Source organism: Allobosea sp. Leaf344 (assembly GCF_001426225.1).
Lineage (GTDB): Bacteria > Pseudomonadota > Alphaproteobacteria > Rhizobiales > Beijerinckiaceae > Allobosea.
Map to the genome: position 1 here is coordinate 213,514 of NZ_LMRT01000014.1, position 56,911 is coordinate 270,424.

50 protein-coding genes (1 of these 50 cut by a window edge) are annotated in these 56,911 nt (G+C 68.6%); 22 read left to right on the forward strand and 28 right to left on the reverse strand.

What is annotated here, in order from left to right:
• Positions 1–341: 341 nt before the first annotated feature.
• The 4 genes from ASG72_RS20370 to ASG72_RS13000 form a co-directional block, all read right to left on the reverse strand.
• A complete protein-coding gene (locus ASG72_RS20370; RefSeq protein WP_082540323.1) occupies positions 342–716 on the reverse strand; it encodes a DUF2019 domain-containing protein in 375 nt (124 codons plus the stop codon).
• Positions 717–1,369: 653 nt separating this feature from the next.
• On the reverse strand, positions 1,370–2,209 hold the full coding sequence (locus ASG72_RS12990; RefSeq protein ID WP_056712906.1) for a MaoC family dehydratase N-terminal domain-containing protein: 840 nt from the start codon (positions 2,207–2,209) through the stop codon (positions 1,370–1,372).
• A gap of 11 nt (positions 2,210–2,220) precedes the next feature.
• Entirely contained in the window at positions 2,221–3,378 is a 1,158-nt protein-coding gene (locus ASG72_RS12995; protein ID WP_056712908.1) for an acyl-CoA dehydrogenase family protein, read from the reverse strand.
• Positions 3,379–3,501: 123 nt separating this feature from the next.
• Positions 3,502–4,662: a CaiB/BaiF CoA-transferase family protein gene (locus ASG72_RS13000; protein ID WP_056712910.1), complete on the reverse strand. Its 1,161-nt coding sequence runs from the start codon at positions 4,660–4,662 to the stop codon at positions 3,502–3,504.
• 243 nt (positions 4,663–4,905) lie between these two features.
• On the opposite strand from ASG72_RS13000, the gene ASG72_RS13005 reads away from it, so the two are divergent.
• From ASG72_RS13005 to ASG72_RS13030, 6 genes are all read left to right on the forward strand, one after another.
• A complete protein-coding gene (locus tag ASG72_RS13005) occupies positions 4,906–6,210 on the forward strand; it encodes an ABC transporter substrate-binding protein (RefSeq protein ID WP_056712912.1) in 1,305 nt (434 codons plus the stop codon).
• A 163-nt stretch (positions 6,211–6,373) separates the two neighbouring features.
• A complete protein-coding gene (locus tag ASG72_RS13010; RefSeq protein WP_056712913.1) occupies positions 6,374–7,279 on the forward strand; it encodes a branched-chain amino acid ABC transporter permease in 906 nt (301 codons plus the stop codon).
• On the forward strand, positions 7,279–8,220 hold the full coding sequence (locus ASG72_RS13015) for a branched-chain amino acid ABC transporter permease (RefSeq protein WP_056712915.1): 942 nt from the start codon (positions 7,279–7,281) through the stop codon (positions 8,218–8,220). Before ASG72_RS13010 ends, ASG72_RS13015 begins: the two co-directional genes overlap by 1 nt.
• Positions 8,217–8,966 carry an ABC transporter ATP-binding protein gene (locus tag ASG72_RS13020; RefSeq protein ID WP_056712917.1) on the forward strand — a complete coding sequence of 250 codons (750 nt, stop codon included), beginning with the start codon at positions 8,217–8,219 and terminating at the stop codon, positions 8,964–8,966. The genes ASG72_RS13015 and ASG72_RS13020 overlap by 4 nt, the downstream gene beginning before the upstream one ends.
• Position 8,967: 1 nt before the next feature.
• Positions 8,968–9,669 (forward strand): ATP-binding cassette domain-containing protein, encoded by a 702-nt coding sequence (locus tag ASG72_RS13025; RefSeq protein WP_056712918.1) that lies wholly within the window; start codon positions 8,968–8,970, stop codon positions 9,667–9,669.
• 158 nt (positions 9,670–9,827) lie between these two features.
• A complete protein-coding gene (locus ASG72_RS13030; RefSeq protein ID WP_056712924.1) occupies positions 9,828–11,261 on the forward strand; it encodes an aldehyde dehydrogenase family protein in 1,434 nt (477 codons plus the stop codon).
• Positions 11,262–11,297: 36 nt separating this feature from the next.
• On the opposite strand, the gene ASG72_RS13035 is transcribed toward ASG72_RS13030, so the two are convergent.
• The 3 genes from ASG72_RS13035 to ASG72_RS13045 form a co-directional block, all read right to left on the reverse strand.
• On the reverse strand, positions 11,298–12,422 hold the full coding sequence (locus ASG72_RS13035) for a zinc-dependent alcohol dehydrogenase family protein (protein ID WP_056712926.1): 1,125 nt from the start codon (positions 12,420–12,422) through the stop codon (positions 11,298–11,300).
• 89 nt (positions 12,423–12,511) lie between these two features.
• Positions 12,512–13,471 carry a LysR substrate-binding domain-containing protein gene (locus tag ASG72_RS13040; RefSeq protein ID WP_056712928.1) on the reverse strand — a complete coding sequence of 320 codons (960 nt, stop codon included), beginning with the start codon at positions 13,469–13,471 and terminating at the stop codon, positions 12,512–12,514.
• A gap of 182 nt (positions 13,472–13,653) precedes the next feature.
• Positions 13,654–14,535, reverse strand: coding sequence for a hypothetical protein (locus ASG72_RS13045; protein WP_156395951.1), 882 nt, complete (start codon positions 14,533–14,535; stop codon positions 13,654–13,656).
• A 264-nt stretch (positions 14,536–14,799) separates the two neighbouring features.
• Between ASG72_RS13045 and ASG72_RS13050 the strand changes: the two genes are divergently transcribed.
• The 6 genes from ASG72_RS13050 to ASG72_RS13075 all read left to right on the forward strand — a co-directional run bounded on the left by ASG72_RS13050 (position 14,800) and on the right by ASG72_RS13075 (position 26,591).
• Positions 14,800–15,549 (forward strand): fumarylacetoacetate hydrolase family protein, encoded by a 750-nt coding sequence (locus ASG72_RS13050; protein ID WP_056712933.1) that lies wholly within the window; start codon positions 14,800–14,802, stop codon positions 15,547–15,549.
• Positions 15,550–15,667: 118 nt separating this feature from the next.
• A complete protein-coding gene (locus tag ASG72_RS13055; RefSeq protein WP_056712936.1) occupies positions 15,668–17,677 on the forward strand; it encodes an autotransporter assembly complex family protein in 2,010 nt (669 codons plus the stop codon).
• Positions 17,677–21,993 carry a translocation/assembly module TamB domain-containing protein gene (locus ASG72_RS13060; RefSeq protein WP_056712938.1) on the forward strand — a complete coding sequence of 1,439 codons (4,317 nt, stop codon included), beginning with the start codon at positions 17,677–17,679 and terminating at the stop codon, positions 21,991–21,993. Before ASG72_RS13055 ends, ASG72_RS13060 begins: the two co-directional genes overlap by 1 nt.
• Before the next feature lie 401 nt (positions 21,994–22,394).
• Positions 22,395–23,717 carry a porin gene (locus ASG72_RS13065; protein ID WP_056712947.1) on the forward strand — a complete coding sequence of 441 codons (1,323 nt, stop codon included), beginning with the start codon at positions 22,395–22,397 and terminating at the stop codon, positions 23,715–23,717.
• Between the two features lie 183 nt (positions 23,718–23,900).
• Entirely contained in the window at positions 23,901–26,258 is a 2,358-nt protein-coding gene (locus ASG72_RS21420) for an OmpA family protein (protein WP_156395952.1), read from the forward strand.
• Positions 26,259–26,267: 9 nt separating this feature from the next.
• A complete protein-coding gene (locus ASG72_RS13075) occupies positions 26,268–26,591 on the forward strand; it encodes a hypothetical protein (protein WP_056712951.1) in 324 nt (107 codons plus the stop codon).
• Between the two features lie 12 nt (positions 26,592–26,603).
• On the opposite strand, the gene ASG72_RS13080 is transcribed toward ASG72_RS13075, so the two are convergent.
• Together ASG72_RS13080 and ASG72_RS13085 are read right to left on the reverse strand one after the other, a co-directional pair.
• A complete protein-coding gene (locus ASG72_RS13080; RefSeq protein ID WP_056712953.1) occupies positions 26,604–27,497 on the reverse strand; it encodes an alpha/beta hydrolase in 894 nt (297 codons plus the stop codon).
• 27 nt (positions 27,498–27,524) lie between these two features.
• The gene (locus tag ASG72_RS13085) at positions 27,525–29,621 is read right to left on the reverse strand and encodes a lytic transglycosylase domain-containing protein (RefSeq protein ID WP_056712955.1); all 2,097 of its coding nucleotides are present in this window, start codon (positions 29,619–29,621) and stop codon (positions 27,525–27,527) included.
• Between the two features lie 169 nt (positions 29,622–29,790).
• On the opposite strand from ASG72_RS13085, the gene dapA reads away from it, so the two are divergent.
• The 3 genes from dapA to smpB all read left to right on the forward strand — a co-directional run bounded on the left by dapA (position 29,791) and on the right by smpB (position 31,865).
• Complete coding sequence (gene dapA, locus ASG72_RS13090; protein ID WP_056712956.1) at positions 29,791–30,684, forward strand: 4-hydroxy-tetrahydrodipicolinate synthase; 894 nt, start codon at positions 29,791–29,793, stop codon at positions 30,682–30,684.
• 63 nt (positions 30,685–30,747) lie between these two features.
• The gene (locus tag ASG72_RS13095; protein ID WP_056714601.1) at positions 30,748–31,395 is read left to right on the forward strand and encodes an FMN-binding negative transcriptional regulator; all 648 of its coding nucleotides are present in this window, start codon (positions 30,748–30,750) and stop codon (positions 31,393–31,395) included.
• The gene (smpB, locus tag ASG72_RS13100) at positions 31,392–31,865 is read left to right on the forward strand and encodes an SsrA-binding protein SmpB (protein WP_056712957.1); all 474 of its coding nucleotides are present in this window, start codon (positions 31,392–31,394) and stop codon (positions 31,863–31,865) included. Before ASG72_RS13095 ends, smpB begins: the two co-directional genes overlap by 4 nt.
• A 143-nt stretch (positions 31,866–32,008) precedes the next feature.
• Here smpB and ASG72_RS13105 read toward each other — a convergent pair whose 3' ends face one another.
• From ASG72_RS13105 to lepB, 6 genes are all read right to left on the reverse strand, one after another.
• Positions 32,009–32,758 carry a superoxide dismutase gene (locus tag ASG72_RS13105; RefSeq protein ID WP_082540324.1) on the reverse strand — a complete coding sequence of 250 codons (750 nt, stop codon included), beginning with the start codon at positions 32,756–32,758 and terminating at the stop codon, positions 32,009–32,011.
• A gap of 84 nt (positions 32,759–32,842) precedes the next feature.
• The gene (locus ASG72_RS13110) at positions 32,843–33,466 is read right to left on the reverse strand and encodes an NYN domain-containing protein (protein WP_056714608.1); all 624 of its coding nucleotides are present in this window, start codon (positions 33,464–33,466) and stop codon (positions 32,843–32,845) included.
• Between the two features lie 133 nt (positions 33,467–33,599).
• Positions 33,600–34,184: an orotate phosphoribosyltransferase gene (pyrE, locus tag ASG72_RS13115; RefSeq protein WP_056712958.1), complete on the reverse strand. Its 585-nt coding sequence runs from the start codon at positions 34,182–34,184 to the stop codon at positions 33,600–33,602.
• Positions 34,185–34,352: 168 nt separating this feature from the next.
• A complete protein-coding gene (gene era, locus ASG72_RS13120) occupies positions 34,353–35,273 on the reverse strand; it encodes a GTPase Era (protein ID WP_056714611.1) in 921 nt (306 codons plus the stop codon).
• Between the two features lie 25 nt (positions 35,274–35,298).
• Positions 35,299–36,030 (reverse strand): ribonuclease III, encoded by a 732-nt coding sequence (gene rnc, locus ASG72_RS13125; RefSeq protein WP_244488794.1) that lies wholly within the window; start codon positions 36,028–36,030, stop codon positions 35,299–35,301.
• Positions 36,027–36,794, reverse strand: coding sequence for a signal peptidase I (lepB, locus tag ASG72_RS13130; protein WP_056712960.1), 768 nt, complete (start codon positions 36,792–36,794; stop codon positions 36,027–36,029). Before lepB ends, rnc begins: the two co-directional genes overlap by 4 nt.
• Positions 36,795–36,989: 195 nt before the next feature.
• Here lepB and ASG72_RS13135 point away from each other — a divergent pair, with 195 nt between their 5' ends.
• Entirely contained in the window at positions 36,990–37,982 is a 993-nt protein-coding gene (locus ASG72_RS13135) for a histidine kinase dimerization/phosphoacceptor domain -containing protein (RefSeq protein WP_056712961.1), read from the forward strand.
• 55 nt (positions 37,983–38,037) lie between these two features.
• Here the strand turns inward: ASG72_RS13135 and acpS are convergent, their stop codons facing one another.
• Positions 38,038–38,445: a holo-ACP synthase gene (acpS, locus tag ASG72_RS13140; RefSeq protein ID WP_056712964.1), complete on the reverse strand. Its 408-nt coding sequence runs from the start codon at positions 38,443–38,445 to the stop codon at positions 38,038–38,040.
• A gap of 11 nt (positions 38,446–38,456) precedes the next feature.
• Positions 38,457–39,209 carry a pyridoxine 5'-phosphate synthase gene (locus tag ASG72_RS13145; protein ID WP_056712966.1) on the reverse strand — a complete coding sequence of 251 codons (753 nt, stop codon included), beginning with the start codon at positions 39,207–39,209 and terminating at the stop codon, positions 38,457–38,459.
• A gap of 238 nt (positions 39,210–39,447) precedes the next feature.
• Here ASG72_RS13145 and ASG72_RS13150 point away from each other — a divergent pair, with 238 nt between their 5' ends.
• The 3 genes from ASG72_RS13150 to ASG72_RS13160 all read left to right on the forward strand — a co-directional run bounded on the left by ASG72_RS13150 (position 39,448) and on the right by ASG72_RS13160 (position 44,012).
• A complete protein-coding gene (locus ASG72_RS13150; protein ID WP_056712967.1) occupies positions 39,448–41,157 on the forward strand; it encodes an ATP-binding protein in 1,710 nt (569 codons plus the stop codon).
• 90 nt (positions 41,158–41,247) lie between these two features.
• Complete coding sequence (rpoZ, locus tag ASG72_RS13155; protein WP_056712970.1) at positions 41,248–41,640, forward strand: DNA-directed RNA polymerase subunit omega; 393 nt, start codon at positions 41,248–41,250, stop codon at positions 41,638–41,640.
• Between the two features lie 152 nt (positions 41,641–41,792).
• Positions 41,793–44,012: a bifunctional (p)ppGpp synthetase/guanosine-3',5'-bis(diphosphate) 3'-pyrophosphohydrolase gene (locus ASG72_RS13160; RefSeq protein WP_056714618.1), complete on the forward strand. Its 2,220-nt coding sequence runs from the start codon at positions 41,793–41,795 to the stop codon at positions 44,010–44,012.
• Positions 44,013–44,020: 8 nt separating this feature from the next.
• Here ASG72_RS13160 and ASG72_RS13165 read toward each other — a convergent pair whose 3' ends face one another.
• Entirely contained in the window at positions 44,021–44,866 is an 846-nt protein-coding gene (locus ASG72_RS13165; protein ID WP_056712972.1) for a LysR family transcriptional regulator, read from the reverse strand.
• A 115-nt stretch (positions 44,867–44,981) separates the two neighbouring features.
• Between ASG72_RS13165 and ASG72_RS13170 the strand changes: the two genes are divergently transcribed.
• Both ASG72_RS13170 and recO read left to right on the forward strand, forming a co-directional pair.
• On the forward strand, positions 44,982–45,365 hold the full coding sequence (locus ASG72_RS13170; RefSeq protein ID WP_056712977.1) for a tautomerase family protein: 384 nt from the start codon (positions 44,982–44,984) through the stop codon (positions 45,363–45,365).
• Positions 45,366–45,448: 83 nt separating this feature from the next.
• Positions 45,449–46,192: a DNA repair protein RecO gene (recO, locus tag ASG72_RS13175; protein ID WP_056714621.1), complete on the forward strand. Its 744-nt coding sequence runs from the start codon at positions 45,449–45,451 to the stop codon at positions 46,190–46,192.
• On the opposite strand, the gene ASG72_RS13180 is transcribed toward recO, so the two are convergent.
• Complete coding sequence (locus tag ASG72_RS13180) at positions 46,099–46,890, reverse strand: DUF1003 domain-containing protein (RefSeq protein ID WP_082540327.1); 792 nt, start codon at positions 46,888–46,890, stop codon at positions 46,099–46,101. The genes recO and ASG72_RS13180 overlap by 94 nt on opposite strands.
• A gap of 128 nt (positions 46,891–47,018) precedes the next feature.
• Between ASG72_RS13180 and parC the strand changes: the two genes are divergently transcribed.
• Positions 47,019–49,262 (forward strand): DNA topoisomerase IV subunit A, encoded by a 2,244-nt coding sequence (gene parC / locus ASG72_RS13185; protein WP_056712980.1) that lies wholly within the window; start codon positions 47,019–47,021, stop codon positions 49,260–49,262.
• Between the two features lie 45 nt (positions 49,263–49,307).
• On the opposite strand, the gene ASG72_RS13190 is transcribed toward parC, so the two are convergent.
• From ASG72_RS13190 to ASG72_RS13230, 9 genes are all read right to left on the reverse strand, one after another.
• Positions 49,308–49,913: a hypothetical protein gene (locus ASG72_RS13190; RefSeq protein ID WP_244488795.1), complete on the reverse strand. Its 606-nt coding sequence runs from the start codon at positions 49,911–49,913 to the stop codon at positions 49,308–49,310.
• Positions 49,914–49,998: 85 nt separating this feature from the next.
• Positions 49,999–50,994, reverse strand: coding sequence for a DUF2336 domain-containing protein (locus ASG72_RS13195; RefSeq protein WP_162246251.1), 996 nt, complete (start codon positions 50,992–50,994; stop codon positions 49,999–50,001).
• Between the two features lie 141 nt (positions 50,995–51,135).
• Complete coding sequence (locus ASG72_RS13200; RefSeq protein ID WP_056712985.1) at positions 51,136–52,335, reverse strand: UxaA family hydrolase; 1,200 nt, start codon at positions 52,333–52,335, stop codon at positions 51,136–51,138.
• Complete coding sequence (locus ASG72_RS13205; RefSeq protein WP_056712986.1) at positions 52,332–52,658, reverse strand: UxaA family hydrolase; 327 nt, start codon at positions 52,656–52,658, stop codon at positions 52,332–52,334. The genes ASG72_RS13200 and ASG72_RS13205 overlap by 4 nt, the downstream gene beginning before the upstream one ends.
• The gene (locus ASG72_RS13210; RefSeq protein WP_056712987.1) at positions 52,645–53,292 is read right to left on the reverse strand and encodes an RraA family protein; all 648 of its coding nucleotides are present in this window, start codon (positions 53,290–53,292) and stop codon (positions 52,645–52,647) included. Before ASG72_RS13210 ends, ASG72_RS13205 begins: the two co-directional genes overlap by 14 nt.
• A gap of 126 nt (positions 53,293–53,418) precedes the next feature.
• A complete protein-coding gene (locus ASG72_RS13215) occupies positions 53,419–54,165 on the reverse strand; it encodes an arginyltransferase (RefSeq protein WP_056712988.1) in 747 nt (248 codons plus the stop codon).
• Positions 54,166–54,303: 138 nt separating this feature from the next.
• Positions 54,304–54,777 (reverse strand): RDD family protein, encoded by a 474-nt coding sequence (locus ASG72_RS13220; RefSeq protein ID WP_056712990.1) that lies wholly within the window; start codon positions 54,775–54,777, stop codon positions 54,304–54,306.
• A gap of 127 nt (positions 54,778–54,904) precedes the next feature.
• Complete coding sequence (locus ASG72_RS13225; protein ID WP_056712992.1) at positions 54,905–56,143, reverse strand: threonine ammonia-lyase; 1,239 nt, start codon at positions 56,141–56,143, stop codon at positions 54,905–54,907.
• A gap of 14 nt (positions 56,144–56,157) precedes the next feature.
• Positions 56,158–56,911 carry the 3' portion of a branched-chain amino acid ABC transporter permease gene (locus ASG72_RS13230; protein ID WP_056712994.1) on the reverse strand. It continues 578 nt past the right edge of the window, so the window shows 754 of its 1,332 coding nt (coding positions 579–1,332); its start codon lies beyond the right edge, outside the window — the gene reads right to left on this strand; the stop codon is at positions 56,158–56,160.

Here is a 56,911-nt window from a genome sequence, read left to right on the forward strand (position 1 = left end):
ATCGCAGAGCTCGACGCCCCCTGGGTTGCTTCGCTTCGCTCGCAATGACGGGTAGGGTGTGCTCCAGCATCTTCGGCGCTTCCTAATTGGACCGCCGATCAGCCGTCATTGCGAGCGCAGCGAAGCAACCCCGATCGCAGAGCTCGACGCCCCCCTAGGTTCCTTCAATGCGCTCGCAATGACGGGTCTGGCGTCCTTCCAGCCTCTTCGGCCCGTCCAGATTGGATCGCCGATCACCCGTCATTGCGAGCGCAGCGAAGCAACCCAGCTCGCAGAGCTCGACGCCCCCCAAGGTTGCTTCGCTTCGCTCGCAATGACGGGTGCGGTATGCCGCGCTTATATCAGCTCGGAACGTAGAAACCGCTCGCGAGATAGTCCAGCGTCATGCCGGCGTCCGCTGATTGCGGCAGGCAGTTGATGGCCTCGACCTTCTTCAATTCCCGGATGGCGGCGGCGCGATCGACCACGAGCAAGGCTTTGGCCGCTGTGACCCTGACCTGCAGATTGCCTTGTCCGAGCAGAACCTTGAGCGCCCGCCGCTGATCGCCCGGCCGACCCTTGAGTTCCATCTCCACAGCCAGAAGTGCATCGAACAGTCTATTGAAGGTACGAACTTTGTATTCATCGAGCGCGATGCCGGATGAAATACAAAGCTCCTCGAATAACCTCACGAGTTCCTCGGTCTTCATCAAGGTGAGGTTTGCCGGTCGCTTCATTTTGATACACTATCCGTGCGGAGTGCGGCCTGTTCGACGGTTCGGGCGCTCTTACCAGCTGCGACCACGCAAATATGCATAGGTGACTGGTTTACGGAGGCTTCGGTCGATCTGGTGTCAAGCCGACATCTGTCGTTGCTTTATATTAAGACGTCACGACAGTTTCGTAATCGTCGATCGCGGATTGCGAAAAGTCATCGCGCTACGCTGCAGCGTCTTCGGATCGCCGCCAACGCGCCGATCAGCCGTCATTGCGAGCGCAGCGAAGCAACCCAGCATCGTAGAGCTCGACGCTTCCCTGGGTTGCTTCGCTGCGCTCGCAATGACGGGTGCGGTGTGAATGCAGCATCTTCGGCCTATCCAAATAGGATCGTCGATCAACCGTCATTGCGAGCGCAGCGAAGCAACCCAGATCGCAGCGCTCGACGCCCCCCTAGGTTGCTTCGCTTCGCTCGCAATGACGGGTGCGGTGTGGCTCCAGCGTCTTCGGCCCAGATGGGATCGGATCGACGGCAGCTCGTCCATCAACCGTCATTGCGAGCGAAGCGAAGCAATCCATAGCGCGGAGCTCTACGCCCCCCTAGGTTGCTTCGCTTCGCTCGCAATGACGATTGGGCGTCGCTCCAACACCCGCCCCGCTCACTCGCCCCCGCTCACCCCGCCCGGCTGACGCCTTCCATGCGGATGCGGCCGTCCGCGCCTTCGGTCCAGGCCCGGATCGCGCCGTCCTCCAGCCGCTTCGCCTTCACCGCGAAGGGCGCGCCGGCGATCAGCGGGTTGACGCCGCGATAATCCAGCTCGATCGGCGCGCCGCCGTTCAGCGTCGCGATGATGTTGAGCATCAGCGTCGCCTGGATCGGACCATGCACCACGAGCCCCGCATAGCCCTCTTCGCCGGTGACATAGGGCAGGTCGTAATGGATGCGGTGGCCGTTGAAGGTGATGGCGGAATAGCGGAACAGAAAGACCGGGCTCGTCTCCACCCGCCAGACCAGATCCGCCGCGGCGGGGGCGGCGGGGGCGGGCGGAGCGGTCGCGCCCGGCGTCGCCGCCTCGCGATAGACGATGTTGTGGCGCTCGCGCAGCGCAAGCCCGCGCGGGCTGATGATCTCGTGATCCACGGCGACGAAGCAGAGCGGGCCCGTGCGCCCCTCCTTGTAGGTCACGTCCGCGATGGTCGAGCGACGCGTCACGGTATCGCCGAGGCGCAGCGGCGCGATCGTCGCGATCGTCCCGCCGGCCCACATCCGGCGCGGCAGCGGTACCGGCGGCAGGAATTCGCCACGCGCGGCGTGACCGTCCGGCCCCAGCGCCTGCATCGGCGCGATCTGCGGGGCGAGGCACCAATGCAGCGCGAGCGGCGCGTCATCGGGCGGGCAGGGCGCGAGATGCGGCGCGAAGGTGGCGTGGAAGCTCTGCATCAGCCGGGGCGTGATCAGGTCGGACGCCTCCTCGCTGCGGCCGATCCAGGAGCGGAGCCTGTCGATATCCATGGAACCAGCCTTCAATAGGAGCGCGGCATGCCGAGCACATGCTCGGCGAGATGCGACAGGATCAGATTGGTCGAGATCGGCGCGACCTGGTAGAGCCGCGTCTCCCTGAATTTGCGCTCGACATCGTATTCCTCGGCGAAGCCGAAGCCGCCATGCGTCTGGATGCAGGCATTGGCCGCCTCGAAGGAGGCGTCCGCCGCCAGCATCTTCGCCATATTGGCTTCCGCGCCGCAGGGCTCGCCGGCCTCGTAGAGCCGGATCGCCTCGCGCACCATCAGCTCGGCGGCGCGCATATTGGCGTAGGCCTTGGCGATCGGGAATTGGATGCCCTGGTTCTGGCCGATCGGCCGGCCGAAGACCTGCCTCTCCCTGGCATAGGCGGCCGATTTTTCGGTGAACCATTTGGCGTCGCCCACGCATTCCGCCGCGATCAGGATGCGCTCGGCGTTCATGCCCGAGAGGATGTAGCGAAAGCCCTTGCCCTCTTCGCCGATCAGATTCTCGGCCGGGACCTTCACATTGTCGAAGAACACCTCCGTCGTGGCGTGGTTCATCATCGTGCGGATCGGCCGGATGGTGAGCCCCGCCTGCAGCGCCGCGCGCATGTCGAGGATGAAGACCGACAGCCCCTCGGTGCGCTTGGCGACCTCCTCGCGCGGTGTGGTGCGCGCCAGCAGCAGCATCAGGTCGGATTGCGCGGCCCGGCTGGTCCAGATCTTCTGGCCGTTGACGACGTAATGATCGCCCTCGAGCCGCGCCGTCGTGCGCAGAGAGGTGGTGTCGGTGCCGCTGGTCGGCTCGGTGACGCCGAAAGCCTGCAGGCGCAGCTCCCCCGAGGCGATCTTCGGCAGATATTGCTGCTTCTGCGCATCGGAGCCGTGCCGCAGCAGCGTCCCCATGATGTACATCTGCGCGTGGCAGGCGGCGCCGTTGCAGCCCTGGCGCTGGATCTCCTCCATGATCACGGCCGCGGCCGAGAGCGGCAGGCCGGCCCCGCCATAGGCCTCGGGGATCAGCGCGGCGAGAAAGCCGCTCTCCGTCAGCGCCTGCACGAATTCGGTGGGATAGGCCATCTCCCGGTCGAGCCTGCGCCAGTATTCGCCGGGAAACCCGGCGCAGAGCCTGGCAACGGCGTCGCGGATCTCGGCATGGTCGGCATGGTTCTGCATGATCGGAGCTTCTTCCTTCGGTGATGTTTCGCCTCGACCGCGACCCCCGCTGCATCCTGCGAGACGGCCGCTACGGGCCGCCACGGGACGAGGATCGAGTATCGGGGCGGCATGAATCCTGGCCTAGCCCTGGCCCGAGCGCGCCGGGGTAGCGTCCTCTGCGAAAAATTCGGCCCGAAGCGCCGCGTCATGGTCGCCGAGCGCCGGCACCGGGCGCAGGCGGACGCGCTGCCCGTCGACGATCGCCGGCGGTGCCAGCACCTCGATCGGCCCGGCCGGGGTCTCCACGGCGAGCGCGGTGGCGGAGGGGTGGCTGATCAGATCGCCGACGCTGGAGACCGTGCCATAGGCGATCCCCTCCCGGTTCAGCGCAGCGGTGATCTCGGCATAGGAGCGGCCGATCATCAGCGCCTGGATCGCCTCGTCCAGCGCCTTGCGCTCCCGCACGCGCAGCACATTGCTGGCGAAGCGCGGCTCCTGCGCCAGCGCCGGGCTACCCAGCACGTCCCGCGCCAGGATCAGCCACTCCCGCTCGCTCTGCACGGAGAGCAGCAGCGCGCCGTCGGCAAGCGAGAACACGCCATAGGGCGCGATCGAGGGATGGGCGAGCCCGAGCCGCGGCGGCTCGATCCCGCCATAGCGCCGCGTCAGATAGGGCACGTTCATCAGATCGGCGATGGTGTCGAACAGCGACAGCGCGATATGCGACCCCTTGCCGGTGCGGGCCCGCCGCAGCAGCGCCTCCAGGATCGCCGCATAGGCGGCCTGACCGGTGGAGATGTCGACGATCGAGATGCCGATCCGCGTCGGCCCCGAGCTTTCGTTGCCGGTGATGGCGGAGAGGCCGGTTTCGGCCTGGACCAGGAGGTCATAGGCCTTGCGCCGGTAATCCGGACTGTCGGGCGCATAGCCCGAGACGTCGCAGGTGATCAGCCGGGGATGGCGCCGGCGCAGGGCCTCGCTGCCGATGCCGAGGCGCTCGGTCGCTCCCGGCGCCAGATTCTGGATGAAGACATCCGCCTTCGCCAGCATCGCCTCGACCAGAGCGAGATCATCCGGCTGCTTCAGGTCGACGCGGCAGGATTCCTTGCCGCGATTGATCCAGACGAAATAGGAGGAGAGGCCCTGCGCGTAATCATCGTAGCCGCGCGAAAAATCGCCCTCCGCCCGTTCGAGCTTGATCACCCGGGCGCCGGCATCGGCCAGCCGGCAGGTCGCCAGCGGCACGGCCACCGCCTGCTCCAGCGCCACCACCAGAATTCCCTCGAGAGCATCCGCCACCATGCGCGCCACATCCTGCCGAGCCGATCCCGCCCGCGTGCCACACCGCCCGCGCAGCCCCCGCCAAGTCAAATAGCGATTTTCGATAAGGCCCATAGCGGAATGCGGCAGCGGCGGGCGGACTATAAATTCTCGCTATGCCCCGCATCGCTTTATCCTTCTTGCGGCACCCGCCCGCCCATGCACCCCTTGCCCCGGGTTGCGCGCCAGCAAGAGCGCGCGCCGTGAGGATTCAGGGAGAGCACCATGATCAGACGAACCCTAGCGGCCGCGGCTTTGGCGGCCACTGCGTTGCTGGCGCTGCCGGCTGCCGCCCAGGACAAGCCCAAGGAGCTGGTCGTCGGCATCGCGACCTTCCTTTCCGGCCCGGCTTCCGTCTTCGGCGTGCCGGGCAAGAACGCGGCCGACCTGTTCTTCGAGGAGGTCAATGCCAAGGGCGGCATTCTCGGCGTGCCGGTGAAGCCGGTCTATGTCGACGAGGGCGCCGGCACCAACCAGCTGATTTCCGAATATCGCCGCGTCGTCCAGGACCAGGGCGCGCAGGTGATGTTCGGCGCCATCTCCTCGGGCTCCTGCAACGCGCTGGCGCCGGTCGCCGAGGACCTCAAGGTCGTCAACATCATGTGGGATTGCGGCACGCAGACCATCTTCGAGGACGGCAAGTGGAAATACTCCGTCCGCACGCAGGGCCATGCCGGCGCCGAGATGATGGCGACGCTGCTCTACCTCATGAAGGTCAAGCCGGACTTCAAGACCATCGCCGTGGTCAACCAGGACTATGCCTGGGGCCGCGAATCCTGGGCGCTGTTCCAGGCCGGGCTGAAGGCGCTGAAGCCCGATGTGAAGATCGTCGCCGAGCTCTTCCCGAAATTCGGCGCGCCCGATTTCTCCACCGAAATCACGCGGCTGTCGGCGCTGCGGCCCGATGTCGTGCTCTCGACCTCATGGGGCGGCGATCTCGACACCTTCGTCCAGCAGGCCGCGGCGCGCGGGCTGCTGAAGCAGTCGACCTTCGTCCTGCCTCTGGCCGAGAGCTCGATGGAGCGGCTCGGCGCGGTGATGCCGGAGGGGGTGATCGTCGGCGGGCGCGGCGACCATTATTTCCTGCATCCCAAGCACAAGAACTCGGCGGAGATGCAGAGCTTCGTCAAGAAGTACAAGGAGAAGACCAACGTCTATCCGATCTACCCGACCTTCCACATGAACCAGGCCGTCACCGGGCTGGTGAAGGCCTATGAGAAGGCCAGCGCCGCGGCCGGCGGCAAATGGCCGACCAAGGAGCAGGTCATCGCCGCCTTCGAGGGGCTGGAATTCAAGTCGCTGACCGGCACGATCACGGTGCGCGAGGATCATCAGGGGCTGGAGGACCAGCTGCTCGGCACCACCAAGCGCGTCCCGGAATACCCCTTCGCCGTCTATGACAACATGGCGCTCTATCCCGGCAAGCTCGTCACCACCCCCGTCGGGCAGAAGTCGCTCGAATGGTTCGCCAAGGTCTCGCAGGACCTCGTCAACGACAAGTCGATCGAGACCTTCACCTATTCCAAGTGAAGGCCCCGTCACGGTCTGCCGGCCGCGCTGACGCCGGCGTCCCGGATGGCGCCCGCGCCCGAGACGCGCGGGCCGCCATCGCCGCCGCTGCGCTCGTCGCGGGCGGAAACCTCACCCCCAGCCCCTCCCCGTCGCGGGGAGGGGGACAGGTCGCGGACACACGATGCCTCCTGAGATGATCTTCCTCGCCGCGCTCGACGGCATCGCCTATGGCTCGCTGATCTTCCTGGTCGCGGTCGGGCTCTCGCTGATCTTCGGCGTGCTCGGCGTGCTCAACGTCGCCCATGGCTCCTTCTACGCCATCGGCGCCTATGTCGCCGCCAGCGCCGTGCTGGCCGCCGGCGGCATGGGCCTGCCGACCTGGCTCGCCTTTCCGCTCTTCCTGGCCGCGGCCATTCTGGTCGGCGTGGTCATCGGCGGGCTGGTCGAGGCGCTGCTGCTGCGCCGGATCTACGGCAAGGAGGAGGTTCTCCAGCTCCTCGTCACCTTCGCCGTCTTCATGATCCTGGAGGATGCGCAGAAGGTGGTGTTCGGCGTGCGGCCGCTCTTCGCCAATGCGCCGATGAACTGGCTCGGCACCGTCGAGGTCTTCGGCATCTTCTACACCCGCTACCAGCTGATCCTGATCCCGCTCGTCGCGCTCGCGGTGCTGGTCGGCCTGCGGCTGTTCCTGCGCCGCACCAGCTTCGGCCGCGCCATCGTCGCGGTCACGCAGGATCGCGAGGCGGCGATGGCGATGGGCATCGACGCCACCCGCATCTACCTCTTCACCTTCATGATCGGCGCCAGCCTGGCGGCTCTGGGCGGCGCGCTGTCCTCCGCCACCACCTCGCTCACGCCCGGCATCGGCTCCGGCATGATCGTGCTCTCCTTCGCGGTGGCGGCGACGGCGGGTCTCGGCCGCATCGAGGGCGCGGCGGTCGCGGCGCTGATGATCGGCCTCGGCCGCTCGATCGCGGTGTATTTCGCGCCGGAATTCGACGTGCTGATCCCCTATCTCATCATGGTCGCCGTGCTGCTGATCAAGCCGGAAGGGCTGTTCACCACCGTGCAGACGAGGAAAGTCTGATGACGCGCCAGATCATCGTCGGCGCGCTGCTGCTCATCGCCCTGATCGTCTTCCCGCTGCTCTCGCCCTGGTCCACCGTCATCCTGACGGTCGCGCTCTGCGAGGGGCTGGCGGCGCTCGGGATCCTGATCCTGCTGCGGGCGGGGCAGGTCTCCTTCGGCCATGGGCTGTTCTTCGCCTTCTCCGCCTATGTCGTCGCCTTCATGGCGGCGGCGAAATTCGGCCGTGAGGTGTTGCTGCTGGTGCCGATCGCCACCGCCGCCTCGGGCCTCGTCGCGGCGCTGGTCGGGCTGTTCATCGTGCGCTACCGCGCGATCTTCTTCGGCATGCTGAATCTCGCCATCTCGATGGTGTTCTTCTCGCTGCTGGAGAAGCTCTTCTCGATCACCGGCGGCGCCGACGGCAAGCGCGTGCCGCGGCCGACCCTGGCCGGGATGACGCTGGAGCGCGAAAGCTTCGAATTCTGGATGTTCTACATCACCCTGGCGCTGGCCGTGATCGCGGCACTCGCCGTGGCGCGCTATCTCGTCTCGCCCGGCGGCAAGGCGCTGGAGGCGATCAAGTCCAACGAGACGCGGCTGGAATATCTCGGCGTCTCCAGCCGGAAGGTGCTCTACGGCGCCTATCTCACCTCCGGCCTGCTGGCGGGGCTCGGCGGCGCGATCATCGCGCTGGTATCCGGCCATGTCACGCCGGAGCTGGCCTATTGGGTCCGCTCGGGCGAATTCGTGTTCATCGCCATTCTGGGCGGGGCGGGCGGCGTCGCCGGCCCCTTCCTGGGCGCGCTGATGTTCCAGATCATCCGCGGCTACGCCGCCGTCTATGCGCCGGAGACCTGGCATGCGGTGCTGGGCGTCATGCTGCTCGTCATCATCTTCTTCGCGCCGGCCGGCCTCTACGGGCTGATCCTCGGACGCAAGCGCGCGGGAGACGCGACATGAGCGAGGTCATTCTCGAAGCCCGCGACCTGCAGCTGCGCTTCGGCGGCGTGCAGGCGGCGGCCGGCGCCAGCCTGACGGTCCGCGCCGACGAGCGCATCGCCATCATCGGACCCAACGGCGCCGGCAAGACCACCTTCATCAATCTCTGCACCGGCTACATCAAGCCCGAGAGCGGCAGCGTCGTCTTCGCCGGCCGCGACATCACCGCTCTGTCGCCGCGCGCCATCACGCGGCTCGGCATCGGCCGTTCCTTCCAGATCCCGCAGCTCTTCATCGAGAATACGGTGATGGAGAATCTGCTGCTGGCGCTGAGCGCGCGGGAGGGCAGCTGGTCGCCCTTCCTCAGGCTCGACCGCCACCCGAAGATCGACGAGATGTGGGCGCTGCTCGACATCGTCGGGCTGAAGCAGACCGGCCACCGCATCGTGCGCGAGCTGCCGGAGGGAATGCGCAAGCTGATCGACATCGCCGTCGCACTGGCGCTGGAGCCGAAGCTGATCTTCATGGACGAGCCGACCTCCGGCGTCTCAAGCCACGAGAAATTCCAGGTCATGGATACCTTGACCCGGGCGCTCGACGCCCGCGCCACCACCGCCATCTTCGTCGAGCACGACATGGACGTGGTCGCCCGCTATGCCAGCCGGGTCGCGGTCTGGTCGGGCGGGCGCATCGCGCTCGAAGGCACGCCCGACGAGATCCTGAACCATCCCGAGGTCTTGGAGACCGTGATCGGCGTGGGGGTCTGAGATGCTGGAGATCATGGGATTATCCGCCGAGATCGAGGGGGTGCAGGTGCTGCGCCAGGTCGATTTCGCGCTGGCCGAGGGCGCCACCGTCGCGCTGATCGGCCGCAACGGCGCCGGCAAGACCAGCCTGCTGCGCGCCATCATGGGCTTCATGAAGGTGACGGGCGGCAGCATCGCCTTCGCCGGCCGGGCCCTGGCCGAGGTCAAGCCGCATGACCGCCCCCGCCTCGGCATCGGCTATGCGCCGGAGGATCGCCGCCTGTTCTCGACCTTCACCATCGAGGAGAACATCCGCCTTCCCGCCGAGGTGATGAAGGTGTTGCCGAGCGAGATCGCCCGGCGGCTGGAGGGCATCTATCAGGTGCTGCCGGAACTGGCCGATCTGCGCCACAGGCCGGCGGCCGGCCTCTCCGGCGGTCAGGGCAAGATGGCGGCGCTCGCCCGCGCGCTGATGGTCGGGCAGCGCCTGATCCTGCTCGACGAGCCCTTCCAGGGGCTGGCGCCGGTGCTGGCCCAGCGCTATGCGGCGGCGTTGCGGGCGCTGCGCGACAGCCACCCCGACATCGCCCTGCTGATCACCGAATCCAACCCGAGCCTGCTGCGCAATTTCGCCGAGCGCGCCTATGCGATCGAGCGCGGTGAAGTCACCGAGGTGGCCGGCGGGCTGGCGGCGAGTTCGCTGGCGGCGGCGGGGCTGCATTGAGCGGCGCCGCGCCGCGGAGGCCCGCATCCGGTACAGCCGCGCCCCGGCGACCGCATCGACGGGTTCCGGAGCGGGGCTCGCCGATCCGCCGGGCCATATCGCGGCGCGATCGCACGGTATAGGGGGCCCGCGGGCCCTTCAGGAACAGGAGAAGCCGCATGACTCAACATTTCATCAATGGCCGCCATGTCTCTGGCCGCACGGGCGAAACCATGTCGGTCGTCGCTCCCGCCACGGGCGAGGAATTCACCCGCATCGCCTGCGGCTCGGCCGAGGATGTCGACGATGCGGTGAAGGCGGCCCGCGCCGCCTATGAGGGCGCCTGGGGCCGGTTGACGGCGGCCGAGCGCGGCCGGCTGATCGCGAAGCTGGGGCAGAAGGTGCTCGACCGCTTCGACGAACTCGCGCAGACCGAGGCGCAGGATACCGGCAAGCCGATGGCGCAGGCGCGGGCCGATATCGAGGCCACGGCGCGCTATTTCGAGTTCTATGGCGGCGCGGCGGACAAGGTCCACGGCCATGTCATCCCCTTCCTCAACGGCTACAGCGTCAGCGTGGTGCATGAGCCGCATGGCGTCACCGGCCATATCCTGCCCTGGAACTACCCGGCCCAGATGTTCGGCCGCTCGCTCACCGCCTCGCTGGCCATGGGCAATGCCGTGGTGCTGAAGCCGGCCGAGGAGGCCTGCCAAACGGCGCTGAAGCTCGCCGTGCTCGCCTCCGAGGTCGGCTTCCCCGACGGCGCGATCAATATCGTCACGGGACGGGGCCACGAGGCCGGCGCCGCGCTCAGTGCCCATCCCGGCATCGGCTTCATGTCCTTCACCGGCTCGCCCGAGGTCGGCAAGCTCGTCCAGCATGCCTGCGCCGAAAATCTGATCCCCTGTACGCTGGAGCTCGGCGGCAAATCCCCGCAGATCGTCTTCGACGATGCCGATGTCGCCGCGGCGGTGCCGGTGGTCTGCAAGGCGATCGTCCAGAATACCGGGCAGACCTGCTCGGCCGGCAGCCGGGTCCTGGTGCAGCAGGGCATCTATGACGGCTTCATGGGCGCGGTCGCCGAGCAATTCGCCAAATTGCGCGCCGGCACGCCGGAGATGGATCTGGATTGCGGGCCGGTGATCAACGCCAAGCAGCGCGGCCGCGTGCAGAGCTTCATCGATCAGGCGCGCGCCCAGGGCATTCCGGTGATCGCAGAGGGCCAGATCGCGCAGGGTGTCCCGAATGGCGGCTATTACGTCACGCCGACCCTGTTCGGCCAGGTGCCGCGCGGCAACCGGCTGGAGCAGGAGGAGGTGTTCGGCCCGGTGCTCGCAGCCTTCTCCTTCACCGATGAGGAGGATGCGATCCGCCTCGCCAACTCTACCGCCTATGGTCTCGTGGCCGGCGTCTGGACCGGCAATGGCGACCGCCAGCAGCGCGTCGCCAAGCGCGTCCGCGCCGGGCAGGTCTTCATCAACGGCTATGGCGCGGGCGGTGGCATCGAGCTGCCCTTCGGCGGCACAGGCAAGAGCGGCCATGGCCGCGAGAAGGGTTTCATCGCGCTGGAGGAATTCGCCGTGACCAAGACCATCATCCACCGGCACGGCTGAGCGCGAGGGGCTTTGCGGGGGGCCGCGCGAAAACCCTCACATCATGATGATGTGGCGGATGGTGCGGCCCTCGTTCAGCGCGTCGAAACCTTCATTGATGCCGTCGAGCCCGCTCTGGCTGGTCATCAGCCGGTCGACCGGCAGCTTGCCGCGCTGGTAGAGGTCGACGAAGCGCGGGATGTCGCGCATCGGGATGCAGGAGCCGACATAGGAGCCCTTCAGCGTGCGCTCCTCGCCGACCAGCCGGACCGGCGCCAGCGACAAAGTATGCGCCGGATTGGCGAGGCCCGCCGTCGTGGTGGTGCCGCCGCGCCGGGTGATCTGATAGGCGAGATCGAGCGCCTTCACCGAGCCGGCCATTTCCAGCCCGTGATCGACGCCGCCTCTGGTCGCCGCGCGGATCGCCTCGACGACGCCGGGATCGCCGGCGTTGAAGCAGTCTGTGGCGCCGAGCGCGCGGGCGATCGCGAGCTTCTCCTCCGAGAGATCGACGGCGATCACGCGCGAGGCGCCGCAGGCCGCCGCACCGAGCAGGGCGCTGAGCCCGACGCCGCCGAGGCCGACCACCGCCACCGTCTCGCCGGCGCGCACCTTCGCCGTATTGACCGCCGCGCCCACCCCGGTCAGCACCGCGCAGCCGAACAACGCCGCGATCTCATGGGGGATGTCGGCCTCGATCCTCACCAGCGAATGCCGCGAGATCACGGCGTATTCGGCGAAGGCGGAGACGCCGACATGGTGGTTGACCGGCTGCCCGCCGAAAGACAGCCGGCGCCCGCCATTCAGCAATTCGCCGATGCCATTGGCGGCGTTGCCCGGTTCGCACAGCGCCGGGCGGCCCTCGCTGCAGGGTGCGCAATGCCCGCAGGACGGCACGAACACCATGATCACCCGGTCGCCGCGCTTCAGATCCTGGACGCCGGGCCCGGGCTCGACCACCTCGCCCGCCGCCTCATGGCCCAGCACCATCGGGACCGGGCGCGGCCGGTTGCCGTCGATCACCGAGAGGTCGGAATGGCAGAGCCCGGCCGCGCGCACCCTGACCAGCACCTCGCCCGGCCCGGGCGGCGCCAGCTCCACCTCCTCGATCGCGAGCGGACGGCTCTGCGCGTAGGGCGCGGCGACGGGGCTGGCTTTCAGGATGGCGGCGCGGATCTTCACAGGCATGTCCTCGACGAAAGAGCGGGCGGCGGCGGCCGCTCCGGAAGTGTCGGACCTTCCGGCCGAGGCTGTCAAAGACGAAAAGGCGATCACCCGTATAAAGCGGGGGCATCGCCATCCTCGCCCAGCGTCGCCGTCCAGGTCTCGTCCTGCACCAGCCCGCGCAGGATGTCCCAGGACAGCTGGCCGATCGCCCGTGCCGCGGCCGGCATCGGCCGCTCGGTAGAATAGGCGAGATAGACCTTGCGATAGAGCGTCGGCTGGGCGATGCGCCAGCTCTGGAAGATGCCGGCCTTCTCATGCTCGGTCACGGCCATGCGCGGCAGGATGGAGTAGCCAAGGCCGCGCTGCACCAGCCGCTTGATCTGCCCGTAGGACTCGATCTCGATCGCCGGCCGGATCGTCGCCTTGGCCCCCGCCGCCTCCTCGATCTGGTCGCGCAGCCCATGGCCGATACCCGGCAGGATCAGGTCCAGCGCCGCGGCCTCGGCCATCGTCACCGTCGCGCCCGGGGCCGCCGTCACGGCGCCGAGACCGGGAGCGCCGAACAGGCAGAGCTCCTCGGTCAGCACATGGTGGATGCCGAGGCCCTTCGGGTCGGAGGTCGAGTAGATCACGGCGAGATCGACCTCTCCGCGGCGCAGCCAATCCAGCACGAAACCGCTCATCGCCTCGGCGATGCGGATCCGCACCGCCGGGAATTTTTCCCGCGCCGCCTCGATCAGCGGGACGCTGAACTGCTCGCTGACGGTGCCGGGCAGGCCGATCCGGACCTCGCCCGCCGGCGCCACGGATTCGCCGCGCACCATGTCGCGCAGCTCGCCGAACTCCGCCAGGATCGAGCGCGCGCGCTCCAGCAGGCGCTCGCCCGCTTCGGTCGGCAGCACGCCGCGCGTGCCGCGATGCAGCAGTGCCACGCCGAGCTCCTCCTCCATATGGCGCAGATGCTGGCTCAGCGCCGGCTGGGCGACGCGCAGCTTGGTCGCGGCCTTGGAGAACGAGCCCTGCTCGACGATCGCCGTGAAGTAACGGAGCTGGCGCAAATCCATAATCTGGCAATCCCGCTGCTGACGCGCCGCTGCGCGGGACTTTGGTAGCGCCCCGGGGTGGGGGTGGCTAGAGCCGGACAGGCCGCAATGCGCAAGCGCGCCACAATGCGAAAGGGCGAGACCGTTCCCGGCCTCGCCCCTCCTGTCGGTTTCATGCGCGGCAGCGCCGCACAATCATAGGCTCAGCGGCGGCCGAAGAAGCCGTTCAGCTCGCTGTTCTCTTCGCGGTGGCGGCCGCCCATCTGGGCCGCGAACCAGCCGGTCGCGGCGCCGAGCAGCAGCACGGCCGCGGTCAGGAAGGCGGTGACGATCGCCGATTTCCGCGCCTTCTCGGCCGCCTGGCGGGCCTGTTCCTTGGCCTGCTGGAGGCGGGTGAAGGCGGCGTCGATGCGCGACTGCGCCTCCGGCTGGGCGACGCCCGTGCGGGCCGCGACCCGCGAGGCGAGATAGTCGCGATCGCCGGTGTCGAGCGTGCCGGTGGTCAGCCCGGCAACCAGGATGCGCGAGGCTTCGGCGCGCTCTTCCGCGGTCGGCGGCGTCTCGCCGGTGCTGCGCATCACCGTGTCGAGCGCCGAGCCGAGCGGGTCGGCCTGCTGGTTGAGCAGCGAGGCGGCGCTGTTGGCGGCGGCCGAGGCGCCGTTGGCGGCGGTCTTGGCGACGCCGAACAGCGAGGAGCTGGCGACCATCGTCACGAGCAGGGCGCCGACCGCCCAGACGAGCAGCCCATGCGCGCCGTCGCGGACGTCGCGCTCATGGCTCGGCCCGTCCTGCACGGGGCGGCGCATCCGGCCGGCGAGATAGCCGCCGGCGAAGCAGGCGGAGACGGTGATCCAGATCATCCACAGCCCGGCGGCGATGGTGATGAGCGCGAGGCTGGCCGTGCGCCCGGTCTCGGCCGAGACGAGGGACAGGCCGAGCGCCGATCCGAACGCGGCCATGATCATGGTGATGGCGGCAGACAGCACGCCGCCTCCGATGATCGCTCCCCATTCGAGATAGGAGCCCTGCGAGGCGGTTCCGGCTGGCGGTGTGACGACGACGACGTCTGAGGTGCCCATGGACATGGTTTCGATCCTATCGCAGACCGAGGAAGGACAGGATGGCGAGGACCACCACGATGAGACCGATGATGTAGATGATGCCGTTCATTGCGCCCTCCAATACCGCCACCCAGCGTGGCATCACCAAAACGTGAGCGATGCATGGAAGGTTCCCAATGGAACCGGTAGTCGCGGGGAGAGCGGGCGCTGCTTGTCCCCGGCGGCACCAGCGCGTAGCAAGGACGGCATTCGCTCCGGCAGCGACGCCACCACCCCAGGGATGAGACGATGACCCCGACCGAGACCTTGCGCGACGCGCTGATCGCCTGCCGCCGCGAGCATCAGCTGATCGAGATGACGCGGCAGCCGGTGCCGGCCGGGCTGCAGGAGGGTCTCGCGATCCAGGCGGAGGTGGCGCGGGCGCTGGGCTATCGCGAGGCGGGCTGGAAGGTCGCCATCGCGGAGGATGGGACGCCGCTGGCCGGGCTGATGCCCGGCCCCTATCTCAAGCCGGGCGACGTCTATGAGGGGGCGATCGGCGCGGAGCTGCGGGTCGAGATCGAGATCGGCCTGCGGCTGGCGCGGGATGTGCCGATGCGGCCGGACCGCCCCTATGACCGCGCCGAATTGCTCGACCATTGCGAGGGGGCCTTTCTCGGCATCGAAATCGTCGAGAGCCGCTTCGCCAACTGGGTCGGCGCGCCGATGCCGCTCTGGCTCACCGATGCGATGGGCCATGGCGGATATGTGATCGGCCCCGATCTCGAGCGCGGGGTGCTCGACGACCTCTCCGGCCTCGGCTGCTTCATCGCGCTGAACGGGGTGACGCTGTACGACCAGCCGGCGGTGCACGGCAATGGCGATCCGATGGCGCCGTTCCTGGCCTGGGCGAACAGGAGGGTGGAGTTCATGGGCGGGCTGAAACAGGGCCAGATCGTGACCACGGGCAGCCTCTGCGGCGGCGTGCTGGCACCCGGAAAAGGCCAGGTGATCATCAGGTTATCGCCGCTCGGCACAGTAGAGCTGACCCTGCGTTAGAGAGTTTTGGGGTTCAGCCACGTCGTTCGACAGTGTATGCATGATGATCGAAGGGCCTCTCGGACAGCATCCGGAGGCCCGTCTGGTCGGTGCGGGTTGCGCGTTTGCGGGAGGATGAATGCGGGTGTGTCGAAGCTTGACCCGCGGCGCGGTGACCTGGAGCAGCCTGACGCTCGTCGCGCTCCTCGCCACGCAGCCCGCGGGGGCCCAGGGTTTCGACCTGTCCAGCCTGGACATCTTCGGCCTGTTCACCTCGCGTGAGCAGCCGCCCGCGCCGAGCGCCGCCGCCTTGCCCTATGCGCTCAGCTTCGATCTCGGCGACGCGGCCGATGCGAAATCGCTGACCGGGAAGCTCCAGGACGCGTCGCTGCTCTACCGGCTGCGCCAGGACCCGCCGCCGGATGGCGAGACGCTGGCGCGCCGGGTGGCGGCCGACATCAATCCGCTGATCGACGCTTTGTGGTCGCAGGGCTATTTCAACGCCGAGCTGGCGATCGCCATCGACGGCGTAGCGCTCCGGCCGGGCGAGGAGCCGGGCGCCGCGCTGGTGCGCCGGGCCGAAGCCTATCGGGCGAGAGGCGTCGTCCCGATCACGGTCAGGGTCGCGCCCGGACCGGTCTTCGCGCTGCGCAACGTCGCGGTGCTGGAGCAGGGGGTCGGCGCGCCGGCCATCGCCGATGCGCAGAAGGTCTCGCGGCTGAAGCCCGGCGATCCCGCGCTCTCGGCGTCCCTGCGGGCCGGGCGCGCCGCTCTGGTCGATCACCTGCGCAACCAGTCGCGCCCGCTCGCAAAAGTCGTCGACCTGCGGCCGGTGGTCGACCACGCCACGCGCAGCATGGACGTGACCTATGTCGTCGAGCCCGGTCCGATCGCCGGTTTCGGCGAGGTCTCGATCGGCGATACCGACGAGATCCCGGCGCCGGTGGTGCGCTCCTTCATCTATCTCGAGCCGGGCGATCCCTATTCGCCGAAGGCCATCGCCGATACGCGCAAATCGATCGCGACCCTGCCCGCGGTCGGCGGCGTCCGCATTCGCGAGGCCACGGCCCTCGACGCGGCGGGCAATCTGCCGATCTTCGTCGAGGTCACCGAGAGGCCGAAGCGCTTACTCGGCTTTTCCGCCCGCTATTCGACCATCGACGGGCCGCAGGTGAAGACCTATTGGGAGCATCGCAACCTGTTCGGCGGTGCGGAGCGGCTGCGGCTGGAGGCGGATGTCTTCTTCACCCCGCGCATCGACGGCACCAAGATCAAGGAGGTCGGCGATTTCGAGGAAACCGATCTCGGCGGGCGCTTCACCGTCAGCTTCCTGAAGCCGGCGCTGGGCGGCAGCCGCTTCGACTGGCTGCTCGATGCGACGGGCACGCGCGAGCGCGTCGGCACCACCCGCTATGGCGGCTACACCGCCCGCTACGCCAATCTGACCAGCGCCATCAGGCGGCGCTTCACCGACACCTTCTCGGTCCAGGCCGGCATCGAGGTGGAGCGCGGCCAGAGCAGTGACGTGCTGGGGCAGGTCGACTACACCCTGGTCGGCATCCCGCTGGCGCTGCGCTATGATTCCACCGATAGCCAGCTCGACCCGACCCGCGGCATCCGGACCACGGCCTCGGTGACGCCCTATCCCTCCTTCCTCGGCTCCTCCGTCGGCATCTTCCAGGCCAAGGCCCAGGCCTCGGCCTATTACGCGCTGGACGAGGATGCCCGCTATGTCCTGGCCGGGCGCATCGGCCTCGGCTCGATTTCGGGGGCGAGCCTGGACGAGATCCCCGCCACGAGGCGCTTCTATGCCGGCGGCGGCGGCTCGGTGCGCGGCTATGCCTATCGCACGCTGTCGCCGCTCGGCCCGCTGAACCAGCTCACCGGCGGGCGCAGCCTGTTCGAGGCCTCGGTGGAGGCGCGCATCAAGATCACCAACACGATCGGCGTGGTGCCCTTCTTCGATGCCGGCATGGCCTTCGATTCCGCCGTGCCGAACTTCAAGCAGCAGATGCAATACGCCGCAGGCCTCGGATTGCGCTATTACACCGGCATCGGCCCGATCAGGCTCGATGTCGCGGCGCCGCTCAATCCGCGCAAGGGCGACAAGCCGGTCGCGGTCTATATCAGCATCGGGCAGGCTTTCTGATGGTGTCGCGGTCGGGATTCTCGCGTCTGGCGCTGTTCGCCCTGCTGCTGCTGGCGGGGCTGGTCGCCTCTGCCAATTTCGGCGGCTTCGCGCAGAATGCCGAGACCGATCGCGGCGTCGTCGCCGATCTGATCTCGCGCGCCCTGTCCAGCGACAGCAGCCAGGTGGCGATCGGCGCCGTCGAGGGCGCGCTGTCCTCCGACGTCACCATCCGCGACATCGTGCTCTCCGACCGCGACGGCCCCTGGCTGCGGCTCGACCGCGCGCGGCTGATCTGGACGCGCACCGCGCTTCTGCGCCGCCGGCTCGAGGTCAACCGGCTCGAGATCGGCAGGCTCGAAATGCTGCGCCGCCCGGCGCCGCAGCCCGCGACGGTCGCGGCCGGCGCGCAGCCGATCCTGCCGGAGCTGCCGCTCAAGGTGATCGTCGAGGCGTTTCAGCTCTCCGAACTCGTGCTCGGCGCTCCGGTGCTCGGCGATCCCGCGAGGCTCACCGCCAATGGCGCGGCCACGCTCGGCCCGCCGGCCGAGGGCCTCGACCTCCGGCTGGAAGCGCGCCGGCTCGACCGGGCCGGCAGCGCCACGATCCGCCTCGGCTTCGTGCCGCAGAACACGCAGTTCCAGCTGATGGCGCGGATCGACGAGCCGGCCGGCGGCCTCGTCGCCAAGTTGGCCTCGCTCCCCGGCGAGCCGCCGGTGCAGCTCGACGTCAACGGCACCGGGCCGCTCGATTCCTTCCGCGCCGAGCTGAACTTCACCGCCGGCGACACCATTGGCGCCCGCGGCACCGCCACCCTGGGCCGCGCCGGCGCGGGCCGCGACCTCGCTCTGGCGCTCGATGCCCGCGTCGAGGGGCTGATGCCGGCTCCGATCGCCCCGGTCTTCGCCGGCTCGACGCGGCTCGACGGCGCGATCGGCTTCGCCGATGACGGCGCCATCGCGATCAGGCGCCTCGCGATGGTCTCCGCCCTGGCGCGGCTCGATGTCGGGGGGCGCTACGGCGCCGACAAGATGCTCGATCTGCGGATCACCGCCGCGGCCCTCCCCAATGCCGGGAGCAAGACGGTCGCTTCCGGCACGGAGATCGGCAAACTCGCCTTCGATGCGACGATCCAGGGCCCTGTCGCCGGGCCGCGCATCGTCGCCTCTCTCGATCTCGAGGATGGCCGCCTGCCGCTCGGGTCGCTCGGCAAACTGAACGCCAGCTTCACGGCGACCCCGACCGGAACGATCGGCGAGGCCGGCACCCGGATCGCGCTCGTCGCCGATGGCGAGGCGAGCGGCGTCTCGCTGACGGATCGCAGCCTGGCGCGGCTGGTCGGGGAGCGGGTGGTGTTCACCATGCGCGGCACCGCCAATGACGACGCCACGGCCGATTTCGAGACGCTGCGCCTCGCCATGTCCGGCGTCGCGCTGGACTATCGCGGCAAGCTCGGTCAGGCCCGGATCGCCGGACAGCTGAAGGCGCTGCTGCCCGATCTCTCGCGGCTCAGCGGGCTGGCCGGCCGGCCGCTGGGCGGCACGGCGGATGTGACGGCGGAGATCGACGCCACGCCGCGCAGCGACACCTATGCCGCGACCTTGAGTGGACGCGCCGACAGGCTGTCGACCGGCCAGGCCGAGATCGACCGCCTGCTCGCCGGCGAGCTGACGCTGGCGGGGCGCATCGGCGCCGCGGCCGGAGACGTCACCGTCAGCGGCCTGCGCGTCGCCGGGCGCCACGCCGCCTTCACCGCCGACGGCGCCCTGCGTGTCGAGCGCTCGGATCTGCGGCTGCAGCTGTCCCTGCCGGATCTGAAGCGCGCCGACCCCAGGCTCTCCGGCCGTGGCGAGGTCAGCGCCGTCATCACCGGGCCGCAGGACCGGCTGAACGCGCAGGCGCAGCTCGCCATCAGCAATGCCACCGCGCTCGGCCGGCCGATTCCGCGGCTGGCCATCGACGCGACGATCCGCGATCTGCAGGGCGCGCTGCAGACCGATGCGACGCTCGACGGCGAGATCGAGGGCAAGCCGGCCCGTGGCCGCGTCCAGCTCGCCAGGCTCCCCGGCGATGGCTGGGACCTGTCGACGCTGGATCTGACGATCGGCTCGGTGCGCCTGAACGGCGCGGTTTCGCTCGACGCGGCCGGGCTGGCCGCCGGGACGCTGGCCCTGGCCGCACGCAATCTCGACGACCTCTCGCCACTCGCGCTGACCCGGCTCGGCGGGCAGCTCGACGCCGAGGTCAAGCTGGCGAGGCCGGAAGGTCGCCAGGACGCGACCGTCACGGCCACTGGCGCCAGGCTCTCGGGACCCTCCGTCCGGATCGATAGGCTCGACACGCGGCTGGCGGCCCAGGATCTCTACCGGCGCCCGGTGGTCGATGGCACGCTGACGATCGATCGCGCGCTGATCGCGGGCGAAGCCGTCAGCGCCATCCGCTTCGCCTCCAGAGGCAATGCCGCCGCCAGCGAGTTCACGCTCAGCGCCGCGGCGCGCGGCTTCGCGCTGAACGGGGCAGGGCGCCTGGTGCCGGCGGAGCCGGTGCGGCTCGAGCTGACCGCCTTTGAGGCGCGGCGGGACGCCCGCCGCATCGCGCTGGACGGCCCGGCGACATTGTCCTTCCCGAGCGACGGCGTCTCCATCAGCGGGCTGGCGCTCGCCATCGAGCGCGGCCGGGTGACGCTGGACGGGCTGGTCGGCGACAGGCTCGACCTGCGCTTCGCAGCCCGCGACGTTCCGCTGTCGGCGGCGCGGATCTTCGCGCCCTCGCTCGACCTCGCGGGAACCCTGAACGCCCAGGCGACGATCGGCGGCACGGTCGCGGCCCCAACCGGGGAATGGACCCTGCGCATGGCCGGCGTCGCCTCCCGCGAGACCCGCAATGCCGGGCTGCCGCCGATCGCGGTGAGCGGCGACGGGCGCCTGTCGGGCGAGCGGACGAGCGTCGACCTGTCACTGAATGCCGGCAGCCGCGCCAATCTCACCTTGCGCGGCTCCGCCCCGCTGCAGGCCAATGGCGCGCTCGACCTCGCCATCCAGGGCCGGCTCGACGCTGCCATCGCCAACACCATGATCGCCGCGCGCGGCCAGCGGCTGACCGGCAGCGTCGCCATCGATCTGCGCGCCACGGGCGAGGTCGCGGCACCGCGGCTCAGCGGCGGCGCGACGCTGGCCAATGGCAGCTTTACCGACGCGCTCCAGGGCATCCGGCTGACGGGCATCGAGGCGCGGCTCGCCGCCAATGGCGATAATCTCAGCATCGAGCGCGCCTCGGCCCGCACCGCCAATGGCGGCACGCTCTCGGCCAGCGGGCAGATCAGGGTCGATCCCGCGGCGGGCTTCCCCGGGCAGCTGCGCATTAATGGCTCGCGCGCCCAGCTCGTCGCCAACGGCATCGTCACGGCCGTCGCCGATCTCGCGCTGGAGCTGTCGGGGCCGCTGGCGCGCAACCCCACCATCGGCGGGCGGATCGACGTCGTCTCGCTCGATGTCGCCGTACCGGACCGGCTTCCCGGTTCGCTCGAGCCGGTCCAGGGCATTCGCCATGTCCGGCCGACGCGCACCGCGGCCGCGCGCCTCGCCGACAAGCGCAAGACCAGCACCGCCGGCGCGACCCGCGGCCGCGCCCCGCCGCCCTTCAACGCGACGCTCGCCTTGGCGATCTCTGCGCCGAATCGCGTCTTCATCCGCGGCCGCGGCATCGATGCCGAGCTCGGCGGCCAGCTGCGCGTCGGCGGCACTTTGGCCAACCCCGCCGTCGACGGCGCCTTCGAACTGCGCCGCGGCCGCCTTTCGGTCGCGACCCAACGGCTCGACTTCACGCGCGGCCGGATCACTTTCACCGGAGCGGTGATCCCCGAGCTCGACTTCGTCGCCCAGACGCGGGCCGGCGACGTCACGGCCCAGATCCTGGTGACCGGCCCGGCCGACCAGCCTGGCTTCGCCTTCACCTCCCAGCCCGACCTGCCGCAGGACGAGGTGCTGTCGCGCATCCTCTTCTCGCGCGCCTCGGGGTCGCTGTCGCCGTTCCAGGCGCTGCAGCTCGCCCAGGCGGCGGCGCAATTCTCCGGTGCCGGCGGCGATGATTCCTTCGAGCGCCTGCGCCGCTCGCTCGGCGTCGACAATCTCGACATCCAGTTCGGGGAGGGCGGACCGACCGTCGGCGTCTCCCGCTATATCGGCAACAACGTCACGCTCGGCGTGAAGGCCGGCGCGCGGCCCGAGGATAGCGGCGTCTCGGTCGGCATCGATCTGACTCGCCGGCTCAAGCTGCAGGCCGAGACCGGCGTCGACGGCAGCGCGGCGGTCGGCCTCGGCGCCGAGTGGGAATACTGAGTCGCGCCCGACACGCCCGGCAGCACGGATTCGCGGCCGCTTTCCCCGTTTTCGCGCCGAGCCGGGCGCTCCGGTGCCGGTTTTCGGCCCGATCCGCGCCATGGTGGTAAACAGCCCGTAAATTTCGGGGTTCAAAGCGTGGCGTGGTTGCAACAGTGGGGTTCAAACCACCCCCTGAGGCCGCTCGGTGACATGATCTCGGTTGATCGGCAGTCCGGCATTCGTATGGTGAACCTGCGTCGGGACTTTCCCGGTCGCTGTTTTTCGTCTTCGCCTCTGAATGGTTCAGGGACGTGGGCGAAAGGCCGGGAAGAGGTTAGCCCGACGGACGGTCTCCTGGGATCGCCGCCGACCAGCAAGCCAAAGCCCGAGGGTCTCGAAACTCATTTTGGAGGTTACCAATGAAGCTCGTAAAGAGCCTCCTCCTCGGTTCCGCCGCCGGCTTCGCCGCGGTCGCCGGGGCACAGGCCGCTGATCTTCCCTCGCGGAAGGCCGCTCCGGTCGAATACGTTCGCGTTTGCTCCACCTATGGCGCAGGCTTCTTCTACATCCCGGGCACCCAGACCTGCCTCCGCGTCGGCGGTCGTATCCGCGCTGAGTACCTGGTCCAGGAGACGTTCGACGGCGTCGGTCTCGACACCTCCGACGGCTATGGCTTCCGCGCTCGTGGCCGTCTGAACATCGACGCCCGCACCGCGACCGCCTACGGCACGCTGCGCACCTTCATCCGCTTCGAGATGACCGTCTCGAACGGCTCCTACGGCCAGGGCGTGAACTCGACCGGCCCGCAGTTCGTCGCCGTTCGCGGTGGCGCCGGCGGCACCGTGTCGAACCTCGACAAGGGCTTCGTCCAGTTCGGTCCCGTCACCGCTGGTCGCGCTCAGTCGTTCTTCGACTTCTACGCCGACACCCACAACTACGGCCCGATCCGTGGTTCGGACATGACCTCCAACCTGTTGGCCTACACCGCCACCTTCGGTTCGGGCTTCTCGGCGACGATCTCGCTGGAAGACCGTTCGGAGCGCCAGGTTGTCGGCAACTTCGTCACGGGCGGCCAGACCTATCCTGACATCGTCGGTTCGTTGAACCTGACGCAGGGCTGGGGCTCGGCTCAGCTGTCGGGTGCCGTGTTCGAGCGCAATGGCCAGCTCGGCCAGGGCTTCGTCGGCGGCGCGTCGGACAAGACCGGCTACGCCATCCAGGGCGGCGTCAAGATCAACCTGCCCATGCTCGCCGCTGGCGACGAGCTCTGGCTGCAGGCTGCCTACACCGAGGGTGGCATCTCCTACCTCGGCTACGGCGGCGCCGGCGCCGGCTCGACCTGGGGTCCGAACTCGAACGTCGGCCGTCTGGCCTTCGTCAACTCGGATGCCAACGTCGACGTCAACGGTCGCACGATCCTGACGAAGGGCTACGCCCTGACCGCCGTCCTGCTCCACTACTGGACCCCCACGATCCGTCAGGCCGTGTATGGTTCGTACTCCGAGCTCGACTACGGCCGTGGCGTCTTCGTCGGCGGCGTCGCCAACCAGGACCCGAAGGAGTTCCGCATCGGTTCGAACCTCGTCTGGTCGCCGGTCTCCGGTCTCGACATCGGCGTCGAGGTTCTCTACGCCAAGGCTGAGGTCAAGACCCGCATCCAGGCTGCTGGCCGCCCGCTCGGCGTCCTGATCAAGTCGGACGACGCTCTGTCGGCCCGCCTGCGCATCCAGCGCGACTTCTGATCGGTCACACCCGATCACGTCGGAAAGCCCCGGGGAAACCCGGGGCTTTTTCTTTGCGCAAAGGCGTTGATGAGTGCCGGCGCGAGGTGTCATCCGCTTGACAGGGCAGGGGCATAGGGACTGTCCTGACATCGTGACGAAAGCGCCGGGGGGCGCCGTCGGAGACTGTCTCTGGGGGGTCGAATGCCGCAAACGACGCGTTGGCTCTGGGGTCTGGCGCCGTTGGCGCTGCTCTGGGCCGCGGGCAATCTCGTCATGGCGGACAGGATCGAGCAGGATCTCGCCCGGCGCGCCGTCTCCGCCGCGAGTGCCGTCGCCGGGACGGCACCCGGAGCCAAGCCGATCGTCGCGCGGATCATCGGCCGCGACATCGTCATATCGGGCGAGGCTCTCTCGGCCGACGGCGCGTCCCGTGCCATGGCGCAGCTTCGCTCCGAATTCGGGGTGAGGCGGGCGCTCGGCGGGCTGTCGCAGGTCGTGGCCCAGAAACCCTATAGCTGGTCGGCGACCCGCGAGGCGCAGGCCGTGGTGCTGAACGGCTTCGTCCCCGATGAGGCGACGGCGACGGCCAATGTCGCCGCCGCCACGGCGGCTCTTCCCGGCATCCGGATCGAGGATCGACAGAGCCTCGCCTTCGGCGCGCCCGACGGGTTTCCGGAGCTGACCCGCGCGCTGCTCGCCGAATTGCCGCGGCTGCAATCGGGCAAACTGGCGCTCGACGACGGTAAATTCTGCATCGAAGGGCAGGCGACGACCCCCGACGCCTTCCTGGCGCTCGAGACGGCCTCCTCCGCCATGGCGCAGCGCGGCTTCCAGCGCGTCGACTGCACCTTGCAGCCGCCTGTGCTGACGCCCTATCGCCTCGCGATCACGCATGATGCAGGCGGGGCGGTCGCCCTTAGCGGCTTCTATCCCGACGCGGCGACGCGCGACCGCATCGTCGAACTCGCCCGCGCCGCCTTCCCGCGGGCGACGGGCTTCACCGCCGAGCTCAAGCCGGCGCTCGGCGAACCTTCCGCCTTCCAGGCCAAGGTGGCCCGCGCCATCGGCGACCTCCAGCGACTTCGCAATGGCAAGGCCGAACTCCTTGGCGATGCTTATGTTCTCTCCGGTCAGGGGCCGGAGGAGTACGATGCCTGCCAGGCGCTGCGCCTGCTGATCGCGCAGATGGACGGGCCCGATTCCGTCGCCCAGGCGACGATCGCCTGCCCGGCCGCGCCGCCGCCTCTGCCGCCCATGCCGCCCTTGCCGGAGATCCCGGCGCTGATCCTGCCCGAAGCCGTGGCGCCGTCTCCCGCGCCGGCCCGGACGACGGCCGATCTGGTCCCGGCTCCGCCTTTGCCCGCGCCGCCGCCGGCGGAGATCGCCGTCCTGCCGCCGGTCCTGCCCGATCCGCCGCCGCCTCCGGCCCCGCCGGTCCCGCTGCGCTGGCGCGCCGAGAAGAGCGAGGCGGGGCTGGCGCTGAGCGGGCTCGCGCCGAGCGATGCGGCGCGCGAGGCGGTTCTGGCGGCCGCCGCCGCCTCGGCCGGTCCGGATGCCGCTCCGGCCTCGACCCTAGAGACGCGCGAAAATCTCGCCGAAACGCCCGATTACGGCGAGGCGACGCGCTTCGCGCTCTCGCTGCTGGCGCCGATGCGCCAGGGCACCGTCGCGATCGAGGCGGGCGAGCTGACCCTCTCCGGAACCGTGCCGGATCTGCCGGCGCTCAACCGGGTGCAGGCGCTGTTGGCCGGCCCGCGGCCGCAGGGGCTGTCGCTGAAGCTCGCCCCGGACGCGCTCACGGTCAGGCCCTACCAACTCGAGATCTCGACGGATAAGTCCGGGCTGAACCTGCAGGGCTACCTCCCGGACGAGCCGGCCCGCACCGATCTGAAGGCCGTGGTCGGAGCGACGCCCGAGCGGGGCAGGCTGGACGATCAGACGGCGCTGGTGCCCTCGGCGCCGCCGGGCTTCGCGGCCGCGACGCGGCTCGCCACGGAAAACCTGATGCGGCTCGATCTCGGCTCCGCCAGCGTCTCCGAAAAGGGCGTCACCCTGCGCGGGCTCACCTGCCGCGAGCTGATCAAGAGCGAGGTCGAGACCAGCGCCGCCACGGCGCGGGCCGCCGGCGTGCCGGTCGATGCGGCGATCGGCCTGCGCCAGACCGGCTGCGTGCTCGATCCGCCCAATACCTGCCAGAGGGAGCTCGACGATCTCACCCGCGAGAACAAGGTGCTGTTCGGCCAGGGCACCACGGTGGTGACGCTCGATGCCGTGACCGAACGCGTGATCGAGGCCGCGCATGCGATCCTCGGGAAATGCCCGCAGAGCCGCATCACGATCGAGGGCCATGCCAACCGCGACGGCGAGGCCCATGGCTTCGACAATCTCGATCTGTCGATGCGACGGGCGCTGCGGGTGCGCGACGAGCTGGTGAAGCGCGGCGTCGAAGCCAACCAGCTGGCCGTGCAGGGTTTCGGCGCGAAACGCCCGCTCGTCCCCTATGGCCTGCCCGAGGCGCGGGCGATGAACCGCCGTGTCCAGTTCACCGTCGCGAAATAGGAGAGAGCGATGCTGTATCTCGCGACGCAATTCGTCTGGTTCCTGATCGCGGCGGCGGCGCTCGGCCTGGCCATGGGCTGGATCAGCCATGATGGTGGCCGGCTCAGGCTCGCCGGGCCGCTCGTCCTGGTCCTGGCCGCACTCTGGGCCGCCGGTGGCGTGCTGAGCTGGACGCAGACGCTCAACGGCGTCGCGGCGCTCTGGGTCGAGAGCGCTCTGCTGTTCGCCGCCGTCTATGCCCTGGGTTGCACCCTGGGCAGCCTGGCGCGCGGCCGCGGAGCCCGCGACCCCGATGCGAGCGCCGGCAGAATGACTGGTCCAGGCGAGGTCTGATCCGCCCTCTTGTCAGGCCGCCAGTCGTTCGGCCCGGCTCACCAGCCTGCCGATCCGCTGGACCATCTCCTTGCTGCCGAGCACCGGCGCATGACCCTGCCCGGGCACGGTGTGGACCTGGCAGTCCGGATGGCGCTGCGCCATCTCCTGCAGCGTCGCCTCGGCGAGCAGATCGGAATTGGCGCCGCGGATGGCGAGCACCGGCACGCCGTTGAGCCCCGCGAAATAATTCCACAGCACCGGCAGCGGCGCTTCCAGATCCAGCTCTTCCAGCACCTTCATCAGATTGGGATCGTAATCCGGCACGATCCGGCCCTCGCGCTCCGTCCAGGTACGCCGCGCCATCATCTCCCATTCGCGGTCGCCGAAAGCGGAGAATTGCTGGTCCGAGAGGCGCTTCAGGATCTCGGCGCCCTCGGCGAAGCTGCGCGGCGTCGGCAGCTTGCCGACATAGCCCTTGATGCGCAGCAGCCCGCGCGCATCGATCACCGGGCCGACATCGTTGAGAACCGCCCCCTTGATCATCGCCGGCCGTGCGGCACCGAGCGCCATGGTCAGCAGCCCGCCGCGGGATGTGCCGATGAAGACGGCTTCGGCGATGCCCGCGGCCGTCAGCATCTGCATCACGTCGTCGAGCTCGACCCGGATATCGTAATTGCGCCAGTTGCCGTCGTAATCCGAGCGGCCGCGCCCGCGATAATCCAGCGCCAGAACCCGCCGCGGCTTCTCCGCATCCTGGGCGAAAGCGAGAGCGAGCTCATGGAAATCCGCCGATGTCCGCGCCAGTCCCGGCAGGCAGACCAGGGGCAGCGCCGGCCCGGCGAGCGGCCCGTAATCCCTGGCGTGGAGCTTCAGCCCGTCGCGGGCGCCGATATAGAACGATCTGAAGCCTGTGTCGGTGGTCATGCAGCGTCCCGGATGGCAGGCGACCAGTTACTCCCGCCGGCCGCCGCGCTTCAAGTCGTGATCGATCATATAGGCGGTGCGCTGGTCCAGCCTGTGACGGTAGACCTGCACGTTCTCCATCACCCGCTGCACGTAATTGCGCGTCTCGTAGAAGGGAATGCGCTCCACCCAATCGATCGCATCGACATCCGGCCGGCGCGGATCGCCATAGGCCGCGATCCATTTGCGGACATTGCCGGACCCGGCATTATAGGCGGCGAAGGTCAGGATATAGGATCCGCGCCATTCCTTGAGCAGATCGATCAGATGGGCCGCGCCCATCACCGCGGAATAGAGCGGGTCCCGCCCGAGCCTCGGCCAGTCGAAGGGCAGGCTGGCGCGCCTCGCGGTTTCCCGCGCCGTCGCCGGCATCATCTGCATCAGACCGCGCGCCCCGGCATGGGAGGTGGCGGTCGGGTCGAAGGCGCTCTCCTGCCTGGCGATGGCGTGGACGATGGCGCGCTCCATCGGGTCGCCGAGCACCGGGAAATCCGGCACGCCATTGGTCGGGAAGGCCGCCGCATCGAGCGGGAAGCCGCGCTGCAGCGCCTGTTTGCCGATCGCCAGCACCGCCCGCACATCGCCCTGCGCCTGGGCGATCTGGGCGATCGATTCCAGAGCCGGCGTGGTCTGCAGGCGCTGCGCCAGATCGGCCAGCATCTGCGCCGCCAATTGCCGCTCGCCGATGCGGTACAGCAGCTGGACGCCCTGATGGCCGGGCAGATGGCCGAGCGGCGAGACGTCGCTGCCGCGCAGCTGCAGGTTGCGCTCGCCGAGCCGGGCCAGAGCGAGCTGGCCGTAATAGGCGACGGGGTGTTCGCCGGCTTTGCGATAGGCGGCCAGCGCCTCGTCCTCGCGCCCCAGCGCCTCGAGCGCCCGCCCTTCCCAATAACCGATCCGCGCGACGGAGATCGGCGTCCGCGCCAGCTCGGCGGCGGCTCGGAAATGATCCAGCGCCAGCATCGGCGCATCGTGGAAGCGCAGGGCGATGAAGCCGGCATGCCATTCCGCGTCGATGCGGGAGGCTGAATCCTCCGCGCCATGCTCGGCCGCCACCGCATAGGCCAGAGCGATCTCGCCCTCGTCCAGGAGGTCGCGCGCGATCAGCCGGCGCTCCACCCACCAGCCGTCGCCATCGCCGAGCAGCGCCGGGTCGCGCGGCACAGAAGACAGCGCCTTGGCCGCTTCGGCGGGTTTGCCCTCGCGGCGTGCCTGCTGCGCCTTCAGCAGGGCATAGCCCGGTTCCTGATGCACCGCCGCCGGCAGGCTCGCGATCTGCGACGGCGCCAGCGGCCGCTTCGCCTTGGCGCTGGCGATCCGCGCCTGGGCGAGCTTGACGAAGTCGGGCGAGACGAGCGCGGCGTTGCGCAGCGCGGCGGCGGCATTGCCGCGGAAGATGAAGCGCTCGGCGCGCAGCTTATGATCCTCGCGCGTCAGCCCCGTCGGAAAACTCGCCAGCACCAGCCGTTCCAGCGGCGCGCCGAACGGATCCTGGACCCAGCTCTGCCGGATCAAGGCGAGGGCTTCGGCCGTCTCGCCCTTGGCCTGCAGCGCGAGCGCCAGCGCCACCCGCCCCGCCGGGCTGACCGGCTGGTGATCGGCGAAGAAGGCGCGCACCACCTCCGGGCCGCGCCGCTCGGCGACCAGCGCTTCCTCGGCGCGGCGGCGGAACAGCCCGATGGCGGGATAATCCGGATGGGCCTGCAGAAAGGCGTTCAGCCGCGCGAAGGGCACCGGGTTGGCGCCGGCCCTCAGCGCCGCCCATTCCAGCAGCGCCTGCGCGGCCGGGTTGTCGACGCCGCGCGCCAGCGCATCGCCCTCGGCCAGCGCGCCGCGCCGATAGGCCTCGATCGCGCCGCGGATCGGGCCGGGATCGACCGTCTCCAGCGATATGCGCGGGTCCGGCCCCTGCGACGTCGATGCCGTGGCCTCGATCGAAGATGCCGCGAGCTCGCTCGGATGTTCGCCCGCTTCCAGCGCGTTCGCCTCCGTGGCGAGCAGCGCGAGCGGCAGGGCCAGGCCGGCGAGGCGCAGGCTCAGACGGGTCGTGGAGGGTCGGCGCAGGCGCAAGGCGGTCGTGACCATGAAGGACTCCGGGCCGTGGGCTTCAAGGCTGCAATGGTCGGTCAAGCCTGTTAACGGAGCTTTAATCATGCAGGCAACCGCTTTTGATCAATTGCCGGCTTTGCCGCGGCTGCCCCAGAGGGTATGTGTCACTCCCCCTGCCTGATCCCGCGTCGAGGACGCCGCGCCCATGACCAAGCACACGCCCTTCACCGGCTCCATGCCCGCGCTGGTGACGCCGTTCAAAGGCGGCCGGATCGACGAGGAGAGCCTGCGCGCGCTGGTCGATTGGCAGATCGAGAGCGGCAGCACCGGGCTCGTGCCGGTCGGCACCACGGGGGAAAGCCCGACGCTCAGCCATGCCGAGCACAAGCAGGTGGTCGAGATCGTCGTCGCCCAGGCGAAGGGCCGCGTCCCGGTCATCGCCGGCGCCGGCTCCAACAACACCACCGAAGCGATCGAGCTCGCCGTGCATGCCGAGAAGGCCGGGGCCGAGGCCGTGCTGGTGGTGACGCCCTATTACAACAAGCCGACGCAGGAGGGCATGTACCAGCACTTCAAGGCGGTGAACGACGCGATCGGCATCCCGATCATCATCTACAACATCCCGCCGCGCTCGGTGGTCGACATGTCCGTCGAGACCATGGCCCGGCTCTACGAGCTGAAGAACATCGCCGGGGTCAAGGACGCGACCGCCAATCTCGCCCGCGTCTCGCAGCAGCGCCATGCCATGGGGCCGGATTTCATCCAGCTCTCGGGCGAGGACATGACGGCTTTGGCCTATATGGCGGCCGGCGGGCATGGCTGCATCTCGGTCGTCGCCAATGTCGCGCCAAGCCTCTGCGCCCAGTTGATGGCCGCCGTCGCGAAGGGCGATTACGCCGAGGCGCTGGCGCTGCAGGACCGGCTGGTGCCGCTCCATGACGCGATCTTCCGCGAGCCGGGGCTGGCGGGCGCCAAGCACGGCCTGTCCCTGCTCGGCCGCGTCCAGGAAGAGGTCCGCCTGCCGCTGCTGCCGGTGACGCCGGCCACCGGCAAGGTCATTCGCGAGGCGATGGTGTTCGCCGGCGTGTTGAATGCCTAGATAGAGCGGGGCAGCGGCGCGGATCCCGTCCGGCTCCCGCTTCCGCCGCCCTTGGAGACGACGATGTACGAGCCCAGCCATTTCAAGGTCGAGGATCGCGAGGCCCTGTACCAGGTCATCCGCGCGAACCCGCTGGCGACGCTCGTCACGGCGGGCGAAAGCGGGCTTCTGGCCAATCCCGTCCCCTTTGTGCTGCACGCCGAGCCGGGCGGGCAGGCGCTGCTGCGGGCCCATCTCGCGCGCCCCAATCCGCAATGGCGCGAAGTCGCGGCCGGCGCCGAGATCCTGCTCGTCTTCACCGGGGTCGAACGCTATGTGACGCCGGCCTGGTATGCCTCCAAGCGCGAGCATGGCAAGGTGGTGCCGACTTGGAATTATGTGACCGTGCAGGTGCGCGGGCCGGCCCGCATCGTCGAGGATCCCGCCTGGCTGCGCGCGCATCTCGACCAGCTGACCCGGCAGCAGGAGGCGCCGCGCGCCGAGCCCTGGGCCGTGTCCGATGCGCCGGAGCCTTTCGTGGCGGCGCAGATGCGCGGCATCGTCGGCATCGAGATCGAGATCGCCTCGCTGATCGGCAAGTTCAAGCTCAGCCAGAACCGGCAGGAGGCCGACAAGCGCGGCGTCTTCAACGGCTTGAGCGCCGACCCTGAATCGGAATCGCAGGCCATGGCCTCCCTCGTGAGGGCTCATGCGCTCGGCAACACAGCATGACAAAACCAGATCCAGACCGTTACAAGCTCGCCGCCGACAACCGCAAGGCGCGCTATAATTACGAGATCACCGAGACGCTCGAGGCCGGCATCGCCTTGCAGGGCACGGAGATCAAGTCGCTGCGCGGCGGCAAGGCGACGATCGGCGAGAGCTATGCCGGGCCGATGGGCACCGAGCTCTTCCTCTTCAACGCGCATATCCCGGAATATCTGGAGGCGAACCGCTTCAATCACGACGTCCGCCGCCCGCGCAAGCTGCTGCTGCATCGCCGCCAGATCAACAAGCTGATGGGGGCGATCCAGCGCGAGGGCTACACCGTGATCCCGCTGAAGGTCTATTTCAACGAGAAGGGCCGCGCCAAGGTCGAGCTCGGCCTCGGCCGCGGCAAGAAGCTGCACGACAAGCGCGAGACCGAGAAGACGCGCGACTGGAATCGCGACAAGGCGAGGATCATGAAGTCCGGCGGCTGAACGGCCGCCCGATCCGGCAGGCCTAAACCTGCGTCTCGAGCAATCCCGAAGCGTTCCGCGGCAGGAGCGAGACGGCCGCTGCGCGGCCGCCTCATGAAAACCGGTCGAGCGCGACCCGGCCTCGCCGGATCGCGCGGCGCGGCTCAGGCCATCGCCTTCTTGAAGTTCTCGTTGGCCTTGTCCCAGTTCACCACCTGCCACCAGGCGGTGAGATAGGCGGCGCGGCGGCTCTGGTGCTTGAGGTAATAGGCGTGCTCCCACACATCGACGCCGAGCACCGGCTTGGCGCCGAGTTCGAGCGGGGTGTCCTGGTTCGCCGTGCTGATGATCGCGATCTTCTTGTCCTTGTCGACCACGAGCCAGGCCCAGCCCGAGCCGAAACGGCCCATGGCGGCGGCGTTGAGCTTGGTGACCAGATCGGTGGTCGAGCCGATCGAGGCCTCCATGGCGCTGCGCAGCTCCGCCGAGGGCTGCTTGGCGCCGCCCGGGGTCATCAGATCCCAGAAGAAGCTGTGGTTCCAATGCCCGCCGACATTGTTGCGCACGCCGGTGCGGACGTTTTCGGGCACCGCGTTGAGATCGGCCAGCACGGTCTCGATCGGCGTGGTCTTCAGCCCGTCCCATTGCGCAACCAGCGCATTGGCGTTGGTGACATAGGCCTGATGATGGCCGCTATGGTGGATGCGCATCGTCGCGGTGTCGATATGCGGCTCCAGCGCCTCGTAGCCATAGCCCAGAGGCGGCAGGGTGAAGACCGGCGGAGCGGGCGGGGCGGCCGGCGCCGGAGCGGTGGTGGGGGCGGCGACCTGGGCGAGGCCGAGCCCGGGCCGGCCCAGAACGGTCAGGCCGGCGGTTCCGGCGGCGAGGCCGGTGATGAAGTTGCGACGAAGCATGATGTCCTCCCGATAGGCTTCTGATGATGCAGGTTGGTCCGGACGCGGCGACAGTCAAGGGCTGTCGTCGTCAGATGGCGCCCGTCAGATATCGGCGGGGTCGTCGCCCTGCCGGATGCCGTAGCGCCGCTCCAGCCCCGGATTGCCGGGGGTGAGGGGCGAGGCCGGCGGGCGCGGCGCGCGTTCGGAGGGGTCGCGGCCGATCTTCTGCATCAGATGCGACAGGTCGATGAACTCGTCGCATTGCCGGCGGAGATCGTCGGACACCATCGGCGGATTGGTCGAGATCGTCGAGACGACAGCGACCTTCACGCCCTTGCGCTGCACCGCTTCGACCAGCGGGCGGAAATCGCCATCGCCGGAGAACAGGTAGATCTGGTCGAGATGCGGGGCGAGTTCGAGCATCTCGATCGCCAGCTCGATATCCATATTGCCCTTGATCCGGCGGCGGCCACTGGCGTCGGTGAACTCTTTCGCCGCCTTGGTGATGACGCGGTAGCCATTATAGTCGAGCCAATCGACCAGTGGGCGGATCGAGGAATACTCTTCGCTCTCGATCAGGGTGGTGAAATAGAACGCACGGATCAGATTGCCGCGACCCTGAAATTCCTTCAGCAGGCGCCGGTAATCCATGTCGAAGCCGAGCTGCTTCGATGTGGCGTAAAGATTGGCTCCATCGATGAAGAGCGCGATTCGGGGATCGGCCATGGCCATGACTCCGGCTTAAAAAATTAGAAAGTGAAATACAGTTTTCGAGAATAGACGCGCGAACAATGTCGAATGAGAGTCCGGAGCCGGACGATGGTGTCGCAGATCGCGCCGCAGCCGGCGCGGCGAAACCTCAGGCGCCGAGCCCGCGGCTGCCCGGCTTGGTGGCGGGAATGGCGGCGAGCTCCGGCGGCAGCGCATCCGGCTGATAGGCCGGGATATCCATCGCCACCAGACTGACCAGCGGCACGCCGAGCTCGGCCTTGCCGCCGGACCGGTCGACCAGGCAGGCCGCCCCGAGGATCGTGCCGGGTTCGGCCGCGATCGAGGCCAGGCACTCGCGCGAGGACAGGCCGGTGGTGACGATATCCTCGACCATCACGACGCGCGCGCCGGCCGGGATGGCGAAGCCGCGGCGCAGCTTGAATTGGCCGTCCTCGCGCTCGACGAAGATCGCCTTGGCGCCGAGGTGACGGGCGGTCTCATAGCCCGGCACGATGCCGCCGACGGCGGGGGAGACGACGTAGTCGACGGCGCCGAAACGGGCCTGGATCTTCTGCGCCAGCGCCCGGCACAGCCTCTCGGTGCGCACCGGATCCTGGAAGATGAACATTTTCTGCAGGAAGATCGGGCTGCGCAGCCCCGAAGACAGGATGAAATGCCCTTCGAGCAGGGCGCCGGCATCGCGGAACTCGGCCAGAACTTCAGCGTCGGTCATGGCGGGGCTCCTCTGCCGTCGGATTGCTGCGGCCGTCTTTGCTCGGAAAAGCGCGCGGCGCAAGCGTCGTCGTCGCCAGCCTGTTGACGACCATGCCGGCGGGCGCTCGCACCGCCTCCGGCTCACCCCGGAGGGGATGCGGGCCGCCGTTCCGGCCGGCAGCGACGCTCAGCCCTTGGGAAATTCCAGCCCCATCTCGCGGTAGCGCTCGGGATCGTCGCTCCAGTTCTCGCGGACCTTCACGAACAGGAAGAGATGGACCTTTGCCTCGGCCGCCTCGGCGATCTCGATGCGGGCCTTCTGGCCGATCGCCTTGATCGTCTGTCCGCCTTCGCCGAGCACGATCTTGCGCTGGCCCTCGCGCTCCACATAGATCGTCTGCTCGATCCGCACCGAGCCGTCCGGGCGCTGCTGCCATTGCTCGGTCTCGACCGTCGAGCGATAGGGCAGCTCGTCATGCAGCCGCTCGAAGATCTTTTCCCGCGTGATCTCGGCCGCCAGGAAGCGCAAGGGCGCGTCGGAGATCTGGTCCTCCGGGTAGAGCCAGGGGCCGAGCGGCAGCCGCGTCTCCAGCCAGCTCATGATGTCCTTGACGCCGTAGCCGGTCAGCGCCGCGATCATGAAGGTCGCCTCGAACCGGCCCCGCGCATTCACCTTCGTCGTGATCTCGAGCAGTTTTTCCTTCGCCACCGTGTCGATCTTGTTGAGGATCAGGAATTTTGGCTGCTTCAGCTCCGCCAGCTTCTCGAGCAGGCGGGTGTTCTCCTCGGTGTCGTAGCGCTCGACATCGATCAGCACGCCGATCAGATCGGCATCCGTGGCGCCGCCCCAGGCACTGGTGACCATCGCCCGGTCCAGCCGGCGCTTGGGCTGGAAGATCCCGGGCGTATCAACGAAGATCACCTGCGCCGGCCCCGACAGCGCGATGCCGCGCACCTGGGTGCGCGTGGTCTGCACCTTGCGCGAGACGATCGAGACCTTGGCGCCGACGAGCTGGTTCAGCAGCGTCGACTTGCCGGCGTTGGGCGCGCCGATCAGCGCCACGAAACCGCAGCGCGTCGGCCCCCGCCGCTCCGGCTCACCCTGCATCCCGGCTTCCGGCACGGTCTTGGCCTCAGCCATGGTCGCTCTCCATCGTTTCGCTCCACAGGCCTTCCCGTCTCAGGAAGGCCTCGGCCGCCGCCTGTTCGGCCAGGCGCTTCGAGCGGCCATCGGCCTCGGCATCGGCGAGCCCGCTGATCCGTGCCGCCACCCTGAACAGCGGCGCGTGATCGGGGCCCGAGCGGCCGCGCTCGCTATAGGTCGGCGTCGCGTAACCCTGGCCCTGCGCCCATTCCTGCAACGCGGTCTTGGCGTCGCGCAACGGCTTGGGCGGCTTGGCCAGGCGCTCGCCGAAGCCGCGCTCGACCAGAGCCCGCGCCGCCTCATAGCCGCCATCGATGAAGACGGCGCCGATGATCGCCTCGCATGCATCGGCGAGGATAGCACGGTTCTTGCGAGCCCCGCCGAGGATTTCGCCTTCGCCGAGCCGCATGAAGGCGCCGAGATCCCAGGCCTGCGCCACCTCCGCACAGGTCTCCTTGCGCACCAGATCGGCCAGGCGGCGCGACATGTCGCCTTCGACGGCCTGCGGAAAGCGCGCGAACAGCATGTCGGCGACGCTCAGCCCGAGCACCCGGTCGCCCAGGAATTCCAGCCTCTGATAGCTGCCGAGGCGGGAGCCTTCCGCGCTCATATGGGTGAGGGCGGTGGTGAGAAGCCCGCGATCGGCGAAGCGATGGCCGAGCGTCCTTTCGAGCCGCGCCAGATCCGGCGCCTTGCGCCCGCTCTCGACAGGCTTTGTCACTTGATCCCGCTGAACAGGCGATTCCACCTGACCGACCAGGGCCATTCCCAGACGCGCCAGGCGGAGGCGCCTTCCTCGATCGAGAAGAAGATCAGCTCGGCGCGGCCGACGAAATTCTCGAAGGGCACGTAGCCGACGCTGCGATCCCGGGAATCCAGCGAATTGTCGCGATTATCGCCCATCATGAAGAAATGGCCTTCCGGCACCTGGAACACCACGGTGTTGTCGAAGGTGCCGTTGTCGCCTTCCCGCTCGATGATCTCGTGGCTGACGCCATTGGGCAGCGTCTCGCGGTAATGCGCGACGGAGGAGGCCCGGCCCCAGCTGTCGGTGGTGACGTAGTCGGCGATGCGCTCGCGCTTCACCGGCTGGTTGTTGATGTGCAGGATGCCGTCGATCATCTGGATGCGGTCGCCCGGCAGGCCGATGACGCGCTTGATGTAATCGGTCGAATTATCGGTCGGCAGCTTGAACACCGCGATGTCGCCGCGCTTCGGTTCCGCCGCCCAGACGCGGCCGGAGAAAAGCGGCGGGCTGAACGGAACCGAATGCTTGGAGTAGCCGTAGGTGTATTTCGAAACGAACAGGTAGTCGCCGATCAGCAGGGTCGGAATCAGAGACCCGGAGGGGATGTTGAAAGGCTGGAACAGCAATGTGCGGATCACCAGCGCGATGAGCAGGGCCTGGACGACGACCTTGATCGTCTCGAGAACGCCACCTTCCTCCTTGGCCTGCTTGCTCTTGATCTCGGCGTCTTTGGCCACGCGGGCGCTCCTGTTTCGGACAGCAGAGCGCGGTCTAGCTGAATGTCGCAGCTTGGACAACGCCGACGCCGCAACGGCCGCTACCGCAATTCCGGGGGCGACAGCCGCGCCATCCCATGCTTCAAGCCTGTCCGTCCCGGTTCGGCAACCCCGCCGGCCGCTCCACCCGATCGCTGACGATTGCTTCCGCGCCGCATGACATTCTTCCCTACCGAACCGCCTGCGACCATTCCCGGCCGAAAGGGGCTGGCGCTCGCCCTCGGCACCTTCGCGGTGGCGCTGGGCCTGCGCATGGTGCTGGACGGCTCGCTGCCCTCCGGCTTTCCCTATCTCACCTTCTTTCCGGCCGTCATCATCACCGCCTTCTTCGGCGGCGTCGGCGCCGGCAGCCTGTGCGCGCTGCTCTGCGGACTCGCGGCCTGGTACTGGTTCATCCCGCCCGCCGGCTTCGCGCTCACCGGATCGAGCGCGCTGGCGCTCGGCTTCTATGTCTTCATCGTCACGGTCGATATCGGCCTGATCTACCTGATGCACCGGGCGATGCAGCGCCTGCGCGCCGAGCAGGCGGTGTCCTCCGCTCTGGCCGAGCAGCAGCGCACCATGTTCGAGGAGCTGCAGCACCGGGTCTCGAACAACCTCGCCTTCATCGCCAGCCTGCTCAACATGTCCCGCCGCCGTATCGCCGGCGATCCCGCCGCCGCTCCGGTGGTGATCGACGAGGCGCGAGCGCGGATCGAGACCATGGCCCGCATCCACCGCCGCCTGCACGATCCCAACAGCGTCGATGTCCCGGTTGAGCGCTATCTCGTCGAGATGTGCAGCGATGTCCTGGCCATCGCCGGCGTGCGCCACGTCACCTGCGTCGTCTCGGCACCGGAGATCACGCTCGACATCCGCAAGCTGACCACGCTGTCGCATTTCGTGGCGGAGGTGCTGACCAATTCGCTCAAGCACGCTTTTCCCGATGGGCGGAGCGGCGAGGTCCGGATCTCGCTGACGCGCCAGGGCGACGATCTCGTCCTGGTCATCGCCGATGACGGGGTCGGCCTCGGCCCCGCGCTGGACGAGCAGGATGGCCACGGCATCGGCATGCGCATCATGAAGTCGCTGGCCGCCCATCTGCGCGGCGAATGGACCGTGTCCTCGGAGCGGGGCGTGACGACGCGGCTGGTCTTTCCGGCGCAATAGCGGCCTGGAACCCCTCGACGGCGCCGTACCGCTCGGGAATTGGCGTGCCGCGGTCTCAGAGGGTCGCGACGGGCCGGGCCTCGATCACCACGAAGGCCTGCGCCAGCGGCGGATCATCCGTCAGCGACACATGCACGAAGGCCTCGAAACCGGGCGGCAGCATCGCGGCCAGCCTGAGGGCGGCCCCGCCGGTCAGGCGCATCGTCGGCTGTCCGCCGGGCAGGTTCACCACCTCCATGTCGCGCCAGAAGACGCCGCCGCGCATCCCCGTGCCGAGAGCTTTCGAACAGGCCTCCTTGGCCGCGAAACGCCGGGCATAGGAGGGCGCGCGCGAGGCCCGCCGGTCAGATTTGGCACGCTCGCCCTCGGTGAAGACGCGCTGGGTGAAGCGCTCGCCGAAGCGTTCGAGCGATTTCTCGATGCGGCGGATGTCGCAGAGGTCGGAGCCGATGCCGAGGATCATGGATCTCGGCTTTAAGCCAGGCCCCGGCCTTCGTCCATCGCGCGGCGCATCGTCGCGATCGCCTGCTCCAGCCCGACGAAGATCGCCTCGCCGATCAGGAAATGCCCGATATTGAACTCGACGAAGGGCTCGATGGCGGCGAGCGTCCGGGCGCTGTCGAAATCCAGCCCGTGCCCGGCATGGACCTCGATGCCGAGCGAGGCCGCATAGGCCGCGCCTGTCGCCAGCCGCTCGAATTCGGCGGCCGCCTTCCGCTGCTCGCCATCGGCCAGCGCATGGCACCAGCTGCCGGTATGCAGCTCGACCACCGGCGCGCCGAGCTTCGCCGCCATGGCGATCGGCGCCTCGTCGGCCTCGATGAACAGCGAGACGCGGCAGCCCGCCGCCTTCAGCCGGGCGATCTGCGGGCGCAGCGCCGCCTCCTGGCCGACGACGTCGAGCCCGCCCTCGGTCGTCCGCTCCTCGCGCTTTTCCGGCACCAGACAGGCCGCATGCGGCTTCAGCCTCTCGGCGAGGCCGACCATCTCGTCGGTCGCGGCCATCTCGAAATTCAGCGGCTTCGTCAGCTCCGCGGCGAGGCGGGCCATGTCGGCGTCGCGGATATGGCGCCGGTCCTCGCGCAGATGCGCGGTGATCCCGTCGGCCCCGGCGGCGATCGCCAGCCTGGCCGCGCGGACCGGATCGGGCAGGGCGCCGCCGCGGGCGTTGCGCACCGTCGCGACGTGATCGATGTTCACGCCCAGCCTCAGTCGGTTCTTCGCCATCGCCGCCACCTCTTTGCCCCTGCATAGCGGGGCGGGCGGGGCGGCTCAAGGCAGGCTCTGTGATTGCAAGCACGCGCCGCGTTGATGGATGATGCGGACAATGCGCCAAGACCCGTTCTTCGCTTGGTAACCGCGTTTCCAGTTGGCGCCACCCGACGGTGCGGCGATAGGCAATCGTCAAGGACCGGCTCCTAGGGTCGTGGCTGAATTCCGTGCGTCAAGAGAGGCAGAGACCGCTGTGCAGCTGGCAGTGAAACCCGGACAGTTCGAGGCCGATCTGCAGCCCGAGCGGCGATCGGTCTTCCAGCCGCCGGACCGCATGCTCGGTCGCGTCATCGCCTGCGACGGCTCGCGCGCGACGATCGCGAGCAGCATCGACAGCAACGCCTTCCAGGGTCCCGAAACCTGGACGATCGGACGGCTGATCTCGATCAATCTCGGAACCACGCGCATCGTCTGCCTCGTCTACGAGATGAAGGCGACGCAGGAGCATTGGAGCGAGACCGGCCCCAATCCGGTGCATGTCCAGGTCGAATTGCTGGGCGAGGTCTCGGAGAGTCCGGGCCAGCCGCCGCGATTCCGCAGCGGCATCGGCGTCTACCCCTCGGTCGGCGCGCCGGCCCACCGGATCCGCGCCGAGGATCTGACCCTGGTTCACGATCTCGGCCTGCGCGAGGCCGTGACCATCGGCCATCTCACCCAGGACGAGTCGATCCCGGCCACGGTCTGCATCGGCGACATGCTCTCCCGGCACTTCGCCATCCTCGGCACCACGGGCGTCGGCAAATCGAGCGCCGTGTCGCTGCTGCTGCGCAAATGCGTGGCGTCGCGGGCGCGGCTGCGCGTGCTGATCCTCGACCCGCACAATGAATACGCCAACGCCTTTCCCGATCGCGCCGTCACCATCGATGCCGACAGCGTCGATCTGCCCTTCTGGATGTTCAAGCTCGAGGAACTGGCGGATGTCGTGTTCCGCGGCCGCGATGCGCTGGCCGACGAGGCCGACATCCTGCGCGAGGTCGTCTACTCCGCGCGCGCCCGCTATCGCGCCCCGGCCGGGCAGTTCTCTTCGCGCGATCTCGGCGCCTCGCTGCTCAAGCGCCCGCTCGATGGCGCGCGCGACGGCGTGACGGAGCCGGCCACCGCCAGCAGCGTCGATGCGCCCACCCCCTACCGGATGAAGGATGTCTTCGCCGTCCTCGATGAGCTCATCGGCCTGCACGAGCAGCGTTGGCCGCGCGCCTCGCTGCGCTCGCTCAAGGTGCGGCTCGAAGCGCTCCATGCCGATCCGCGCTATCGTTTCATGTTCGCCCGCGCCAACATGATCGAGACCATGGGGCCGATCGTCTCCCAGCTCTTCCGCGTGCCCGATCACGGCCGCCCGATCACGGTGTTCCAGCTCGGCGGGCTGCCCTCCGAGGTCGTCAACGCCGCCGCTTCCGTGCTGTCGCGGCTCGCCTTCGATCTCGCCGTCGCCAGCCAGGGCGCCTATGAGGTGCTGGTGCTCTGCGAGGAGGCGCATCGCTACGTCCCGGCCAACCCGGAGCTCGGCTTCGCCCCGACGCGCCAGGCGATTGCGCGCATCGCCAAGGAGGGCCGCAAATACGGCGCCTATCTCGGCGTCGTCACGCAGCGGCCGGGCGAGCTCGATGCGACCATCCTGTCGCAATGCTCCACCGTCTTCGCGATGCGCCTCGCCAATGAGCGCGACCAGCAGATCATCCGCTCGGCCATCGCCGACGCTTCGGCAAGCACCATCAACTTCCTCTCCTCGATCGGCAACCGCGAGGCCATCGCCTTCGGCGAGGGCGTGGCGACGACGATGCGGCTGCGCTTCTCCGAGCTGAAGCCGCATGAGCTGCCGTCGATGGCGGTGGTGGAGCGCAAGGATGGCCTGTGGCGGGGCGAGCCGAACCTGGACGAGATCATCCGGCGGATGCGGGGCTGAGGCTTCAGCAAAATCTTGCATTGCCCGGTCATAGCCTGTATGGCCGGGCAACAACTTCCCTGCATCGCCGAGATCAGAAGGAGCCGCCCCATGGCTCGCGTCACCGTTGAAGATTGCATCGACAAGGTCGACAACCGTTTCGAACTGGTCCTGCTGGCCAGCCATCGCGCGCGGATGATCGCGTCCGGCTCATCCATCCTGGTGCCCCGCGACAACGACAAGAACCCGGTCGTCGCGCTGCGCGAGATCGCCGAGGAGAAGCTGAAGCCGGAGGATCTCAAGGAGGATCTGATCCATTCGCTGCAGAAGCATGTCGAGGTCGACGAGCCGGAGGCCGAGACCGTGCCGCTGCTCACCACCTCCGTGCCGAACGCCGCGGCCTCCGATTCCGAGGTGCAGTTCGACCGGATGAGCGAGGACGATCTGCTGCGCGGGCTGGACGGGCTGGTGCCGCCGACCGAGAGCGCCGACGACGAGGACTGAACCCCGTCGCGATATCTTCACTTTGTTTGCTAAAGCCCGGCATTGCCGGGCTTTTTCTTGTCCGGAACGGTAATGCGGCTTGCCGCGGGAGGCGCCGGCGTCGATATTGCTTCGTTCGGAGTCGGCAGGCGTGACAGAGGGCCCGCATGGGCATGATGCGGCAATACGAGCTCGTTGACAGGGTCAGGAGCTACAATCCCAATACTGACGAAGACATGCTCAACCGGGCCTATGTCTATGCCATGCGCGCGCATGGAACGCAGAAGCGCGCCTCCGGGGACCCGTTCTTCGCCCATCCGCTCGAGGTCGCGGCGCTCCTCACCGATCTCAAGCTCGACGACGCCACCATCGTCGCGGCGGTGCTGCATGATACGGTCGAGGACACGGCCGCCACGCTCGAAGAGATCGAGGGCATGTTCGGTCCGGAGATCCGCCGGCTGGTCGACGGGCTGACCAAGATCAAGAAGCTCGACCTGGTCTCGAAGAAGGCGGTCCAGGGCGAGAATTTCCGCAAGCTGCTGCTCGCCATCGTCGACGATGTCCGTGTCCTGCTGGTCAAGCTCGCCGACCGCCTGCACAATATGCGCACCCTGCACTTCGTGCCGCCGGAAAAGCGGCTGCGCATCGCCGAGGAGACCCTGGAGATCTATGCCCCGCTGGCCGGGCGGATGGGCATGCAGGAGCTGCGCGAGGAGCTGGAGGAGCTCGCCTTCCGCCACATCAAGCCCGAAGCCCATGCCACGGTGACGAAGCGGCTGGAGGAGGTGACCGAGCGCGAGGGCAAGGTCATCGGCATCGTCGAGAGCGATCTGAAGGAGAAGCTCGCCGCGCGTGGCATCCAGGCGCAGGTCTCCGGACGGCGCAAGCGGCCCTATTCCATCTGGAAGAAGATGGAGCGGAAATCGGTGTCCTTCGAGCAGCTCTCGGATATTTTCGGCTTCCGCGTCATCGTCGAGCAGCCGGAGGATTGCTACCGCGTCCTCGGCATCGTGCACATGACCTGGCCGATGGTGCCGGGCCGCTACAAGGACTACATCTCGACCCCCAAACAGAACGACTACCGCTCGATCCACACCACGGTGGTCGGCCCCGGCCATAGCCGCGTCGAACTGCAGATCCGCACCGATACGATGGACCGGATCGCGGAATACGGCATCGCCGCCCATGCCCATTACAAGGATGGCCGCACCACCGAGATCATGCAGTTCGGCGACGAGAGCCGGGCCTATCAATGGCTGCGCCGCACCGTCGACCTGCTCGCCGAGGGCGACAGCCCCGAGGAATTCCTCGAACACACCAAGCTCGAGCTCTTCCACGACCAGGTCTTCTGCTTCACGCCGAAGGGCCGGCTGATCGCCCTGCCGCGCGGCGCCACCCCGATCGATTTCGCCTATGCCGTGCATACCGATGTCGGCAATACCGCCGTCGGCGCCAAGATCAACGGGCGCATCGCGCCGCTGCTGACCGAGCTGCAGAATGGCGACGAGGTCGAGATCACCCGGGCGGAGGGCCAGGCACCGCCGGCCGCCTGGGAGGCGCTCGTCGTCACGGGCAAGGCGCGTGCCGCCATCCGCCGCGCCACCCGCGCCGCCGTGCGCCGGCAATATGCCGGCCTCGGCCGCCAGATCCTGGAGCGGGCTTTCCACCGCGCGGAACGGCCCTTCAACGACGACAAGCTCAAGGCCGCGCTGAAGCGGCTGGCGCGCACCGGCGTCGACGACGTGCTGGCCGCCGTCGGCCGCGGCGAAATGTATTCCGGCGATGTGGTCAAGGCCGTCTACCCCGATCTCGAACCGGAAAAGCGGGCGGCCTCCGATGCCAAGGCGGCGGGCCTGGGCGCGCCGGCCGGCAAGGGCTGGTTCGAGCTGCGCAAGGGCGACAACCTCAAATTCAAGCTGCCGGGCGAGGGGCCCGATGCGGTCGCCATCCCGATCCGCGGGCTCGGCGGCGATCTGCCGGTGCGTTTCGCGCCCGATGGCGGGGCCGTGCCGGGGGACCGCATCGTCGGCATCCTGACCCCCGGCGAGGGCGTGACGATCTATCCGATCCAATCCTCCGCTCTGGCCGCCTTCGACAATGAGCCGGAGCGCTGGCTCGACGTGCGCTGGGACCTCGACGACAAGGCGCCGCAGCGCTTTCCCGCCCGCATCGCCCTGAAATCGATCAACGAGCCCGGCTCGCTGGCGCAGATCACCACCACCATCGCCGAGCATGGCGGCAATATCGACCAGGTCCAGATGGTCCGGCCCAATCCGGATTTCACCGACGTCACCATCGACCTCACGGTCTGGGATTTGAAGCATCTCAGCGCCATCATCAGCGAGCTGCGCGAGAAGCGGGTGATCAGCCGGGTCGAGCGGGTGGTCGGGTAGCGGCGGGCTCAGCCGGCGCGGAACGCCGCCGCCAATTCCCGGAGCAGCGCCCGGGCGCGCGGCGTCGCCAGCTGACTTCGCATCACCACGCAGGAGCTGCCGAGTTCGGGCAGGCCCCAATCCCGCCCGATCTCGACCGTGCCCGGCGGCGCCAGCCGCGTTGCCAGCGGCGCGATGCCGAGCCCGCCGGCGATCGCGGCCAGCACGGCCGCCATGCCGCCGCCGATGAAGGCCTCGCGCCAGGCCAGGCCGGCGCGGTCCAGCGCCGCCATCCCGTGCTGGCGCAGCCAGCAATCCGGCATCAGGCTGATCAGCGGCAGCGGCTCACCCGGCCGGCGTGGCAGCCGCTCCGCCGCGAACCAGCCGAATCCATCCTCACGCAGCACCTCGCCCGTCCGGCCGGGGGTGAGGCGGCGGATGATCACGACATCGAGCTCGCCGCGCTCGAAAGCGGCCTCCAGCGCCAGCGACGGCTCGATCCGCAGGGTCAGCAGCACATCCGGATGGGAGGATGCCAGCCGCGCCAGCAGGGTGGGGATCTCGGCACCGACCGCCTGCTCGCTGATCCCGATCGCCATGCGCTCGGGCGCCGTCTCGAAAACCGAGGCCGCCTTGCCATGTGCAGCCATCAGCTCCCGCGCGGCGGGGACGAAGCGCTCGCCCTCGGGCGTCAGCCGGACGAGTCGCGGATGGCGCTGCAGCAGCATCTTGCCGAGCCGGTCCTCCAGTCGGCGGATGCGCGTGCTGACCAGGGATTGGGTGGTGCCCAGCGCCTCGGCCGCCCGGGTGAAACTGGCGAGATCGGCCGTGCGCAGAAAGGCCGCGACGGCTTCGGGGTCGAGGGCCTGCAGCATCAATCATCCCCTATCCGTATCTCTGATATCGCATCTATGCGGTTTTAGGATGATGAGGACAAGCCTATGGTCTCGACGTCTGCGGGCCGCGCCCGTGCCATCGCCGGAGATTTCCATGCCCCTGATCCGCATCTCGCTGCGCCGCGGCCGCCCCGCCGCGCAGATCGCCGCCCTCGTCGACGGCGTCTACCGCGCCCTGCGCGCCACTTTCGAAGTTCCGGAGAACGATCTCTTCGCCGTCGTCCATCAGCATGAGGAGGGCGAGTTCATCGCCGATCCGCACTTCTTCGGCTTCCAGCGCTCCGACCAGATGGCGATCATCCAGATCACCGTGGCAAATACGCGCGGCGTCACCCAGAAGAAGGCGCTCTACGCCGCGATCGCAGCCAATCTGCAGCAGGATCCGGGCCTCAGGCCCGACGACATCTTCATCAACCTGCTCGAGGTGAAGCGCGAGAACTGGTCCTTCGGCGGCGGCATCGCGCAATACGTCGCCTGACATCGCGCGCGGCGCGGGGCGTTCTGCACCCCAGAGGCTTTTCGGGCTGGAAACCGCAGCACCGATCGCCCTAGATGTCGGCGATGGAATGGAGCGACGAGGCCACGATCATCGGCGTCCGGCGGCATGGCGAGACGGCCGTGATCCTGGAGGCGATGACGCGACATCACGGCCGCCATCTCGGCCTCGTCCGCGGCGGCCGCTCCACCAGGCAGCAGCCGGTTCTTCAGCCCGGCAACGCGGTATCCCTGACCTGGCGCGGCCGGCTGGACGAGCATCTCGGCGAGTACAGGGTCGAGCTGCTCGCATCGCATGCGGCGCGGCTGATCGCGGCGCCGGTGGCGCTCTACGGGCTCGGCACGGTGGCGGCGCTGCTGCGGCTGCTGCCGGAGCGCGATCCGCATCCCGGCCTGCACGCGGCGCTCGCCGTGCTGGTCGCCCATCTCGACGAGCCGGCGCTGGCGCCGGCCCTGGTGATCCGCTTCGAGGTGGCGATGCTGGGCGAACTCGGCTTCGGGCTCGATCTCACCCGCTGCGCCGTCACCGGCTCGCCGGACGAGCTCAGCCACGTCTCCCCGAAATCCGGCAAGGCCGTTAGCCGCCGGGCTGCGCAGCCCTATCTCGACCGGCTGCTGCCGCTGCCGCCCTTTCTCGGCGAGGGGCAGGGCGCGCGCCAGCCGACGCCGGCCGATCTGGCGGCGGGCTTCGCGCTGACCGGGCATTTCCTGCGCCGCTACGTCTTCGAGCCGCGCGGCTTGGCCGAGCCGCCCGAGCGCGCGCGGCTCGTCGATTTCGCCGCGCGCAACGGACCGGCCTCGCCGCCCTGAGCGCCGCGCAGCTCCTGCAGCAGCTCGATCTGGACCTGCTGGATCTCGGCCAGGCGTTGCCATTGCCGGTTGACCAGATGGTCCATCTTCTCGTGCAGATGCCGGATTTCCAGCTCCGCCTTCAGGTTGATCTGGTAGTCGTTGCGCGAGCGGGCGCGGTCCTTCGCCTCCTGCCGCTGCTGGCTCATCATGATCACCGGCGCCTGCACCGCCGCGAGGCAGGACAGCGCGAGATTGAGCAGGATGAACGGGTAGGGATCGAAATGCGCGATGCCGACGATGTTGATCGCCATCCAGACCGCGAGGATCAGCCCGAACGTGATCAGGAAGCGCCAGCTCCCGCCGAAACTGGCGACATGGTCGGCCAGCCTCTGGCCGAGCGTCCGGTCGCGGTCGATCTCGTCATCGGTGTTGCTGGTGATCAGCTCGGACGAGGACAGGCTCGCCGCCACCTGCCGGTCGAGCTCGCTCAGCTCGCCCCGCTCGCTCGCCAGCAGAGCGGTGACGTAGCGGGCGCGGTAGCCGGCGACCTGATCCTGCGCCACCAGCGCATGCGGCTCGAGCGCCGGGTGGTCGCGGCGGATCGCATCCGCCAGCGCCGGGCGCAGCGTGTCGAGCCGGACCAGTTCGCGCCGGGGCAGGGAGCGTCCCGTCAGGGCGCAGAGCGCCCGGTCATTGCCGATCTCATGGCTGCTCATGAGGCTCTCCGTCACAGCCGGGGCCGCCGGCCGATTTGATAAGGGGATATCGCCCGGCTCCCTTCTAGCGGGGCGATTCGCGCCGTGCGATAGAGGCGCGGACGAAATCGCATTGAGGTGATGCCGCCATGGGGAAGCCGGTCGATCCGCCGCCGGAGGACGAGTCCGAGCGCATCGATCTGAAGACGGCGCTGGAAGAGCGCTATCTCGCCTATGCGCTCTCCACCATCATGCATCGCGCTCTTCCCGATGCGCGCGACGGTCTCAAGCCCGTGCATCGGCGGATCCTCCACGCCATGCGGCTGCTCCGGCTCGACCCCGGGCAGATGCACAAGAAATGCGCCCGCATCGTCGGCGACGTCATCGGCAAATTCCATCCCCATGGCGACCAGTCGGTCTATGACGCGCTGGTGCGCCTGGCGCAGGATTTCGCGCAGCGCTACCCGCTGGTCGACGGCCAGGGCAATTTCGGCAATGTCGACGGCGATAATGCCGCCGCCTATCGCTACACCGAAGCGCGCATGACCGATGTGGCGCGGCTCCTGCTCGACGGGATCGAGGAGGATGCGGTCGATTTCCGCGACACCTATAATGGCGAGGACGAGGAGCCGATCGTCCTCCCAGCCGCCTTCCCGAACCTGCTGGCCAATGGCTCGCAGGGCATCGCGGTCGGCATGGCGACGGCGATCCCGCCGCATAATGCGGCCGAGCTGTGCGACGCGGCGCTCTATCTGATCCAGCACCTCGACACCGCGTCCGAACAGCTGATGACCTTCGTGCAGGGGCCGGATTTCCCCACCGGCGGCGTCATCGTCGAGACCCGCGCCTCGATGGCGGAGACCTACCGCACCGGCCGCGGCGCCTTCCGCACCCGCGCGCGCTGGCAGAAGGAGGAGCTCGATCGCGGCGCCTGGCAGGTGGTCGTCACCGAGATCCCCTACATGGTTCAGAAGGGCCGGCTGATCGAGAAGATCGCCGAGCTGCTCAACGACAAGAAGCTGCCGCTGGTGGCCGATCTCCGCGATGAATCGGCCGAGGATATCCGCATCGTCATCGAGCCCCGCTCGCGCACCGTCGACGCCAATCTGATGATGGAATCGTTGTTCCGGCTGTCTGAGCTGGAAGCGCGCATCGCCATGAACATGAACGTGCTGACCGGCGGGCTGGTGCCGCGGGTGCTCGGGCTGAGCGAAGCGCTGCGCGAATGGCTGGAGCATCGCCGCACCGTCTTGCAGCGGCGCTCGCGCTTCAGGCTCGGCCAGATCGAGCGGCGGCTGGAGATCCTGCGCGGCCTGCTGATCGTCTATCTCGACCTCGATCGCGTCATCAAGATCATCCGGGAGGAGGATGAGCCGAAGGTCGAGCTGATGCGCTATTTCGAGCTCAGCGAAGTCCAGGCCAACGCCATCCTGGACACCAGGCTGCGCGCCTTGCGCAAGCTCGAGGAGATGCAGCTCAAGACCGAGCTGGACGAGCTGATCAAGGAAGAGGAGCAGATCCGCGCGCTGCTCGCCTCCGACGCCACCCAGTGGAAGCTGATCTCGCACGATATCCGCCAGGTGAAGAAGCTCTACGGGCCGGAAACCGCCATCGGCAAGCGCCGCACCAGCTTCGCCGACATGCCCGACACCACCGATATCGACCTCACCCAGGCGATGGTCGAGCGCGAGCCGGTGACGGTGGTGATCTCCAAGAAGGGCTGGATCCGCGCGCTGAAGGGCCATATCCAGGATCTCGGCACGCTCAGCTTCAAGGGCGACGACGCGCTGCGCACCGCCTTCTTCAGCGAGACGACGGCCAAGATCCTGGTGCTGGCCTCGAACGGCAAGGTCTTTACCCTCGACGTCGCCAGGCTGCCCGGCGGGCGCGGCTTCGGAGACCCGATCCGTCTGATGATCGAACTGGAGGAGACGGCGGAGATCGTCTCGGCCTTCCCCTACCGGCCCGGCCTGAAGCTGCTGATGGTGACGACGGATGGGCGCGGTTTCGTGGCGCTGACCGACGAGGTGGTGGCCAATACCCGCAAGGGGCGCCAGGTGCTGAATGTCGACGCGCCGGCCGTAGCCCTGCTGGCCGTGCCGGCCGAGGGAGACCATGTCGCGATCATCGGCGAGAACCGCAAGCTGCTGTGCTTCCCGCTATCGGAGGTCGCGGAGATGGCGCGGGGCAAGGGCGTGCGTCTGCAGCGCTACAAGGATGGCGGCGTCTCCGATGCCAAGGTGTTCAGGCTGTCGGACGGGCTGACTTGGCGCGACACGTCCGGCCGCACCTGGACCGTGGCGCAGAACGAGCTGATGGAATGGCTGGGCCATCGCGGCGAATCGGGCCGGCTCCCGCCGAAGGGCTTCCCGAAGAACAACCGCTTCGCCTGAACCCGGCGGCTGGCTCAGCAGCCGGCGGCGGCGCGCATCACGCGCTCAGCGCAGATCCTGGCCGACGACGCCGACCTCGAGCCCGAGCGTCAGATTATGCGTCACCGCCCATTCGACGCCGGCCTTCGCCACCGGGCGAATGGCGAGGTCGCTGCGGTTGAAGGGGGCGGAGAAGGGCGTCGCCCCGTAGCGGATGCTCTCGTTCAGCGCCGCGGCGCCGACCTTGGTGTAGAGCAGCAGGTTCTCGTTCAGCAGCACGCCGGTCTTCACCTCGAAGGCGCCGGCGAAGTCGCGGGTATAGGCGACATTCCCGAAGCCCGGCGTGCCATAGCCGCCGATGGCGGGCATGTATTCCAGCGCGCCGACCACGCCATAGACGAAATTGCCCTCGCGCTTCAGCGTTCCCGCCTCGAGCCCGATGGTCGGGCCGGCATGGGTGCCGAGGCGCTTCGAGCTGGTGACCTGGAAGCCGCTGGAGATCCGGGCGTAGGAGCCGTCCCATTTGACGCCGCCTGGCGCCAAAGTCGGCTCCGTCCAGGCGAAGGAGGGCAGGGCGGAGAAACCCCAATAGGGCAGGGCGACCTGCGCCTGGGCGCCGCTCGAGGCGAGTGTGGCCACACCCAGCGCAGCGCCGATCAGCGTCAATCTCACGATAGCCTGCCTCCGCATCATCGAGCTTCAGCCTAGCAGAGGGCGGTGCGATTGTCGCGGATTTGTGGCGGCTGTTCCCGGCGCCTCAGCTCAGCTTGGTCCGCAGCTTCAGGAAGCGCAGGGTCCGCTCGGCCGTCGCGGCGTCGAGCCTCGTGTAATCGCGCACCGCATCCTCGATGTCCTTGGCCTTGAACCGCAGTCGCCGCCCGCGCAGTTCCATCGCGGCCGAGAAGGCCGGCGCGCCGAGGCCGAGCGATTTGCAGGTCACGGCGATGCCGCTCGGATCGCGCTGCATCAGCACGCGCAGCGCCTGTTCCGGCGTGATCGCGGCGGCCTGCGCCAGCACCTGCGCCAGATGATAGGCACGGTCCTCCTCCGCCAGCATCGTCACGACATCGTCGAGCGAGCGGATGCCCGCGGTCAGATCCGCGAGCAGGAGCTTGACCTCCAGCCTCTGCTGGCGCGCCTGGCGGGCGAGGGTGCGCGCGGCCGCGACATTGCCGGCGGTGGGATCGGCCATCTGCTCGACGATGCGCAGGACCCGCTCCGCCCGCTGCGGCGCCAGGTCGATGCGCCGCGAGAGCGCGCCGGTGATGTCGGGATCGCCGCCGCCGCGCTGCAGCAGCGTGTCGAAACCCTGGTCGGAGAAGGTCGCGCCGCCATTCGAGCTGACGGTCTGCAGGACGTCGCGGTCGCCGCGCTCGACCAGGATATCGGTCAGGCCTTCCGACAGCCGGGCCCGTTCCGCGATCGCGACGAGATGGCGCTGCGACTGCGTCACCGCGATCGCGGCGAGATCGGTATCCGAGAGCACTGGCGAGAGCTTCAGCACCAGCCGCGCCACATCGGCATCGGAATCATTGGCGAGGGTGATCGCGACATTGCGCGGAAGGGTCGGCACATCCGCCACCTGGCCAGCATAGCCGATCCGATCCTCCTGCCCCAGATGGACCAGGGATTGCGTGGCGATCTCTCCGTAATGCTCCTTGGACGCCTCGCTCGGGGCCTCGTCGAGCAGGAACAGGTCGGTCACCGCGTTCAGCAATTGCCGGCGCGCATCCGAAGACAGGTCAGCCGGCATCCGGCTCAGATCATGCAGCATAAATACCCCCAGCCCTTTGGCCGGGGTTCAATATCAGCACATTCCTTTGAAATTGGCTTAAGGCGAATTGCGAAAGTAAAGGGTAGACGAAAAAAACTGACGCGACGGAAGATCGCTCGCTCATGCCGCGGGCAGGCAGGCCGGACCGATCGGCTCGAAGCTCTTATAGGTCAGGACGAACTCCTGATGACCCAGCGTCTCCGAGCGCGTCGCCCCACCGCTGGCGAGCCCGAGGACGAGGTCGCGGATCTCGCGGCCGACATCGTCGAGGCTGGCGCGGCCTTCCAGGATCCGGCCGGCATCGACGTCCATGTCGTCGGCCATGCGCCGATAGGTCTCGGGATTGGCGCAGATCTTGACGACGGGCGAGATCGCGGAGCCGACGACCGAGCCGCGCCCGGTGACGAAGAGCACGCAATGCGCCCCGCAGGCGATGAGCTCGGCGATCTCGGCATTGTCGTTGATGTTGGGGAAACCGAAGCGGACCTCGCCATCGGGCACGACGTCGAGCAGGTAGAGCCCGCCGCGCGGCGGGATGTCGCCGGGCTTCAACAGGCCCGAGATCGGCGAGGCGCCGGATTTGGCATAGGCCCCCATCGATTTCTCCTCGATGGTGGAGAGGCCGCCCTCCGCATTGCCGGCGGCGAAGGAACCGTAGCCGAGCGTGGCGTAATAGCGCGCCGCCTTGGCGACGGCCCGCTCAAGCTCCAGCCCGAGCTCCGGCGTCAGCGCGCGCGCGGCCATGATGTGCTCGCAGCCGATCAGCTCCCCGGTCTCCTCGAAGATGCAGGCCGCGCCTTCGGCGATCAGCAGGTCGAAGGCGCGCCCCGCGGCGGGGTTGCCGGTGATGCCGGAGGTGCCGTCCGAGCCGCCGCACACCGTCCCGACCACCAGTTCGGAGATCGCCATCGGCACCGTCTCCTGGTCGTCGAGCGAAAGCCGCTGCGACTCGACCCAGCTGCGCCCTTCGGCGATGGAGGCGCGGGTGCCGCCCGTGCCCTGGATGACCAGCGTCTTGACCGGCCTTCCGCTGGCCCGCACCGCCCGTTCCAGCGCATATTTGTTGAAGCTCTCGCAGCCGAGCGAGACCAGCAGCACCGCCCCGACATTCGGATGCGTGCACAGCCGCTCCAGCATGGTCTCGGCATAGCTGTTCGGATAGCAGCCGGGAAAGCCGATGACATGCACCCCATCCTCGCGCCAGGGCAGAGCGATCTCCCGCGCGACGTGATGGGCGCATTCCACGAGATAGGCGACCGCGACGGTGTTGCGGATGCCCTTGCGCCCGTCGGAGCGGAGATAGCCGCGCAATGCGCTCATGAACCGGCTCCCGGCTGGCGTTCGTCTTCGAGGTGATAGGTCGGGGTGTAGTCGCTGCGCAGGTTGTGGACATGGACATGCGCGCCGGCGGCGATCGCCTGCGTCGCCACGCCGATCGGCGCGCCGTATTTCAGAATCGTCTCGCCGGCGGCGATGGCGCGCCGCGCGATCTTGTGGGCGAGCGGCGCATCCCGGTCGAGCCTGGCGGCGCCGGCCCCCGTTTCGAGGGTTTCGCCCGCCGCCAGCCGCACCCGCGCCACGAAGACGTTGTCGCGCGGATCGAGCAGGATCAGCCTGCCGTCATGCGTCTCAGAATTTGCCATATTGCAGATAGGCCTGCTGCGGGTCGGTTCCGGCGAGGATCGCGGTGCGAACCCTGTTCTCGGTCGAGATCGCCGTCTCGGCCTTGTCCAGCACCTCATCGATGATCTCGGCCGGGATGCGCACCACCCCGTCGCGATCGCCCAGGATGTAATCGCCCGGCCTGATCCAGACCTCGCCGATCTTGACGGGTTCGTCGACTGATTTGGGCAGCCAGGCCCCGACGATGTCGCGCGGCGTATAGGCCTTGAAGAAGGCCTGGAACTCCATCTCGATCATGAATTCCGTGTCGCGCGACAGCCCGTCTATGACACAGCCGCGCACGCCCTTGTTCTTCAGCGTCTCGGCCGACAACTCGCCCATCAGCGCGATCTCGTCGGTGTTCGGCTGGCACACCCAGACATGCCCGGGTTTTGCCCGCGACAGCAGCCCGGTCCAGCCCAAAAGCGTCTCATGCGCGTCGAACTCGCCTGTCTTGCCTTCCACTGTGAAGGCCGGCCCGGCCAGCTTCTGCCCCGGCAGCAGCGGGCGCAGCGCCGGCGGCAGCGTGAAATCGGTCAGGCCCATGGCCCGCATCGTGTCGTGGATGATGCCGGTGTAGCAGCGTTCCAGGCGCTGCGTCAGCTCGTCGCTCATGCGTCCTCCAATGGCCACTCATAGCCGGGCCTTGACCGGCAGAGTGGCGAGCGCCGCCGCGCCGCGCAAGCCCGTTGCCGCCGCGCGGCCATGCGTTTCAATCGGTTAGACGGCGGGGTGCAGCGCTCAGCCGACCCGCTCCCAGCCCTGGGGCGTCAACCGCTCCTGCGGCGTGAAGCGGGATTTATAGGCCATCTTGGGCGACCCATCGACCCAATAGCCGAGATAGACATAGGGCAGGCCGAGCTTGCGGGCCCGCGCGATGTGATCGAGCACCATGAACGTCCCGAGCGAGCGCAGTTCGAGGCCGGGATCATAGACCGAATAGACCATCGAGAGCCCGTCGCTCAGCGTGTCGGTCAGGGCCATCGCGAACAGGTCGCCCTGGCCGCGACCTGTGAAACCGCTATCGGGGCCGCGGCGGCGATATTCGATCAGCGAGGTCTCGACATGCGTGTCCTCGACCATCATCGCGAAATCCAGCGCCGACATCGTCGCCATCCCGCCTTCCGGGTGGCGTTCGTCGAGATAGCTGCGGAACAGCGAATAATGCTCGGAGCGCGGCTGCGGCGGCAGGGCCTCGCCGATCAGGTCGCTGTTGCGCGTGGCGATCCGCCGGAAGCCGCGCGACAGCCTGAAATCATTCACGCAGACCCGTACGGACACGCAGGCGCGGCAACTCTCGCAGGCCGGGCGATAGGCAATGCTCTGGGAGCGGCGGAAACCGCCCTGGCTCAGCACGTCGTTGAGGTCGCGCGCCCGCGCTCCGACAAGATGGGTGAACACCTTGCGCTCCTCGCGCCCGGGCAGATAGGGGCACGTGGTCGGAGAGGTCAGGTAGAATTGCGGGGCATCCCGCAATGGGCGCGTCACGTTGGTCCGGCTCCGGCACAATCGATCGAGGCACAGTCTAGCAGCTGGGGCCCGGGCAACAAGCACGCGCGGCGCTTGACGGCGCGCAGTCGCCCGGACTCATGCCGGCGCGCCTGCCGCCCGCCGAACCTCGAGCCGTCACGCCCGCACGACGACGAGCCCGGTCAGCAGGTCATGGCCCATCCGCCGGTCGCTGCGGGCGAAGCCGATCAGGATGTCGATCGCCCACAGCCCGACCGTGCTGGCAGCGACATAGAAGAGCAGCGCATGGACGGCCGCGGCGAGCCCGTCGGGCCGGCCGCCGGCGGCGGTTTCCACCTTCAGCCCCGCCATCCGCATCCCCAGCGTCGCCTGGCGCGGCCCGCCGACGGTCAGCGCGGCATAGCCGAGGCCGGTCGCGACGGTGGCGATCGGGATCAGCAGCCAGGTCGCGCCGAAGGTGACGATGCCGAGGATGCCGAGCAGCAGAACGATGGCGCCGCCCAGGAAGAACAGGATGACGATATCGCCGATCCAGGCGAAGAGCCGCGAGCCCAGCACGCCGCTGACATCCTGCAGGGGCCGCTGCTCGATCGGCGTGATCGGGCTCTGGCTGTAGCGCTGGTCGGTCATTCCCTTGGTTCCTGCCATCGTGTCCTTGGACGCTGCGCCTCTCGCGCGCGTTACCGGGCACAATGTTTGGTCGCCGCGTCGGTTCCGCAAGGTCCGTCGAGGTTTGCCCGTCAGGGACCTGTCGCCGTCAACCGGCCTCCTGCCCGCGCGGAAAGATCCGGTGCGGGGCGAAGCCCTGCTGGCGCAGCGCGGCCTCGATGGCGCGGGCATGGCTGTCGCTGCGGGTCTCCACCGTCACGTCGAGCGTCACGCCCTTGGCCGGCACGTCGAGAAACAGGCGGCCATGGCTGACCTCGAGGATATTCGCCCCTTCATCCCCCAGCAGGCTCGCCACCTTGCCGAGCAGCCCCGGCCGGTCGCTGGTGGTCAGGCGGAAGGAGACGATCCGCCCCTCGCGCTCCAGTTCGCGCACCATGATCGCGGCGAGCAGGCGGGTATCGATATTGCCGCCGCAGAGGATGAGGCCGACCTTGCGGCCGGCATAGCGGCCGGGCTGCTCGAGCATCGCGGCGAGCCCCGCCGCCCCCGCACCCTCGGCGAGCGTATGCTGCAGGCATGCATAGGCGTTGACCGCGCGCTCGATCAGATCCTCGCCCACCAGCACGATGTCGGAGACCAGCTGCGCCACGATCGGCAGGGTCTGCACCCCGACCGTCTTGACGGCGATGCCCTCGGCGAGCGTCGGCCCCCCGATCGGCAGATCGCCCTTGCTCACCGCATTGTGGAAGGAGGGGTAGAGCGCGGCCTCGACGCCGACGAGCTCGATCCCGGGCTTCAGCGCCTTGGCGGCGATCGCATTGCCGGCCATCAGCCCGCCGCCGCCCAGAGGGATGATCAGCACGTCGAGATCGGGCGCATCCTCCAGCATCTCGCGGGCGATCGTGCCTTGGCCCGCCATCACCGCGGGGTCGTCATAGGGGTGGACGAAGACCAGCCCCTCCGCCTGCGCCAGCTCGCGGGCGCGCTCCGCCGATTCATACAGCGTCTCGCCATGCAGCACGACGCGGGCGCCATGGCCGCGGGTGTTCTCGACCTTCACCAGAGGCGTTGTCTCGGGCATCACGATCGTCGCCGGCACGTCGAAGCGGCGGGCATGATAGGCGACCGCCTGGGCGTGGTTGCCGGCCGACATCGCGATCACGCCGCGCTCGCGTTCCGCCGCATCCAGGGTCAGGAGCTTGTTGACCGCGCCGCGCTCCTTGAAGGAGGCGGTGGCCTGCATGTTCTCGTGCTTCACCAGCACGCTGGCACCGGTCAGCTCCGACAGGCGCGGCGCCGGCACCAGGGGCGTGCGCAGCACATGGCCGGCGATGCGCTCTGCCGCTGTCTCGATCGCGGCGAAATCGATGCTGAAGGGGACGCTCATCGCGGCTGCTCCGGTCAAACCTGGCGCGGCGCCAGCGCGCCATCGCCGAAAAATCCGCCAGGCCGCAGAATCAGCACGATGGCGAGCAGAGAATAGACGGCGAGATCGCGCTGTTCGAGCGGCAGATACAGCGACCACAACACCTCGAACAGGGCGATGGCGAGGCCTCCGAGCGCGGCGCCCGGCACCGAGCCGATGCCCCCGAGCACCGCCGCGACCAGCGCCTTCAACCCCAGCGAGAATCCGCCCGCAAAGCCCATCCCGCCATAGATGGCAGTGACGATCACGCCGGCGAGCCCGCAGGCCGCGCAGGCCAGGAGCAGCGCGAGATCGTGCACGCGCCTGGCATCGACGCCGAACAGAGACGCCGTCCGGGCATCGTCCGAGACGGCGCGCCAGGCCCGGCCGAACCCGCTGAACCGGATCAGCAGCACGAGCGCCAGCGCCAGCGTCAGCCCCAGCAGGGCGAGGCCGAGCGCCAGCGGCGTCACGGTCACCACGAAACTGCCGGAATGGGCGACGCCGATCGGATCGTTCAGCACGGGGGGCAGCCAGCGCAGCTCCGGACCCTGGACCAACCGCAGATATTCCGAGAGCGCGATCGCCAGCCCAATGGTGGCGATCAGCACCTGCTGGCCGCTCGCCCGCCGCAGCGGCCCCAGCACGTAGCGCCCCATGGCGAATCCATGCAGCGCCGCGACCCACAGCGCGACGATGACCGCCACCACCAGCCCGGCCACCGGTGTCGAGGCCGGCAGCGACAGCACC

Bases quoted from the DNA above. Each gene is read 5' to 3' on its own strand.
- ASG72_RS13015 (WP_056712915.1), top strand. From the start codon at position 7,279: ATGACGCGCCAGATCATCGTCGGCGCGCTGCTGCTCATCGCCCTGATC.
- ASG72_RS13200 (WP_056712985.1), bottom strand. From the start codon at position 52,335: ATGAGCGCATTGCGCGGCTATCTCCGCTCCGACGGGCGCAAGGGCATC.
- ASG72_RS13145 (WP_056712966.1), bottom strand. From the start codon at position 39,209: ATGGCGAAGAACCGACTGAGGCTGGGCGTGAACATCGATCACGTCGCG.
- ASG72_RS12995 (WP_056712908.1), bottom strand. From the start codon at position 3,378: ATGCAGAACCATGCCGACCATGCCGAGATCCGCGACGCCGTTGCCAGG.
- ASG72_RS13220 (WP_056712990.1), bottom strand. From the start codon at position 54,777: ATGACCGACCAGCGCTACAGCCAGAGCCCGATCACGCCGATCGAGCAG.
- ASG72_RS13105 (WP_082540324.1), bottom strand. From the start codon at position 32,758: ATGCTTCGTCGCAACTTCATCACCGGCCTCGCCGCCGGAACCGCCGGC.
- rpoZ (WP_056712970.1), top strand. From the start codon at position 41,248: ATGGCTCGCGTCACCGTTGAAGATTGCATCGACAAGGTCGACAACCGT.
- ASG72_RS13225 (WP_056712992.1), bottom strand. From the start codon at position 56,143: ATGAGCGTCCCCTTCAGCATCGATTTCGCCGCGATCGAGACAGCGGCA.
- dapA (WP_056712956.1), top strand. From the start codon at position 29,791: ATGACCAAGCACACGCCCTTCACCGGCTCCATGCCCGCGCTGGTGACG.
- ASG72_RS12990 (WP_056712906.1), bottom strand. From the start codon at position 2,209: ATGGATATCGACAGGCTCCGCTCCTGGATCGGCCGCAGCGAGGAGGCG.
- ASG72_RS13030 (WP_056712924.1), top strand. From the start codon at position 9,828: ATGACTCAACATTTCATCAATGGCCGCCATGTCTCTGGCCGCACGGGC.
- ASG72_RS13165 (WP_056712972.1), bottom strand. From the start codon at position 44,866: ATGCTGCAGGCCCTCGACCCCGAAGCCGTCGCGGCCTTTCTGCGCACG.
- ASG72_RS21420 (WP_156395952.1), top strand. From the start codon at position 23,901: ATGCCGCAAACGACGCGTTGGCTCTGGGGTCTGGCGCCGTTGGCGCTG.
- pyrE (WP_056712958.1), bottom strand. From the start codon at position 34,184: ATGACCGACGCTGAAGTTCTGGCCGAGTTCCGCGATGCCGGCGCCCTG.
- ASG72_RS13040 (WP_056712928.1), bottom strand. From the start codon at position 13,471: ATGGATTTGCGCCAGCTCCGTTACTTCACGGCGATCGTCGAGCAGGGC.
- recO (WP_056714621.1), top strand. From the start codon at position 45,449: ATGGAATGGAGCGACGAGGCCACGATCATCGGCGTCCGGCGGCATGGC.
- ASG72_RS20370 (WP_082540323.1), bottom strand. From the start codon at position 716: ATGAAGCGACCGGCAAACCTCACCTTGATGAAGACCGAGGAACTCGTG.
- ASG72_RS13205 (WP_056712986.1), bottom strand. From the start codon at position 52,658: ATGGCAAATTCTGAGACGCATGACGGCAGGCTGATCCTGCTCGATCCG.
- ASG72_RS13095 (WP_056714601.1), top strand. From the start codon at position 30,748: ATGTACGAGCCCAGCCATTTCAAGGTCGAGGATCGCGAGGCCCTGTAC.
- ASG72_RS13210 (WP_056712987.1), bottom strand. From the start codon at position 53,292: ATGAGCGACGAGCTGACGCAGCGCCTGGAACGCTGCTACACCGGCATC.
- ASG72_RS13005 (WP_056712912.1), top strand. From the start codon at position 4,906: ATGATCAGACGAACCCTAGCGGCCGCGGCTTTGGCGGCCACTGCGTTG.
- ASG72_RS13065 (WP_056712947.1), top strand. From the start codon at position 22,395: ATGAAGCTCGTAAAGAGCCTCCTCCTCGGTTCCGCCGCCGGCTTCGCC.
- smpB (WP_056712957.1), top strand. From the start codon at position 31,392: ATGACAAAACCAGATCCAGACCGTTACAAGCTCGCCGCCGACAACCGC.
- ASG72_RS13160 (WP_056714618.1), top strand. From the start codon at position 41,793: ATGATGCGGCAATACGAGCTCGTTGACAGGGTCAGGAGCTACAATCCC.
- ASG72_RS13010 (WP_056712913.1), top strand. From the start codon at position 6,374: ATGCCTCCTGAGATGATCTTCCTCGCCGCGCTCGACGGCATCGCCTAT.
- ASG72_RS13180 (WP_082540327.1), bottom strand. From the start codon at position 46,890: ATGAGCAGCCATGAGATCGGCAATGACCGGGCGCTCTGCGCCCTGACG.
- parC (WP_056712980.1), top strand. From the start codon at position 47,019: ATGGGGAAGCCGGTCGATCCGCCGCCGGAGGACGAGTCCGAGCGCATC.
- ASG72_RS13055 (WP_056712936.1), top strand. From the start codon at position 15,668: ATGCGGGTGTGTCGAAGCTTGACCCGCGGCGCGGTGACCTGGAGCAGC.
- era (WP_056714611.1), bottom strand. From the start codon at position 35,273: ATGCAGGGTGAGCCGGAGCGGCGGGGGCCGACGCGCTGCGGTTTCGTG.
- ASG72_RS13025 (WP_056712918.1), top strand. From the start codon at position 8,968: ATGCTGGAGATCATGGGATTATCCGCCGAGATCGAGGGGGTGCAGGTG.
- ASG72_RS13170 (WP_056712977.1), top strand. From the start codon at position 44,982: ATGCCCCTGATCCGCATCTCGCTGCGCCGCGGCCGCCCCGCCGCGCAG.
- acpS (WP_056712964.1), bottom strand. From the start codon at position 38,445: ATGATCCTCGGCATCGGCTCCGACCTCTGCGACATCCGCCGCATCGAG.
- ASG72_RS13060 (WP_056712938.1), top strand. From the start codon at position 17,677: ATGGTGTCGCGGTCGGGATTCTCGCGTCTGGCGCTGTTCGCCCTGCTG.
- ASG72_RS13000 (WP_056712910.1), bottom strand. From the start codon at position 4,662: ATGGTGGCGGATGCTCTCGAGGGAATTCTGGTGGTGGCGCTGGAGCAG.
- ASG72_RS13080 (WP_056712953.1), bottom strand. From the start codon at position 27,497: ATGACCACCGACACAGGCTTCAGATCGTTCTATATCGGCGCCCGCGAC.
- ASG72_RS13075 (WP_056712951.1), top strand. From the start codon at position 26,268: ATGCTGTATCTCGCGACGCAATTCGTCTGGTTCCTGATCGCGGCGGCG.
- ASG72_RS13135 (WP_056712961.1), top strand. From the start codon at position 36,990: ATGACATTCTTCCCTACCGAACCGCCTGCGACCATTCCCGGCCGAAAG.
- ASG72_RS13085 (WP_056712955.1), bottom strand. From the start codon at position 29,621: ATGGTCACGACCGCCTTGCGCCTGCGCCGACCCTCCACGACCCGTCTG.
- ASG72_RS13050 (WP_056712933.1), top strand. From the start codon at position 14,800: ATGACCCCGACCGAGACCTTGCGCGACGCGCTGATCGCCTGCCGCCGC.
- ASG72_RS13195 (WP_162246251.1), bottom strand. From the start codon at position 50,994: ATGCCGGCTGACCTGTCTTCGGATGCGCGCCGGCAATTGCTGAACGCG.
- ASG72_RS13020 (WP_056712917.1), top strand. From the start codon at position 8,217: ATGAGCGAGGTCATTCTCGAAGCCCGCGACCTGCAGCTGCGCTTCGGC.
- ASG72_RS13110 (WP_056714608.1), bottom strand. From the start codon at position 33,466: ATGGCCGATCCCCGAATCGCGCTCTTCATCGATGGAGCCAATCTTTAC.
- ASG72_RS13045 (WP_156395951.1), bottom strand. From the start codon at position 14,535: ATGTCCATGGGCACCTCAGACGTCGTCGTCGTCACACCGCCAGCCGGA.